Here is a 57671-nt window from a genome sequence, read left to right on the forward strand (position 1 = left end):
GGAGCGCGAGAGTCGTGGGGGCGGGGAGATGTATATAAGAGACAGCGTGAGGATATCACCGGCGGCCATGGCCGGCGCCACGGGTGCCGCCGTCAGCAACGCCACCAGGCCGATGGCGGCCAGCGGGCGAAGCGCTGCACGGCGGCGGCCGCTTGCGCCCTTGCCCCGCCCCCGGGCGGTTTCGGCCACGGCCTGGCAGACGCCCAGGGCGCGATTGAACACGGTGCGGTAGATATGGTTCATGGGTTCCCTCCGGACTGGCGCCAACCGGTGCCTTGATGAATGGCACGCTGGCCAAAACCGCGATTGTGGCGGGGGCGTTCGGGCTTGTATGTCCCTCGGATTAGCGACAAGCTGGCACTTTTTCGGGGTGAGGCGGTCTCGGCCGCTTCGGCGGGGGCGCAGGATGGATGCAGGCATGGCAGGACGTGACGCGATGATCCGTGTGGCGATGGTCGAGGACGATCCGTCGTTCCGCGAGTCGGTGCGCGCGGCCGTGGCGCGGGCGGGCGACGTAACCCTGGTGGCCGAAGCGGCGACCCTGGGCGAGGGCCTGGCGCTGTTCGATGGCCCGGCGGCGGATGTGCTGCTGGTGGATCTGGGCCTGCCGGACGGTTCCGGCATCGAGGCGATCGCCGCCGCGCAGGTGCGCTGGCCGGGTTGCGCGGTGATGGTCGCCACGCTGTTCGGCGACCAGGAGCGGGTGTTCGCCGCGCTGGCGGCCGGTGCCTGCGGCTACCTGCTCAAGGATGCCCTGGCGGCGGGTATCGTCGAGGAGATCCGCACCCTGCATGCCGGCGGCAGCCCGATCAGCCCGATGATCGCCCGGCGCCTGCTGCAGCGTTTTCAAGAACCGGTCAGGCTCGCGCAGCCGCTGGCGCTATCGGCCCGCGAGCAGCAAGTGCTCGAACGGGTTGCCCGTGGTTATTCCTATCCTGAGATCGCCGGGTCGCTCGAGGTTTCACCCTGGACGGTACAGACCTATGTACGGCGGATCTACGAGAAACTCGGGGTGAGCTCCAAGGCTGCTGCCATCAGCTCTGCCTACCGTCTGGGCCTGTTGTCGTCGGGCGAGCAGTGAAAGGCGTTCTGCTGTTGGTGCTCGCGCTCCTGCTGCTGGCCGATTCGCTGCAGGCCAGCGGTCGGGCCGATCCGCTCCAGCTGGTTCAGGCACTGCGTCTGATCGAGAACGTGGCCGAGCCTGGATTTGCCGAGCCGGGCGAGCGTTTGCCCGGCTTGCCGTCCGGCGCTTGGCAGGCTGTGGCGCTACCGGATGTGAACATGTCTCGCAGTACACTGCCTGGCGATGATGCGGGCGTACAAACCACCTGGTACCGCCTGCAATTGCCCGCGTCCGTGCTGCGCTCCGCGGTGCATCCCTCTCTTTACCTGCCGCGCTGGCAGACGGTAGGTCAGGTAGCCATTTACCTGGATGGCGAGCTGCTTTGGCGTTCCACGGGCGACCCGGTGTGGAACGGCTTCAACCAGCCGGTTCTACTCGAACCGGGCTCGGGTGGCGGTGGGCCGCGAGAGCTGGTGATCCGCATGGATAGCCTGCAGGGGCTGGGTGGTGGGATCAGCACCTTGTGGCTGGGGGAAGAGGATCAACTGATCTGGCGCTACTGGACGCGCAGTGCTCTGCAGAGCGTTGTACCGCCCGCCATCGGCGTGGCTTTTCTGGCGCTTGGCCTGTTTACCCTGGCCATCTGGGTCAGGCGTCGGCACGAAGTGGCGTATCTGCTGTTTTTCTTCTGTTCGCTGTTCTACCTGTTGCGCAGCCTGCATTACATCGGGCCACTGGATACGCGTCTCATCTCCTCGTCGTGGTTCGGCTGGTTCACCGTCAACTCGATCATCTGGCTGGCGATAACCGGCCTGGTCTTCAATTTCCGCCTGAGTGGATACCGATATCGCTGGCTGGAGACAGGCATGCTGGTCAGCACCCTGTCCTGCGCTGTGCTGACCCTGCCTTGGCTGCAGTCGAGCAGCTATCTCGCCAGCATCGGCGTCGTGGCGCACTTGGCGATGCTGGTCTTCTTCATCCTGACGATACCGCTGCTGATGGGCGTGGTATGGCGCGATGGGGTCTGGACGGCACGGGCCATGGCGCTTTTGTATCTGCTGGCGATCCCCCTGGCCGCTCATGATCTGGCGCTGCAGAATTATTGGCTGAGCCTGGAGCAGCCTTACCTGCTGCCTTACTGGGAAATCAGTTTCTGCCTGCTGTTCGCCAGTGTCTTGCTGCAACGTTACCTGTACAGCATCGATGGCCTGGAGCGTAGCCAGGAAGTGCTGGCGCTCAGGCTGGCCGAGCGCGAAAGCGAACTGCGGCAAACCTACCAGCAACTGCGTGAGGCGGAACGACTGGAAACCCTGGCCGATGAGCGTCGGCGGCTGATGCGCGACATGCACGATGGCCTCGGTTCGACCCTGGTCGGCGCCTTGCGTATGGCCAGTGCCGGCCAGGGGACGTCGAACGATATCGAGCACCTGCTGCGCGACTGTATCGATGAACTGAAGCTGACCATCGATTCGCTGGATCCGGTGGAGGCCGACCTGACGTTATTGCTGGCGACCTTGCGCCATCGTTTGCAGCCTCGCCTGGAAGCCGCCGGTCTGGCAATGCACTGGCAGGTACAGGCTTTACCGAGACTACCCTGGCTGAGCCCGGGAAACTCACTGCATGTGTTACGCATCCTGCAGGAACTGGTGACCAATATCATCAAGCATTCCGTGGCACGTCGGATAACCGTCAGTACGCGCGAAGATAGTTCGGGCGTCCGGATTCTGGTGGAAGACGATGGCAAAGGTTTCGAGCCCGGGGGAGGAGGGCCGGCAGGTGGTCGTGGCCTGGCCAACATCCGCAGTCGCGCCCAGGCGTTGGGGGCGAAGGTGGAGTGGGTGGCGCAGCCAGCAGCGGGAACGCGCTTCAGCCTTTGGTTGCCCCTGAATCAAACCGTGACGGGGAATGCATCTGCTGAATCGCCTGGAACCACCTGATCCAGAGGAATCGGGTGCACAGGATGAGTGGCTGCCGAAAGGCGAGAGCAGACGTAGACGTAGGGTGGACAACGCTCTTTTTGTCCACCATTACGATGGTAAGTGGTGGACGGATAAAGCGTCGTCCACGAACTGCTTTAAGGTGGAAGCGACCGGTCGATGATCCGCGTTAAAAGAAGGATCAGGCCTTCGGCCCCGGATTACGCCTGCGGCTAATCCAGGCTACGTTCTGCCAATGGCGTAGAGGCTATCGAACGCCGCTCCAGCCGTTCAGGCCTGCTCGAAGATCACGTATACCTTGCGGCACGGCTCCAGCACTTCCCAGGTGCCGACGAAGCCGGCCGGGATCACGAAGCGGTCGCCGACACGCACCGTCTTGGCGTTGCCTTCCTGGTCGCGCAGCACGGAAACGCCCTGGAGGATCTCGCAGTATTCGTGTTCGCTGTAGTTCACCGTCCACTGGCCGACATCGCCTTCCCAGACGCCTGCGTTGAACTGGCCGCAAGGGCTGGCGTAGTGGTTGCGTACCTGCTGCAATGGGTCGCCCTTGAGGATCTTTTCGGGGGCGGGGCGGTACTCTTCGGCGCTGCCGCCGCCCTGGGCGAAATCGACAATCTGTTGGATATTCATATTCGCTTCCGTGGTCAATCCGAGAACGTGCAGCGATCATCCCATGCCTATCGACGGCTTGGGGCGATGCGGCGTAACAGGCTGTTGAAGAACGACCTAATTCAATTGCCTGATAACGATTCGTTCGAGTCTATGTTTTATAAATTGAACGCAGCAAGGGCATTTCCCGATCAAGTGTCAAGAATATTGAAAATCCTGCGGGCGCTGGTTTAGTGTGGTTCGCAGTTTCCAAGGCGCTCGGCGCCTTCACCGACTAAGAGGATGATCGAATGACCCGTTTGACTCGTGCCGACTGGGAACAGCGTGCCAAGGATCTGAAGATCGAGACCCGTGCCTTCGTGCAGGGCGAGTATCAGGCCGCCCAGAGTGGCGAAACCTTCGATTGCATCAGCCCGGTCGATGGCCGGGTACTGGGCCAGGTCGCCAGTTGCGATCTTGCGGACGCCGAGCTGGCGGTCAAGTCGGCCCGTGCAGCGTTCGACTCCGGCGTCTGGTCGCGCATCGCGCCGGCCAAGCGCAAGGAGAAGATGATCCGCTTCTCGGAACTGCTGCTGGCCAACGCCGAGGAGCTGGCGCTGCTGGAAACCCTCGACATGGGCAAGCCGATCGGCGATTCGCTGAGCATCGACATTCCGGCGGCCGCCCACGCTATCCGCTGGAGCGCCGAGGCCATCGACAAGGTCTACGACGAAGTCGCCCCGACGCCCCACGACCAGCTCGGCTTGGTTACCCGCGAGCCGGTCGGCGTGGTGGCCGCCATCGTGCCGTGGAATTTCCCGCTGCTGATGTCCAGTTGGAAGCTCGGCCCGGCGCTGGCCACCGGTAACTCGGTGATCCTCAAACCGTCCGAGAAATCCCCGCTGACCGCCATTCGCGTCGCTGCCCTGGCCGTGGAAGCCGGCATCCCGGCTGGCGTATTCAACGTACTGCCGGGCCATGGTCATACCGTGGGCAAGGCCCTGGCGTTGCACATGGACGTCGACACCCTGGTGTTCACCGGCTCCACCAAGATCGCCAAGCAACTGATGATCTACGCCGGCGAGTCGAACATGAAACGCGTGTGGCTGGAGGCCGGCGGCAAGAGCCCGAACATCGTCTTCGCCGATGCGCCGGATCTGCAGGCCGCTGCCGAATCCGCCGCCAGCGCCATCGCCTTCAACCAGGGCGAGGTATGCACCGCGGGCTCGCGCCTGCTGGTGGAAAACTCCATCAAGGAGCGTTTCGTACCGATGGTGGTCGAGGCCCTGAAAGGCTGGAAGGCCGGTAACCCGCTGGATCCGGACACCAATGTCGGCGCTCTGGTCGATACCCAGCAGATGAACAGCGTGCTCGGCTACATCGAGGCCGGCCACAATGACGGCGCCAAGCTGGTGATCGGTGGCAAGCGCACCCTGCAAGAGAGTGGCGGCACCTATGTCGAGCCGACCATCTTCGACGGCGTGACCAATGCCATGACCATCGCCCGTGAGGAAATCTTCGGGCCGGTGCTCTCGGTGATCGGTTTCGACAGCGCCGAGCAGGCTGTGCAGATCGCCAACGACACCGTTTACGGCCTGGCGGCAGCGGTGTGGACGGCGGATATCTCCAAGGCGCACCTGACCGCCCGCGCGCTGCGTGCCGGCAGCGTCTGGGTCAACCAGTACGACGGTGGCGACATGACCGCGCCGTTCGGTGGCTTCAAGCAATCGGGCAACGGCCGTGACAAGTCGCTGCACGCCTTCGACAAGTACACCGAACTGAAAGCGACCTGGATCAAACTCTAAACAGCAGCGGCAAGCTGCAAGCCTCAAGTAAAAGCGCAAGAGCTGACGCTTGACCGCAGCGATGAGGCTAGTGTCGCGTCACACATCAAATGTCGTATCCGAGCGATCGGGCTGAGTGTCGCTCAAAGGGGCGAAAGCAGCCGTAGGATGGGTGAAACCCATCATTGGCCGATGGGTTGCACCCATCCTACGACCTGTTCCTGCACGGATAAGGCTCGCCTGCAAGCGAGCTCGATCGACCCAGCGGCCGGGCTCCATGGAGCCCGGCCGCTGTGCTTTGCCTCTGGAGTCAGTGATGCGTTGGGGAACCTACTTCGCCGTGTGCGCGGCGGTGATCAGTATCGGCCTGGCGTTGGGCACGACCATGCCGCTGGTGTCCTTGCGCCTGGAGAGTTGGGGCTATGGCAACTTCGCCATCGGCGTGATGGCGGCCACGCCTGCGGTTGGCGTGCTGCTCGGCGCCTCGCTGGTCGGCTGGCCTCGCGTTGCCCCACGCCGCGGCTGATGCAGTTGTGCCTGCTGACCGGTGCGCTGTCGGTCACCGGCCTGGCATTGATGCAGAATTATGGCGTGTGGCTGTTGCTGCGCCTGCTGCTTGGCGTGACCCTGACCGTGGTGTTCATCCTCGGTGAAAGCTGGATCAACCAGTTGGCCGTGGAAAAGTGGCGTGGTCGCCTGGTGGCGCTGTATGGCACGGGTTATGCGTTGAGCCAGCTATGCGGGCCGTTGCTGCTGAGCGTGCTCGGTACCGATACGGACTTGGGCTTCTGGTTCGGCACCGTGCTGCTGATCGGCGGCTCGCTACTGTTGATCGGCCGCAGCGGTGCGCCGGTGGTCGACGCTCACAGTGCCTCCGGGCGCGGTTTGCTGGTGTTCTGTCAGCGCCTGCCGGCGATCGCCTGGGCGGTGATGCTGTTCGCTGCCTTCGAAGCGATGATGCTCACGCTGTTGCCGATTTACGGCCTGCGCCAGGGCTTCACCCAGGAAGTGGCATTGTTCATGGCCAGCGTGGTGGTGGTCGGTGATGCGGCGCTGCAACTGCCAATTGGCCTGCTCGCCGACCGAATCTCGAGGGTGGCGCTGTTCCGCGGTTGCGGCGTGGTCTTGCTGTTCTCCAGCCTGGGCATTCCAGCGCTGTTGCATACGCCACTGATCTGGCCGCTGCTGGTGCTGTTCGGCGCCAGCGCCGGCGGCCTGTTCACCCTGTCGCTGATCCTGATCGGCGAGCGCTTTCGTGATGATCAACTGGTACGCGCCAATGCCCACGTGGCCCAGCTATGGGGCATCGGCTGCCTGATCGGGCCGCTGTCGACGGGGGCGGTGAGCCAGTGGGTCAGCGGGCATGCCTTGCCGATCCTGATGGCGCTCGGTGCGGCAGGGTTCGTCTGGCTGGCCTGGCGGCGCGATGCGTTCGATGAGCGGGCGACGCTATAGCATCTTCTCCAGCCCGATCACCCGCGAGAACCAGGCGTTGAAGCGCCGCCAGCGGGTGCCCGGCTCCTCGTCCAGCACGAAGGCTTTACCGTCGTCCTCGCCGAGCCAGACCATGCGCGTACCGTTGCCATCCGGTTGCAGGCGCACTTCATAGCTGACGGCTGGTTCCATGCCCTGCAGAGCGAGCTCACGCAGGTAGTCGGCGAGCTTGGGGCTGTCCACCAGCACGCCCACCTCGGTGTTCCACAGCACCGAGCGGGGATCGATGTTGAAGGAGCCGACGAAGGATTTCTGCCGGTCGATGACCAGCGCCTTGCTGTGCAGGCTGGAGTTGGAGCTGCCGCTGAAGCTGTAGGTTGGGGCAGAGTCGGCACCCGGTTGGCTGCGCAGCTCGAACAGGCGCATGCCATGCTCCAGCATCTCTTGCCGATAAGGCGCGTAGCCGCCGTGCACGGCGGGCACGTCGGTGGCCTCCAGGGCGTTGGTCAGCAGACGGATATCCACGCCTTTGTCAGCCAGGCCGATCAGGTACTGCAACCCAGCCTGAGCCGGGACGAAGTAGGCCGAGACCATCACCAGGTCGTCCTCGGTGGCCTGCAGGTGCGGTGCCAGTTGCGTGGTCAGCAGCAGATGCGGGTCGGGCTCGCCGCTGGCCAGTACCTTGCTCGGCGCATCCCACAATGCGGTGCCGGGTGCCCAGATCAGTTCGCCGAGCCACTTCTGCAGTTTGGGCTCTTCCTGGTAGGCGAGCAGACGGTGATAGAGCTTCGGCTGCTCGACACGCGCGGTGTCCAGGTAGTCCTGTAGCCCCTTGCGCGCTTTGTTCAGCGCCTTCTCGTCAGGTCGCTGCCAGACGAACTGCTGAATGGGTTTGCTCAGCGCGCTGTTCCAGTACTGGTCGAAACTCTGCGACAGATCCCGCGCCACCGGGCCGATGGCGAGCATGTCGATGTCGGTGAAATTGAGGTTGGGCTCGGCGTCGAAGTACTCGTCGCCCAGATTGCGTCCGCCGACGATGGCCGCGGCGCTATCGGCCAGCCACAGCTTGTTGTGCATGCGCCGATGCTGCTGCGACAGGTTCAGCCCGCGGCCGAGCATACGTGTGACGCCGGTCATGCGGCCAAGGTGCAACGGGTTGAATACGCGGATCTGGATATTCGGGTGAGCCGCCAGCAAGGCGATCTGATAGTCCTTGCCGTCGCTGGCAGTGTCGTCGAGCAGAAAGCGCACTCGCACACCGCGATCCGCCGCTTGCAGCAGCTCCTTGACCAGCGCCCGAGTGCTCAACCCGTCATGAACGATGTAGTACTGCAAATCGAGGCTGTGCTGCGCTGCGCGGATCAGTTCGGCTCGGGCAGCAAAGGCTTCGTTGCTGGCAGGCAGCAGGCGAAACCCCGAGTGCCCCTGGTGTTCGGCAGCGCGTGCTTCAAGCGTTGCGCCGAACGAGGAGTCGGCTGCGGGAATGGCTTGGCTGGGGACGATGGGCACCTGATTGGTGCAGCCGCCGAGGCTCAGTAAAGCGATAAAGAGCACGCGCAATGGCACAGTCGCAGCCTCCATCGGCTGTCGGGGGGAGTGCTGATAGGACGCCGCTGCGCTTGAAAAGATTCAGCTAGGATTCTTCCAGCATGGCCGCAACGGTTTCGCCGACCGTGCGCACCGCGGCCTCGATGCTCGCGCTGTGCCGCGAGGCATAGTTCATGCGCAGGCAGTTGCGATATTTGCCGGCTGCGGAAAAGATGCTGCCCGGCGCGATCTGCACCTTGTGCACCGCCAGTTCGCGGTTCAGGCGCTGGCTGTCGAAGCCTTCCGGCATTTCCACCCAGATCATGAAGCTGCCCTGAGGCCGGCTGACCCGCACCGACGGGGGGAAGTAACGACTCACCCAGTCGCTCATCTGATCCAGCCCGCGCGCATATTGCGCGCGCATGCGCCGCAGGTGCGGCTCGTAATGACCGCCCTCGATGTATTCGGCCAGAGCCAGTTGCGGCAACTGCGCGGTGGTGCCAGTGCCCATGTATTTCATGTGCAGCACCTGATTCAGATAACGGCCAGGTGCGATCCAGCCGACACGCAACCCCGGCGCCAGCGTCTTGGAGAAGGAACTGCACAAGAGTACCCGACCGTCGTCATCGTAGGATTTGATGGTGCGCGGGCGCGGGTAGTGAAAGGCCAGCTCGCCATATACATCGTCTTCGATGATCGCCACATCGTGGCGTTGAGCGAGGGCCACCAGGGCGCGCTTGTTGGCCTCCGGCATGATGTAGCCCAGCGGGTTGTTGCAGTTCGGGGTGAGCTGAATGGCCTTGATCGGCCACTGCTCCAGGGCCAGTTCCAGGGCTTCCAGACTGATGCCGGTCAACGGGTCGGTCGGCAGTTCCAGCGCTTTCATGCCGAAGCCCTTGAGCGCCTGCATCACGCCATGGAAGCTCGGCGAATCGACGGCGACGATATCGCCGGGCATACAGATCGAACGGATGGCTGCCGATAGCGCTTCGTGGCAGCCGGTGGTGATGACGATATCTTCATGAGTCAGCTGGCAGCCCGAGTCCAGTGCCAGGCGGGCGATCTGTTCGCGCAGGCGCTGGTCGCCATGAATGCTGCCGTAGGTCAGGGTCTGCAGATCCTGCTTGCGGCTCAGGCGCGACAGCGAGCGCAACAGCGGCTTGAGCGTCGGGCTGTCGATATCCGGTCGGCCGCGGCCGAGCTGGACGAAATCGTTGCGTGGCGGCAGGGAAATCTGCTCCAGCACCTGATCCCATTGCGACACCTCTACTGGCCGCTGTGGTGCCCGGCTGATCTTCGGCAGCGCCGGTTTGTCGCGGCCTTGCGGTACGAAGTAGCCGGACTTCGGCTTCGGCAGGGCGAGTCCGCGGTCTTCCAGATGCCGATAGGCCTGCTGCACCGTACTCAGGCTGACCCCATGCTCCTGGCTCAGGGCGCGTACCGAGGGCAGACGGTCGCCTGGGCGATACAGCCCTTGTTCGATGCGTTCGCCGAGCAGCTCGGCCAGGTTGGTATAGAGGGTCATGCTCAGTACCTGTATTGAAAAAATAGAATCGGTAACCAGTACAGATGGCTTCACCACCGACCATTCAGTTGCGCTTTTCTGATATCTGTATGGATTTAATTCTTATTTTTTGGATCTGTCATGTCTTTTCGTCGTTTGCCATCATTATCCCCCATGAACGATAGACGCAGGAGAGCGAGATGAGTGGACTGAGCGATGTGCGATTGACCCTGAAGAGCAGCGAGCTGGATGGCTGTGCGCGTCAACGTGTGGCGGAGCTGGCGCCACCGCGTGAGGCACTGACCCATCGCTGGAAGTTGTTCATTCGCCGCCTGATGACCCGCGGTGCCTTGCGCGAGCTGAGCGATGCGCAACTGCGCGATATCGGCCTGACCCGTGAGCAGGTCAGGCAGGAAGCCTCGCTGCCGTTCTGGAAGCTGTGACTGGTGGCTCAGGTTGCATCTGTAGCCTGGATTAGCCGCAGACGTAATCCGGGGAGCGATCAGAAGTGCATCCCGCATTCCCTTGGCTGATCACCCGCAGGCGGCTCCTGCAAAGTGAGATCGCAGTCAATCTCGTAGGAGCCGGGGGCGCGCCTAGCCCTTGCCGGCGATGCTTTTGCTGGATGCTGTCAGGCCAGCTCTTTGAGGCGGTGCCAGAGCATGCCCAGGGCCAGCAGTGGTGAGCGCAGGTAGCGGCCGCCGGGGAAGGTCATGTGCGGCACCTTGGCGAACAGCTCGAAGCCGCCGCCAGCCTGCCCGGCGATGGCCTCGCCGAGCAGTTTGCCGGCCAGGTGCGTGGCGTTGACGCCATGGCCCGAGTAGGCCTGGGCATAGAATACGTTTGGCTGATCCTTCAACTGGCCAATCTGCGGCAGGCGGTTGGCACCGATACCGATCATGCCGCCCCATTGATAGTCGATGCGCACGTCGTCCAGCTGCGGAAAGACCGCCAGCATCTTTGGCCGCATATAGGCGGCGATATCGGACGGGTCGCGCCCCGAATAATGGCAGGCGCCGCCGAACAGCAAGCGACGGTCGGCCGAGAGACGGTAGTAGTCGAGCGCTACCCGCTGGTCACAGAGCGCCATGTTCTGCGGGATCAGGGTACTGGCTTGCTCTTCGCTCAACGGCTCGGTGGCGATGATATAGCTGCCGGCCGGCAATACCTGGCCGCCCAGCGTCGGGTTCAGATCATCTATATAGGCGTTGCAACCCAGCACCAGTTGCGCCGCGCGCACCACGCCCTGAGCCGTGTATACGCGGATTTCCTTGCCATAGTCGATGCGCGTGGCCGGTGAATGCTCGAACAGACGCACGCCCAGGCTCTGCGCCGCGGCAGCTTCGCCCAGGGCCAGGTTGAGTGGGTGCAGGTGGCCCGAACCCATGTCGATCAGGCCGCCGACATAGCGGCTCGAGCCGACCACCTCGTGCATCTGTTCCGGTTGCAGCAGGCGCAGTTCGTGACGATAGCCGAGGCTCTGCAGTTCGGCGGCGTCTTCGGCGAAGCCAGCCAGGTCGCGGGGCTTGTTGGCCAGGTCGCAGTAGCCCCAGGTGAGATCGCAGGCGATGTCGAACTGCTCGACCCGGCGGCGCACGATTTCCACCGCTTCCAGACCCATCAGCTTCAGCTCGCGCACGCCGCTGGCGCCGATCACCGACTCGAACCGCTCGACGCCGTGGCCGACGCCGCGAATCAGCTGTCCGCCGTTGCGCCCGCTGGCGCCCCAGCCGATCCGATGGGCTTCCAGCAACACCACCGAGAGGCCTTTCTGGGCGAGCTCGATGGCTGTGTTCAGGCCGGAGAAGCCACCGCCGACGATGCACACATCGACGCGCTGCTCACCGTGCAGAGCCGGGTAATCGAGCTGCAGATTGGCGCTCGCGGCGTAGTAGGACGGGGCATGCTCGGCGCTATGAACCGGCGGGTTGGCACGGGCGGTCATGTGCGAAATCCTGAGTTTTCTGTTTGTAAAAATTGACAAAGCATAAGCGTTGACTTTACTCGGCGCCAACCCGCGATGGCGTTTGGATAATGCTGCTGCCATATCCTTTGCGGCGGGCGGGCTCGCCTGTACCATGCGCGGCATCCGTTTCCGAGCCATGACCATGAGCTGCACCAGCCGCAAGATCGACCTTCTGCGCCGACAGATCCCGCGCTTCGACTGCGTGCCCGGCTGCCACGATTGTTGCGGCCCGGTGACCGCCTCGTCGGAAGAAATGTCGCGCCTGCCGCGCAAGACCGCCACCGAGCAGGACGCCGCCCTGGCCGACTACAACTGCGTGCACCTCGGCCCTCAGGGCTGCCAGGTGTATGACCAGCGCCCGCTGATCTGTCGCCTGTTCGGCACCACCGCCAGCCTGCCGTGCCCCCACGGTCGTGGGCCCGAGCAGCCAATCGAAGCGAGCGTGGAGCGCCAGGTGCATCAGCTCATCGCCAGTACGCGGCAGGTGCTGGTCTAGGGCCTGTCAGCGCTGCTGCGCAAGCGTCTTTATCAAGCTCGGTCAGGTCATTTACTCCGGCACCGGCAGCGCCAAACTTTCCTTCACCTCTTCCATCACGATATAGCTCTTCGACTCGCGCACATGGGGCAGCTTGAGGAGGATGTCGCCGAGCAGCTTGCGGTAGCTGGCCATCTCGTTGATGCGCGCCTTCACCAGGTAGTCGAAGTCGCCGGATACCAGATGGCACTCCAGTACGTGGGGCAATTTCAGTACGGCGCGGCGGAAGTCTTCGAAGGTGTCGCCGGATTTGTAGTCCAGGCTGATCTCCACGAACACCAGCAGGCTGGCCTTGAGGTTCTGCGGGTTGAGGCGGGCGTGGTAACCCATGATGATGCCTTCGCGCTCCAGGCGGCGGACGCGTTCGGTGCAGGGCGTGGTGGACAAACCGACCCGCTCGCCCAGTTCGGTGAAGGAGATGCGTCCGTCCTCCTGGAGGATGCGCAGGATGTTGCGATCGATCTTGTCCAGCTCGCGGCGGCTCTGGTGTTGCGTACGCATGATCGGCGCCCCTCCATGAAAGGCTGTTAAACCCAGAATTCTCTTCAAATATAGGCCTGTATACAGTGAAAAGCACTGCCATTCACTTTCTATACTGTACGCATCGACTTCTCAAATCGTAATACGCCAGTGCATCGTCGCGGCGAGGAGGAAATATGCGGGTTCTGGTGCTTGGTAGCGGTGTGATCGGTACGACCAGTGCGTACTACCTGGCCCGTCAGGGTTTCGAGGTGGTGGTGGTGGATCGCCAGAACGGCCCTGCCCTGGAAACCAGTTTCGCCAACGCCGGCCAGGTGTCGCCGGGTTATGCCTCGCCCTGGGCTGCGCCGGGCGTGCCGCTGAAAGCCATCAAGTGGTTGTTGCAGAAGCACGCACCGCTGGCCATCAAGGCCAGCGCCGATATCGACCAGTACCTGTGGATGGCGCAGATGCTGCGCAACTGCACCGCCAGCCGTTACGCGGTGAACAAGGAGCGCATGGTGCGGCTGTCCGAGTACAGCCGTGATTGCCTAGACGAGCTGCGTGCGGAAACCGGCCTCGCCTATGAAGGCCGTCAGCTTGGCACCACGCAACTTTTTCGTACTCAGGCGCAGTTGGACAACGCGGCCAAGGACATCGCTGTACTGAAAGAGTCCGGTGTGCCTTACGAGTTGCTCGACCGTGCTGGCATCGCCAAGGTCGAGCCGGCCCTGGCCAGCGTCACCGATAAGCTCGTAGGTGCCCTGCGCCTGCCTAACGACCAGACCGGCGATTGCCAGATGTTCACCCGCAAGCTGGCCGATATGGCGGCTGCGCTGGGCGTGCAGTTCCGTTTCGGTCAGAACATCCAGCGTCTGGATTTCGCCGGGGATCGCATCAATGGGGTGTGGATCGACGGCAAACTGGAAACCGCCGACCGTTACGTGCTGGCGCTGGGCAGCTACAGCCCGCAACTGCTCAAGCCGCTGGGTATACGCGCGCCGGTGTATCCGCTCAAGGGCTACTCGCTGACGGTGCCGATCACCAACCCGGACATGGCGCCGACGTCGACCATTCTCGACGAGACCTACAAGGTCGCCATCACCCGCTTCGACCAGCGCATTCGCGTTGGCGGCATGGCCGAGATCGCCGGCTTCGACCTGAGCCTCGACCCGCGTCGACGGGAAACCCTGGAGATGATCGTCGGTGATCTCTACCCCGAGGGCGGTGACCTGAGCCAGGCGGACTTCTGGACGGGGCTGCGTCCGGCGACGCCGGATGGCACGCCGATCGTGGGCGCAACGCCGTATCGAAACCTGTTTCTGAACACCGGACACGGTACCCTAGGCTGGACCATGGCCTGTGGCTCCGGGCGTTTCCTTGCTGACATCATCGCCAGGAAGCGTCCGCAGATCAGCAGCGAAGGCCTGGATATTTCCCGTTATGGCACAACCAAGGAGTCGAACACGCATGTCCATACAGCGCCTGCGAACTGAACCGCGTCTGAGCGAAATCGTCATTCACAACGGTACCGTCTACCTGGCCGGCCAACTGGATGAAGACCATAGCGAAGGCATCGAAGCCCAGACCAAAGCGACGCTGGACAGCATCGACGCCTTCCTGGCCGAAGCCGGTACCGACAAGTCGCGCATTCTGTCGATCACCATCTTTCTCAAGAACATCGATGATCGCGAAGGTCTGAACAAGGTCTGGGATTCCTGGGTGCCCGCCGGTAATTCACCAGCCCGCGCCTGCGTCGAGGCCAAGCTGTATTCGCCGGACGTACTCGTGGAGATGACCGTGATTGCTGCTTTACCCTAAGGGCCGGCTCACGATCTACCGAGTTGTTCCGACTGCAATAAGGCAAAAGCAGCCATTGAGCTGCAAGCCACAAGCTTCAAGCTACAAGATAGAAGCAAGAGCAATGGAGCGCTCCGAGCCGCTTTTAACTTGCCGCTTGTGGCTGCTATCGCCTTGTTGTGTGTCTTCTTCCGTCATTCGAGATAACCATGCGTCCCGCCCGTGCCTTGATCGATCTGCAAGCCCTTCGTCACAACTACCAATTGGCCCGTGAACTGTCCGGTGCGCGCGCGCTGGCGGTGATCAAGGCGGATGCCTATGGGCATGGCGCGGTGCGCTGCGCCCAGGCGCTGCAGGACGAAGCCGACGGCTTCGCCGTGGCCTGTATCGAAGAAGCGCTGCAACTGCGCGAGGCCGGTATTCGTGGGCCGATTCTGCTGCTCGAAGGGTTCTTCGAGGCCAGTGAGTTGGCGTTGATCGATCAGCACGACCTATGGTGCGTGGTACATGCCCAGTGGCAGCTCGAAGCCATCGAGCAGGCCGAATTGACGCAACCTCTGACTCTCTGGCTGAAACTCGACAGCGGCATGCACCGCGTCGGTTTTCATCCAGCCGATTATCAGGCTGCTTACAGGCGCCTGCTGGCCAGCGGCAAGGTGGCGAAGATCGTCTTGATGAGCCACTTCTCCCGCGCCGACGAGCTCGATAGTTCGCGTAGCGACGAGCAACTGGCGGTGTTCCAGCAGGCCCGTGAGGGGCTGGCTGCGGAGGTCAGCCTGCGCAACTCGCCAGCGCTGCTGGGTTGGCCGAGCATTCCCAGTGACTGGGTACGCCCCGGCATCATGCTCTACGGCGCCACGCCTTTCGAGCAGGCTCACGATGTGGCTTCCCGCCTGCAGCCGGTGATGACGCTGGAGTCCCGGGTGATCAGCGTGCGCGATCTGCTGGCAGGAGAACCCGTCGGTTACGGCGCGCGCTTCACCAGCGAACGCGCTACCCGGGTGGGGGTGGTCGCCATGGGCTATGCGGATGGCTATCCGCGTCATGCTCCGACCGGCACGCCGGTGCTGATCGACGGCTTGCCATCGCGAATCATCGGCCGTGTATCGATGGACATGCTCACCGTCGACCTCAGCGATCTGCCAGGCGCAGGCCTGGGCAGCCGTGTCGAATTCTGGGGCCGTGGCGTGCTGGCCAGTGACGTAGCCGTCGCGGCGGGTACCATTCCCTATCAGCTGTTCTGCAACGTACGACGCGTGCCGCTTATCTATAGCGATAGCTAAGCCAGGGTGTTTCGAGGTGTTCAGACTGTTGTAAATACTGAACACTGTTGCCATGATACGGCCAATTCCATGTCTTCCCTGGGGGCATCCTGCATTGGACGTCGGTCTACGCCTGCAATCCATCCGTAAGCTCAAAGGGCTTTCCCAGCGCGAACTCGCCAAGCGGGCGGGGGTTACCAACAGCACCATCTCGATGATCGAGAAGAACAGCGTAAGCCCCTCGATCAGTTCGCTGAAGAAGGTGCTGGCGGGCATTCCCATGTCCCTGGTGGAATTCTTTTCCCTGGAAGCCGAGCAGGACAATCAGGTGCAGGTGGTCTATCGCGCCAGCGAGCTGACCGACATCCATAGCGGTGCGATCACCATGAAACTGATCGGCAAGGCTCACCCGAGCCGGGCCATTTCCTTTCTCGACGAAACCTACCCGCCACACAGCGATACCGGCCTGGAGATGTACACCCACGAGGGCGAGGAGACCGGCATGCTGGTCGAAGGGCGTCTCGAACTTACGGTCGGTGACGAGGTGTTCATTCTCGAAAGCGGCGACAGCTACTACTTCGAGAGCAGCAAGCCCCATCGTTTTCGCAATCCCTTCGATCAACCGGCCCGGTTGATCAGCGCGACCACGCCGGCGAACTTCTAGAAAAACCGCGACCTGCCACGCCTGGCGCGTGGCAATCTGCGACACCGTTGATCTGCGTCACGAGATCGATAACCCTGCGACAAGTTGGGTCATGTCCGGCGTTTTGGCCAGTCGTTATACTTCGCGGGCTCGCGAAACCGTGGCCGCGAGCGTGACTAGCCACCCATGAGGGCATCTGTGTGAACCCAATTAGAAGCATGCTGGTAGTGCCGGCAATTGCCCTGGCGCTATGGGCCGTGAATGCCCAGGCTACCGCCGACGAGGCGATTGCCGAGCGGATCAAACCCGTCGGGCAAGTGTGTATTTCCGGGCAGGAATGCAAGGGTGTCGAGGCCGTTGCCGCGGTTACCGGCGGTGCCACGCGCAGCGCCGACGATATCGTCGCCAGGCACTGCACTGCCTGCCACACACCGGGGCTGCTTGGTGCACCGAAGATCGGCGACACCGCTGCCTGGAAAACTCGGGCAGACGAGCTGGGCGGTATGGACGGCATCCTCGCCAAGGCGATTTCCGGCATCAACGCCATGCCGCCGAAGGGCACGTGCGGCGACTGTTCGGATGACGAGCTGCGTGCCGCCATCGGGAAAATGTCCGGTCTGTAAGCGGCGAATTTCCCGCCTGACAGAGCCGCCTCAGGGCGGCTTTGTCGTTGCAGCGTGACGAGAATATGCAGCAAAAGGCGTGTTGGGCAGTCCAACGGACACTGCCGTGTCCATTTGCCTGGAGAGCTGCATGCCCCAACAGTGTTCCATCGAGCAAGCCGTTGACCACGTTCTGGACGAGATCGACGGGCCCATTCATCTGGGCCTGCCGCTGGGGCTGGGTAAACCCAATCGCTGGGTCAACGCCCTGTACGCGCGCCTGCGCGAAATGCCCGAACGTCAACTGACCATCTACACCGCCTTATGCCTGGGGCGGCCGCGCGCAGGGTCGGATTTGCAGCGGCGCTTTCTCGAGCCCTTCGTCGAGCGGGTGTATGGCGACTATCTGGAGCTGGACTTTCTCGCCGACCTGCAGGGCGACACACTGCCGGCCAACGTGCGGGTCGAGCAGTTCTTCCTGCAGCCCGGCAGCCTGCTCGACAGTGCCCCGGCGCAGCAGGACTACACCAGCAGCAACTATAGCCACGCCGCCCGTGACATCAATGCCAAGGGTATCAACGTGATCGCCCAACTGGTCGCCCAGGATGCCACTCGCCCCGGCCATTTCAGCCTTAGCTGCAACCCTGACATCACCCTGGATCTGCTGCCCCTGTTACAGGCGCGGCGTGAACGTGGCGAACCCATCCTCAGCCTGGTTCAGGTGCATGATCAGTTGCCCTATATGGCCGGCGACGCCGAACTGCCCCGTGAGACCTTCGATATCCAGGTGCAGGAGTCCGAGGCCGGCACGCTGTTCTCCACACCAAACATGCCGGTGACTGTGCAGGATCACTGCATCGGCCTGCATGCCAGCACGCTGGTGTGCGATGGCGGTACCCTGCAGATCGGCATTGGTGCCATGGGCGATGCGGTCAGCGCTGCCTTGCTGGTGCGTCACGCCGATAATGCCAGCTACCGTGCGGTGCTGGGCGACCTGCAGGAGGGGAATGCGCATCCGTTGATCGATATTCTTGGCGATCAGCGGCCATTCGAAGAAGGGCTTTACGGCTGCAGTGAGATGTTCGTCAACGGCCTGTTGGCGCTGGCTGAGGCGGGTGTGATACGTCGCGTCGTTTACCCCGATGTGCGGGTGCAGCGGCTGGCCAGCGCCGGTGCGCTGGATACCAATGGCCATCCGCGCAGCGTGCAGGCCTTGCTCGACGCCGGCTTGCCGGAGCGCCTGGACGAAGCGACGCTGAGCTGGCTGCAGGACGGCGGCCTGCTGGATGCCAACCTGAAACTGCAGGGTGAAAACCTGCTGCTGCCGACCGATCAGCAATGCTCCACCGAACTGTCCGACCCGCTCAGCCAGGCGGTGCTCAGGGATTACCTGACGCCAGCCAGGAACGGCGTACGGGTGCATGGCGGTTTCTTCCTGGGCCCGCAGTCTTTCTATCAGCGCCTGGCCGAGATGGATGTTAGACAGCGCAGCCGCTTCGGCATGACCGGCATCGGTTTCATCAATGAGCTGTATGGCCAGGAAGAACTCAAGCGCCTGCAGCGCGTCGATGCGCGGTTCATCAATAGTGTCTTCACCGTCACCGCGCTCGGCGCGGCGGTGGCCGATCAACTGGAAGATGGCCGTGTGCTCAGCGGTGTGGGCGGGCAGTACAACTTCGTCGCTCAGGGCCATGCACTGCCTGACGCGCGCTCGATCCTGCTGCTGCGCAGCTGGCGCGAATCCGCAGGCGAGGTGAGTTCCAATATCGTCTGGGAATACGGCCACGTGACCATCCCGCGCCATCTGCGTGACGTGGTGATCACCGAATACGGCATCGCCGACCTGCGTGGCAAGACCGATGCACAGGTGATCGAAGCCTTGCTCGGCGTCAGCGATTCGCGCTTCCAGGCGGAGCTGATGGCGCAGGCGATAGAGGCAGGCAAGTTGCCCAAGGATTTCCGCCTCGACCCACGTTTCACGAACAACACGCCCGAGCGACTGCAGGGGATTGCGGATCGGCATCGGGCGTCGTTCGTGGAGTATCCGCTGGGCAGCGATTTCAGCCCGGAGGAGCAGGAATTGCTGCGCGCGTTGACCTGGCTGAAGGGCAAGTTTCGCCTGAGCGAAGTGTTGGAGCTGGGCAAGGCGGCGCTCGATGCGCCGCCCGCCGAGGCCTTTCCCGAGCAACTGCAGCGCATGGGGCTGGAACAGCCCGACGGCTTGCGTGAGGAGCTATATCAGCGCCTGCTGCTGGCCGGGCTGAAGGCGACCGCTATTCGAGGAAGGTGACCTTGCCGCCCGCCAGGGACTGGATGCGCGCCAGAGATTCGATGCGATAACCCTGGGCATCCAGCTCGGCACGGCCGCTCTGGAAGGACTTTTCGATCACCACGCCGATACCGGCGATGCTGGCGCCAGCCTGGCCGATCAGGTCGATCAGTGCCTTGGCGGCGTGGCCGTTGGCGAGAAAGTCGTCGACCAGTAGCACGTGATCGCTGGCGCTCAGGTGCTTGGAGGAAATGGCCAGGGTGCTTTCGGTCTGCTTGGTGAACGAGAACACCTTGGAGATGTAGAGGTTGTCCGTGAGCGTCAGCGACTGGTATTTGCGGGCGAAGATCACCGGTACACCCAGCTCCAGGCCGGCCATCACCGCGGGGGCGATACCGGAGGCTTCGATGGTGACGATCTTGGTGATGCCCTGATCCTTGAAGCGCTCGGCGAACTCGTGGCCGATCTGCTGCATCAACTGTGGGTCGATCTGGTGATTGAGAAAGGCATCGACCTTGAGCACCTGCTCGGACAGGACGGTACCTTCACTGCATATCTTCTGTTTCAACGACTCCACGATCGATCCTCTGGGCTCAAGAGCAAAGCGGCGGATTTTCCCTCAAAATGCCGATCATTTGTAGCGAAACCGCACGCGGGGCAGGTGAGCGTCCGACGGCTGACGCGCTTGGGATGCCCGTGGGCCGATGACACAGCCGCTCTCGATCCCGATTAATCCAGAGGATCAGGCGCTCTTGGTCAGGCGCCGCAGGATGTCCTTGGGAATGCCGCGGGTATCCAGTGGCAGCTTGTCCGGGGCGGGCTCCAGGCCCAGTTCGAGTAGCCAGTTGAGGGCGTATTCGCGCAATTGCTTCTGCTCGTAGTCGTGCCATTGCTGGCGCAGCACAGGGAAGTAGTCGATCTCGTAGTCGAAGGCGCGTAGCGGCTTGCGCCCGGTCAGTGCCGCGCTGAGCAGCGGGTGGGCGTTGAGATCGTTGAGGGTGAACAGAAAGGATTCACGCATGGCCACGCGCTGGGCCACGTCGAGATTGGGCACGACGGCGTAGCGATCGGGCTGCAGTTGGATCTGCTGGCGTTCGTCGCTGCCCTGATCTTCCGGCGACAGGCTCCGCACCGTGCCGGCCTCCATGTCGAGCCAGTGCTCCAGGGTTTCGCGACCGTTGATCAACTGGGTCAGGGTATCGAGGTCGAGAGTGAGCGTGCGCATGGTTCCGGGCCTCTTTGCAAAAGTAGCTTCACGATAACTGGTCGGCTGCAGCGACCAGTCTTTCACTCTGACTACGAAATGTTACGCAGGTGCCAATCGACCTGTCGGGTGGCGCTCCGGAGTTCACCCCATCACATGGGGGGCGTCGCGATACCCAGGGCCTTCCTCCCGGATGTCGCTGCGTAGGTAGTAGGTGAGTCGCCGCTTCAGCGTTTGAGCATGGCGCGCATATTGGCCAGGGCGTCGTTGCCGCGGGCGGCTTTGACTTCCACGGGGGCTTCTTCCTGGCCTTCCCAGACCAGATCCTCAGGCGGCAATTCGTCGAGGAAGCGGCTCGGGGTGCATTCGATGATCTCGCCGTACTGCTTACGCTTGGCGGCGAAGGTCAGGGCCAGGTTGCGCTTGGCGCGGGTGATGCCCACGTAGGCCAGACGCCGCTCTTCCTCGATGGTGTCGGCCTCGATGCTGGAGCGGTGGGGGAGGATTTCCTCCTCGAAGCCGATGATGTAAACCGAGGGAAATTCCAGCCCCTTGGAGGCGTGCATGGTCATCATCTGTACGCCGTCGGCGCCTTCTTCCTCTTCCTGCTGGCGTTCGAGCATGTCGCGCAGTACCAGTTTGCCGATGGCGTCCTCGATGGTCATGTCGCCCTCTTCATCCTTGTCGAGGGTGTTCTTCAGGGCGTCGACCAGGAACCAGACGTTGCCCATGCGCGCGTCGGCGACCTTGTCGCTGGAGGCGTTCTGGCGCAGCCAGTTCTCGTAGTCGATGTCCATGACCATGCTGCGGATGGCGGCGATCGGCTCGTTGACCACGCACTGTTCGCGTACGCCGTCCATCCAGCGTTTGAAGCGCGCGAGACGTTCGGTGTAGCGGTTGTCCAGGTGCTCGCCGAGGCCGATTTCGTCGCTGGCGGCGTACATGCTGATCTTGCGTTCGTTGGCGTAGTTGCCGAGCTTTTCCAGGGTGGTCGAGCCGATTTCCCGGCGCGGTACGTTGATCACCCGCAGAAAGGCATTGTCGTCGTCCGGGTTGACCAGCAGGCGGAAGTAGCTCATCAGATCCTTCACTTCCTGACGGGCGAAGAAGCTGGTGCCGCCGGAGAGGCGATAGGGAATCTGATGGTGCTGCAGTTTCAGCTCCATCAGCTTGGCCTGGTAGTTGCCACGGTAGAGGATGGCGAACTCGCTGTACGGGCGCTGGGTACGCAGGTGCTCGGTGAGGATTTCCAGGGCCACGCGCTCGCACTCGGCGTCTTCGTTGCGGGTGTGGATCACGCGGATCTCGTCGCCCATGCCCATTTCGCTCCACAGCTGTTTCTCGAACACGTGAGGGTTGTTGGCGATCAGGATGTTGGCGCATTTGAGGATACGGCTGGTGGAGCGATAGTTCTGCTCGAGCATCACCACCTTGAGCGACGGATAGTCTTCCTTGAGCAGGTTGAGGTTCTCCGGCCGCGCGCCGCGCCAGGCGTAGATCGACTGGTCGTCGTCGCCGACCACGGTGAACTGGTTGCGCATGCCCACCAGCATCTTCACCAGCAGGTACTGGCTGGCGTTGGTGTCCTGGTATTCGTCCACCAGCAGGTAGCGGATGCGGTTCTGCCACTTTTCCAGAATGTCCTGATGCTCCTGGAACAGCTTCACCGGCAGCAGGATCAGGTCGTTGAAGTCCACCGCGTTGTACGCCTTGAGCGTGCGCTGGTAGTGCAGGTAGACGATGGCGGCCGTCTGCTCCTTCGGCCCGCGGGCGTTGGCCAGGGCTTCGTCGGGGAGAATCAGGTCGTTCTTCCAGCTGTCGATGGTGTTCTTGATCTCATCGGCACCATCGTCGCCCGCGTACTCCTTCTGCATGATGTCCGTCAGCAGCGCCTTGATGTCGCCGTCGTCGAAGATCGAGAAGCCGGGCTTGTAACCCAGGCGCGCATATTCCTTGCGGATGATGTTCATGCCCAGGTTGTGAAAGGTCGACACGGTCAGGCCGCGGGCCTCGGGGCCCTTGAGCAGGGTACCGACGCGCTCCTTCATTTCGCGCGCGGCCTTGTTGGTGAAGGTCATGGCGACGATGTGTTGGGCGCGCACGCCGCAGTTCTGTACCAGGTGGGCGATCTTGCGAGTGATCACGCTGGTCTTGCCGGAACCTGCGCCGGCGAGCACCAGAAGAGGGCCGCCGACGTAGTTCACGGCTTCCTGTTGCCGGGGGTTGAGTCGGGACATCGAGTCTATCGCGAAGGGAAATGGCCGCGCATTTTAGCTGAAAGTCGCAAGCCATTCGTTGCTTTGATAGAGGAACCGACGGCCGCCATCTGTAGCGGATAGATGATGACGGTTATGTGACCGTGTTGGCGACGAGTTTCGCCGATGGGCTTGTCGACTCTGCGCGTTTGTCGCAGGATGTCCCGCGATTCACACGGAAGTGCTTGATTTGACGCCGGATATGGCGCACTCAGGGGCGATTCTTGTCCATACTTTCGTGCATCGAGGGAGTTTTCTTGAGCGCATTCGTTGAGCCATTGCGCCTGATCCTGCTGGCTGAAACGCCGCAGTGGAGCGAGTTGCTGCACGAACGCCTGGAGGCTCTGGGCGGCCCGGCACCCTTGATCTGTGCCTCCAGCTGGCCAGCCGCCGAGGCGCTGCTGGCGCAGAGCCACGATGTCGTATTGCTGACCACTCCGGCCCACCTGCCTGCCCCTGAGCAATGTAGCGTGCCGATCATCCTGTTGCTGGAAAGCGAGCCTGTACAAGCGCCGGCTCAGGCCTGCGACTGGCTGGTGCGCGACCAATTGAGCGATGACGTGGTGCGTCGTTGCCTGCGCTACGTACGCGAGCAGGGCCGTTTGCGGGCCACCTTGCAGAACCTGACCGAACAGGATGCGCTGACCGGCATCGCCAACCGCCAGGGCTTCCAGACCCTGCTGGCGGCGCGCCTGGGCGATCACCGTCGCCGCGGTCTGGCGCTGGTGCACCTGGATCTGGACAACTTCCATCAAGCCAACGACACCCTCGGGCACCTCGCCGGTGATCATCTGATCCAGCAGGTGGTGGCGCGTCTCAAGCTTCACCTGGGGCGTGGCGATCAACTGGCCCGCCTTGGCGGCGACGAGTTCGCTCTGTTGCTCGACACCCGTGACGATCCCACACGCGCCAGATCCTGGGTGCGGCGCGTGGCCGATGCCCTGGGCGAACCTTATTGGGTGGAAGGCGAAAGCCTGTTGCTGGGGTGCAGTCTCGGCGTGGTTCAGGCCAAGCCGGCGAGTAGCGCCGACACGCTGATGTGGCACGCCCATGTTGCCATGCAGCAGGCCAAGAGCAGCCAGGGCTGCACCTTTCATCTGTATGACGATCGTCTGGATCGCGCCATGCACAGTCAGGCCGACCTGCAGCGCGACCTGCGCCGGGCGCTGCGCCGTGAAGAGCTGCAACTGCACTATCAGCCGCGGCTTTGCCTGCACACCGGCGCCATCGTCGGGCTGGAAGCGCTGGTACGCTGGAAGCACGAGCGGCATGGTCTGTTGATGCCGGGCTCGTTCGTGCCGTTGGCCGAGGAGTGCGGGTTGATCGTACCGCTCGGCTACTGGGTCATCGATCGCGCGTTGCGCGACATGCAATGGCTGAGCGAGCGTGGTCATGGCGCGCTGCACATGGCGGTCAATCTGTCGTTCCGCCAGTTCCAGGACAGCCAGTTGCTGCCGACCCTGGAGCGCCTGATCGAAAGCTGTGGCATCGACAGCCGCTGGCTGGAGTTCGAACTTACCGAAACCGCAGTGATGCGCCGCAGCGAGTACGTACAGCAGACCATGCGCCGCCTCGGTCACCTCGGCGTACGTTTTTCCCTGGACGATTTCGGCACCGGCTTCTCGTCGTTCGAACATCTGAGCAACCTGCCCATTGCCCTGCTGAAGATCGACCGCAGCTTTGTAACCGGCATGGAGCTGCGCCCACAGAGCCAGCAACTGGTGCAGGCGATGATCAACCTGGCGCACAACCTGGATCTGCAGGTAGTGGCCGAAGGCGTGGAGGGCGCCGAACAGCTGCAACTGCTGCGTGAGTTCGGCTGTGATCAGGTGCAGGGCTATCTGGTCAGTCGCGCCGTGCCGCGTGACGAGCTGGATAGCCTGCTCAGCCGTGGGCGGCTGTTACCGTCCGGCTTACGGGAGCGCTGAATACGCCTGGGGCACACGCCGTGCGGCTCTGCCCAGAATCCGTCCGGTCTTGACCTCGAAGGCCAGGGTCAGGGCAATGGCAGCGCAGGCCAGGCCGCTGGCCAACCCCCACCAGACACCATGGGCACCCCAGCCGAAGTGGAAAGTTAGCAGCCAGGCCATCGGCGCGCCGATCAACCAGTAGCAGCCCAGGCCGACGAAGAAGGTGGTGTTGGCGTCCTTCAAGCCGCGTATCGCGCCCATGGCAATGTTCTGGATGCCGTCGAACAGTTCGAACCAGGCGGCGATGGCCAACAGACTCACCGCCAGGCTCACCACCTCCGCATAGGCAGGATCGAAGCGGTCGACGAACAGGCCGACCACCCAGTACGGTGCCAGCCAGAACAGGCTGGCGAAACCCAGCATGCATACCGCGCCGATGGCGATGCCCAGGCGTCCGGCCCAGCGTGCGTGCAACAGCCGACCGGCGCCATAGTGCTGGCCGATACGGAAGGTCACCGCGTAGGAAATGCCCACTGGCACCATGAAGGCCACATAGACCGACTGGATGGCGATCTGGTGAGCGGCCAACTGCGTGCTGCCCAGTGCACCCATGCACAGCACCGCAAAGGCGAATAGCGCGGATTCCACGGCGTAAGTGCCGCCAATCGGCAAGCCCAGGCGCAGCAGCTCTTTCAGCTCGGCGCGGGCAGGGTGGCGCAGGCCCTGCAACCAGGGATAGGCGGCGTAGGCACGGTGACGCAAGGTGTGGATGGCGAGCAGGATCGCCATCACTGTACTGACCAGGGCGGTGACCATGCCGATGCCGGCCAGCCCGAGTGCCGGCAGACCGAACCAGCCTTTGATCAGCGCATAGTTGAGGACGAAGTTGGCCAGCGCGCCGCCCAGGCTGATGGCCATCACCGGGCCGGGCCGGCCGATGGCGGCGGTGAAACCGCGCAATGCCATGAACGTCATGTAGCCGGGCAGGGCGAACAGCAGCGCCTGCAGGAAGGTCATGGCATTGCCGACGTTGGCGGGTGACTGGCCGGCCCAGAGCAGTGCGGGGGCTAGGTTCCACAGCAGCAGCCCGGCGCCGAGAGCCAGTGCCCAGCCGAGCCACAGGCCAGTACCGAGCAGACGGGTTACCCCCGGTGTATCGCCAGCGCCATGGCGGATGGCGACCAGGCTACCGACTGCGGCAATCACCCCGACACAGAAAATCGACACGAACGAATAGCTCGCCGCACCCAGGCCACCGCCCGCCAGTTCCTGCGGGCCGAGCAAGCCCATCATCACCGTGTCGGTGAACACCATCAGCACGTGCGCCAGCTGCGCGGCGATCAACGGGCCGGACAGGCGCAGGATGGCGATGAGTTCCAGGCGAAGGGCGTGGCGATCCATGAGTTATGCTCAGAAGATTACAGATTCCGGGTCTGTCCGCGGCCTGCGCTGAGGAGCCGCGGATATTAGCCGAGTACGTGAAAGGGCGTGTTTGGTGGGGGTTGAGTCGCTATTCTGGGGGCTCTGGCGCGATGTCACAAAAGGAAAAAAGCCATGCCATGCATGATTAATACTCATGGTTGCGAATCGTGAACCGGCGTTTGCCAGCGCTGTACGCCTTGCGCGCCTTCGAAGCTGCGGCCCGTCATGGCTCGTTCACCCGCGCCGCCGATGAACTGGCGATCACCCAGAGTGCGGTGAGCCGGCACATCCGTACCCTGGAAGGCCATTTCGCCTGCCGCCTGTTCGAGCGCCGCGGGCGCACCCTGCACCTGACCGAGCCAGCGCGCCTGTTGCTGCCCGGCGTGCGCGATGGCTTCGACTCTCTGGAGCGTGCCTGTGCCACGTTGCGGGTCGACGACAGCATCCTGCGTCTCAAGGCCCCCTCGACCCTGACCATGCGCTGGCTGTTGGCGCGCCTGTCACGCTTTCGCGCTCTGCACGGGGATATAGAAGTACAACTCACCAGCGCCTGGATGGACATCGACCGCGTGGATTTCCTTCACGAGCCATTCGATTGCGCCGTGCTGCTCGGTAACGGTCTGTTCAATGAAGAATGGCAAAGTGCGCTGCTGTTCGAGGAATGGCTGATTCCGGTCTGCGCGCCAGGGGCGGTGGAGGGCGATAAATGGGATCTGAGCCACCTGCAGCAGGCCGAGCTGGTGCATCCCACGCCGGATCGTCGTGACTGGCGTCGCTGGTTGCAGGCCATGGGGCTGGAAGACAGCGTGTCGCTCAAGGGCGGCCAGGTATTCGATACGCTGGAGTTGGGCATCGTCGCTGCAGCCCGTGGTTATGGCGTGTCGATTGGCGACCTGGCGATGGTCGCCGAGGATGTCCTGCAAGGGCGGTTGGGCTTGCCCTGGCCGACGGCGGTGGCCAGCGGCGACAGTTATCACCTGGTGTGGCCACGAGCACGACGCGGTCAGGAGCGATTCGAGCGACTGCGCGATTTTCTGCTCGGGGAAGTCAGGGCGATGCAGTTGCCAGAGGTCGAAATGCGTCGCTGATGCCTGCGGAACAACATTTTCGTTGCGCCACTTAAAAATTATGGTGATTGCGTCATGGTGCTCATTGACGCACTAAAGTACTCAAGTATTCTCCGCGCTCGCCGAAATAGGCGGCTTATCAATTACTCCATACAAGGACGATATGGAGCTTTGGAGATGCATCATGACCCAACCCCGTTCCCGTATCGCCTGGCAACTGGCTACGGCCCTGGCCGCCATGCTGGTACTGCTGATCAGCGTCAGCACGCTGTTCGCCCTGCGTTCGTTGAGCAGCGCCAACCTCGTTACCCGTGAAGAGCATCTGGGCAGCGAAGCGCGCTTGCTGGCCGATCAACTGAGCACTTTCCACGACAGCCTGCGCGAAAGCACGCAGCGGCTGGCCGGGCTGTTCGAACGGCGTTTCAGCAGCGGCTTGAACGTCAGCCCGGACGAGCGGGTCACTGTCGGCTCTCTGCAGGCTCCTGCGCTCTACCTGGGCAGCACGCGGTTGAACAACGAATTCTCCGAGGTCGATGAATTCCGCCAGCTCACCGCTGGCGTGGCGACTATTTTCGTGCGCGACGGTGATGATTTCGTCCGTGTGACCACCTCGCTGACCAAGCAGGACGGCGGCCGCGCCATCGGCACCGTGCTCGACCGTAACCATCCCGCCTACGCACGGCTGCTGGCCGGCAACAGCTACGTTGGCCGGGCGTTGCTGTTCGAACGCTTCTACATGACCCAGTACACCCCGGTGAGTGACCGCGCCGGGCGGGTGATCGCCGTGCTGTTCGTCGGCTTCGATTACACCGACGCCCAGAACGCCCAGTTCGCCAACCTGCAGCGCTTCCGTATCGGTAGCACCGGTTCACTGGCGCTGCTCGACGATCAGGGCAAGTGGCTGGTTCCGCCCTATGCCGCGCAGCGCCCCGAGCAACTGAACGCGAACATGTCCACCGTGCTGGGCACGCCGGGCAAAGGCGGTTTCTGGAGCGATGGCGAGCAGCAGTTCTACAGCGTCGCCGTACCCTTCGCCGGAGGCCCATGGACGGTCGTGGCAAGCATGCCGGAGGAAGAGATTCAGGCCGTGACCTGGCGTGTCGGCAGCCAACTGGCAATCGGCAGCCTGGTGACCTTGCTGCTCGCCGTGATCGCGGTGATCTGGCTGCTGCGGCGCAAGCTGCGTCCGCTCGGCGACCTGGTGCGTCAGGCTCAGGCGCTGGGCGCTGGTGACCTGAGCGTGCGCCTGGAGGTCACCAGCAATGACGAGATCGGCGAGCTGTCGCGCAACTTCAACCAGATGAGCGCGGCGTTGTCGACCATGGTCGAGCGCATCCGTGGCGCTGCCCAGCATGTCAGCCAGCGTGCCGAAGCGCTTTCCGGTCTGTCGCGCGGAGCCTATGAGGGGATTGAGCAGCAGTCCGGCGAGATCAGCAGCATGGCCGGTGCTGTGGAAGAGTTCAGCGCTACCTCGCTGAACATCGCCGACAACATGCGCAGCACCGAGCGCATGGCCAGCGAGAACGCCAGTCAGACGCGCATCGGCCGTACCTCGATGGAAGAGGCGTCCAACGCGCTGGAGCAGATCTCCTCGTCGCTGAACAGCGCCGCCCAGGTTATCGACAGCCTCGGTCAGCGTTCCCAGGAAATCGGCGGCATCCTCAGCGTCATTACCTCCATCGCCGACCAGACCAACCTGCTGGCGCTCAACGCCGCCATCGAAGCCGCCCGTGCCGGTGAGCAGGGCCGCGGTTTTGCCGTGGTCGCCGACGAAGTACGTAGCCTGGCCGGCCGAACCCGCGAGGCGACCACCGAGATTTCCAGCATGATCGGCAGCATCCAGGGTGAAACCAGCAGCGCCATCAGCACCATGGAGCAGGGTCGCCAACTGATGCAGAACGGCCTGGAGCTGAACGCCAAGGTCGCGGCGGCGTTGACCCAGATCGCCGAGCAGACCAGCGCCGCTGGCGATCAGTTCGCCGCCATCACCACCGCGACCAGCGAGCAGAGCAGCACCGCGACGCTGCTCAGCAGCAACCTGCAGAGCATCGCCCAGGCCAACGGCGAACAGCGCGAAGTGATCGCCAACCTGGCCCACACCTCCAGGGAACTGGAGACGCTGGCCGCCGATCTGCACCGCGAAGTCGAACGCTTCCGTTAAGTGCGACAGGCGGAGCTGATCGACAGCTGTGCCTCGACCGCCAGCCCAGCCCCTGTTCAAGAGGGGCTGGAACCCTCTGTCATCGTCATGAAAACACCCTGTGCCAGGCTCACTGCCGGGCACGGGGTTTTGCTCGTGTGGGCCGCGGCTGTGCAGCATTTCGCCGCGCTTTGTGTGGAATCCAAAACGCTCGGGAAACGACAGTGCCGTCAGGGAAAATTTTTGATTGATCTGAGCGGGGCATGGTCTTAAAGTCCGCGGCCGAACGTCCATGCTGGCAACGATCCATCCGGCTCAAGTACTGACGACGAGAGGTTGCGGCGCCTGATTCCAGGCACGGCAATTCTCGGCGACATGCCTTGGGAAGTAGGCGAACCAAAGTGGGGAAACTGATCAGACGTTCCAGGCCTGGCAGCAGGCTTTCCGGCCGATTGCACGATGGCCGCCCCCGACACCCGGTTGAACCTGTGCCCGGTTCAACTGCCCGAATCCTAGTGTTCATGGTTTAGCCATTTGGAGCCCCGCATGCCGATCAAGGTCGAAGATTACTACCCACGCGAAACCTTCAACAAAATGAAGGCGTTCGCTGACCAGCATGAAACCCCGTTCGTGGTGATCGACACCGCGATCATCAGCCAGGCCTATGACGACCTGCGCGCCGGTTTCGAATTCGCCAAGGTGTACTACGCCGTCAAGGCCAACCCGGCGGTGGAAATCATCGATCTGCTCAAGGACAAGGGCTCGAATTTCGACATCGCCTCGATCTACGAACTGGATAAGGTGATGAGCCGTGGCGTTGGCCCGGAGCGCATCAGCTACGGCAACACCATCAAGAAAGCCCGCGACGTTCGCTACTTCTATGAGAAGGGCGTGCGCCTGTTCGCCACCGACTCGGAAGCCGACCTGCGCAACATCGCCAAGGCCGCGCCGGGCTCGAAGATCTACGTGCGCATCCTCACCGAGGGCTCGACCTCGGCTGACTGGCCGCTATCGCGCAAGTTCGGCTGCCAGACCGACATGGCCATGGATCTGCTGATTCTCGCCAAGCAACTGGGCCTGGTGCCGTACGGCATTTCCTTCCACGTGGGTTCGCAGCAGCGCGATATCGACGTGTGGGACGCCGCCATCGCCAAGGTCAAGGTGATCTTCGAGCGCCTGAAGGAAGAAGACGGCATCGTGCTGCAGATGATCAACATGGGTGGCGGCTTCCCGGCCAACTACATCACCCGCACCAACAGCCTGGAAACCTACGCCGAGGAAATCATCCGCTTCCTCAAGGACGACTTCGGTGACGAGCTGCCGGAGATCATCCTCGAGCCGGGCCGTTCTCTGATCGCCAACGCCGGTATCCTGGTCAGCGAAGTGGTGCTGGTGGCGCGCAAGTCGCGTACCGCCGTCGAGCGCTGGGTGTACACCGATGTGGGCAAGTTCAGCGGCCTGATCGAAACCATGGACGAAGCCATCAAGTTCCCCATCTGGACAGAGAAGAAGGGCGAGATGGAAGAAGTGGTCATCGCCGGCCCGACCTGCGACAGCGCCGACATCATGTACGAGCACTACAAGTACGGCCTGCCGCTGAACCTGGCCAGCGGTGATCGCCTGTACTGGCTGTCCACCGGTGCCTACACCACCAGCTACAGCGCCGTGGAGTTCAACGGGTTCCCGCCGCTGAAGTCCTTCTACCTGTAAGGCCTGCCGCTACAGCAGACGCCCGCACTTGTTGCGGGCGTTTTTGTTTCTGTGTGCTGGCCCGCTACCGGTTGGCATTGGCGCCTTGCCAGGGAGAAGGGGGCAGCGCGAGAATGCAGACACTTCTCTGCGGTATTTAAGGATCCCCGATGCCCGATCCCGTTGCAGCCGGCCTGCGCCTGGCGCCTGATGCACTCACTCGTCCCTTCTCGCCTCAGCAGTTCGCCTTCACCACCACCGATGATCTGGAGCCCTTCCGCGGCGTGCTTGGCCAGGAGCGTGCCGTCCAGGCGCTGCAATTCGGCGTGGCCATGCCGCGCCCCGGCTACAACGTATTCGTCATGGGCGAGCCGGGCACCGGTCGCTTCTCCTTCGTCAAACGTTACTTGCGGGCCGAGGGCAAACGCCTGGAAACCCCGCCGGATCGGATCTACGTCAATCACTTCGACGAACCTCGCGAGCCGCGCGCCGTGGAACTGCCAGCCGGTACCGCTGGCGAGTTCATCGCAGACATCAACGTCCTGATCGACAACCTGCTGGCGACCTTCCCGGCCGTGTTCGAGCACCCGTCGTTCCAGCAGAAGAAAAGTGCCATCGACCGTGCCTTCAACAAGCGTTACGACCAGGCGCTGGACGTCATCGAGCGGCTGTCTCTGGAGCGTGGCATCGCCCTGTACCGTGACAGCACCAACATCGCCTTCACGCCGATGCTCGAAGGCAAGGCCGTGGACGAGACCGAGTTCGCCCAGTTGCCGGAAGCGGATCGCGAACGCTTCCACGCCGACATCGCCGCGCTGGAGGAGCGTCTCAACGAGGAGCTGGCCAGCCTGCCGCAGTGGAAACGCGAGTCGAGCAACAAGTTGCGTCAACTGAACGAGGAGACCATCACCGTCGCGTTGCAGCCGTTGCTGGCACCACTGTCGGAGAAGTACGCCGAGAATGCTGGCGTCTGTGCCTACCTGCAGGCGATGCAGGTGGATTTGCTGAAAAGCGTGGTCGAACTGCTCATCGAAGTGGAAAAGGCCGACGCCCAGACCCGCAAGCTGCTCGAGGAGCTGTACGTCCCCAGCCTGATCGCCGGTCACCACACTGACGGTGGCGCACCAGTGGTGTTCGAGCCTCACCCGACTTACGACAACCTGTTCGGCCGCATCGAATACAACACCGATCAGGGCGCGCTTTATACCAGCTATCGTCAACTTCGCCCGGGTGCCTTGCACCGCGCCAATGGTGGCTTCCTGATCCTCGAGGCAGAGAAATTCCTTGGCGAGCCTTTCGTCTGGGAAGCACTGAAACGCGCCTTGCAGTCACGCAAGCTGAAGATGGAGTCGCCGCTGGGTGACCTGGGCCGCATCGCCACGGTCACCCTCAACCCGGAAACCATCCCGCTGCAGCTCAAAGTGGTGATCATCGGCTCGCGCCAGCTGTATTACGCCCTGCAGGACGCCGATCCGGATTTCCAGGAGATGTTCCGGGTGCTGGTCGATTTCGACGAGGACATCCCGCTGGCGGACGACAGCCTGGAACAGTTCGCCCAACTGATGAAAACCCGTACCACCGAAGAAGGCATGGCGCCGCTTAGCGCTGCAGCGGTGGCCCGCCTGGCGACCTACAGTGCACGTCTGGCCGAACACCAAGGGCGGTTGACGGCACGCATCGGCGATCTGTTCCAACTGGTCAGCGAGGCGGACTTCATCCGCAACCTGGCCAATGAAGCGGTCACCGATGCTGACCATATCGAACGTGCCCTCAAGGCCAAGGCTACGCGCACCGGACGGGTTTCGGCGCGGATCATCGACGACATGCTGGCCGGCATCATCCTCATCGACACCGCTGGCGCGGCCATCGGCAAGTGCAACGGCCTGACCGTGCTCGAAGTCGGCGATTCGGCCTTTGGTGTACCGGCGCGGATCTCCGCCACCGTGTATCCGGGCGGCTCGGGTATCGTCGACATCGAACGCGAGGTCAACCTCGGCCAGCCGATCCACTCCAAGGGTGTGATGATCCTCACCGGTTTTCTCGGCAGCCGTTACGCCCAGGAGTTTCCGTTGGAAATCTCCGCGAGCATCGCCCTGGAGCAGTCCTACGGCTACGTGGATGGCGACAGCGCCTCGCTCGGTGAGGTCTGCACGCTGATCTCCGCCCTGTCGCGTACGCCGCTCAAGCAGTGTTTCGCCATCACCGGCTCGATCAACCAGTTCGGCGAGGTGCAGGCGGTTGGCGGGGTCAACGAGAAGATCGAAGGCTTCTTCCGCCTGTGCGAAGCGCGTGGCCTGACCGGCGAGCAGGGCGCGATCATCCCGCATTCCAACGTCTCCACGCTGATGCTCGACGAGCGCGTGCTGCAAGCCGTGCGCGCCGGCCAGTTCCACGTTTATGCGGTACGTCACGTGGACGAGGCGCTGAGCCTGCTGGTCGGCGAAGACGCCGGCACGCCGGACGACAAGGGCCGCTTCCCGGCTGGCAGCGTCAATGCCCGGGTGGTCGAGCGGCTGCGTGAGATCGCCGAGATCGGCATGGGCGAGGAGGAGAAGCCTGAGCAGGCCAAGGAAGCGCTCACCACCGCTCTACCGAAAAAGGCGCCGAGAAAGCCGCGGGAGAAAAAACCGTCGGTCGAGTGAGTCGGACGCGGGCGAGCTGATCAATTCATGAACGCCTCGCCCGCGGCTACCCAGCATGGTGGATGCCCGCGCTTGCTCACCTGTCATGCACAGAGTTATCCACAGGTTCTGTGAATAAAGCCTGCCTTTGCCAATAGGGGCTACGGGTGTAGGCTGCAAGTCTGTGCCTGCGAGGATTGCCGCCATGTCGCGTAGCCTCTGCCTGACCCGTGAGTACCTGGGCGTGACCACCCGTATCGAATGCGCGGTGCTGCCGCTGGCGGGTGACCAGGGTCTGTGGACATTGATCTGCATCGCTGGCATGTCTGCCAGACAACCCTCCGCCATCAAGGCGCAAGGCCCGTTCCACGGGCCTTTGGTGGTCGAAGAGATTCTTGACGAGATCGCCGAAAGCCTGGCAGGCCAGGGCTATGGTGCCTGCAACGAACCGCTGATCTGGCGTGTGCATGCCCAGGCGGAGTTGCGCCGCCTCAACGGTGACAGTGGTCATTCGCGCGTTGTCCATCTGTCCTGGCCCGAGAGCTGAGCGGGAGGCGCGCCGGGCGCTTTTCTAAGGCACTGACCCGCCACGCTGCGGCATTGCGCCGCAGTTCTTATCCACAACGGGCATTACAGCCATGATTTGCGTTATATAGGCGCTTTTCAGCGGGAGAGGGTGGCTTGTCCACGCTCTGGCGCTGGGTATACTCGCGCGCTGTTTCAATCATTTGTGAGAATCCATGGAACGCTTTATCGAAAACGCGATGTACGCATCGCGCTGGCTGCTGGCCCCCATCTATTTCGGTCTGTCGCTTGGCCTGCTGGCACTGGCATTGAAGTTCTTCCAAGAGGTTTTCCATATCCTGCCCAACGTCTTCGCCATGGCCGAAGCGGATCTGATCCTGGTACTGCTGTCGCTGATCGACATGGCCCTGGTTGGTGGCTTGCTGGTGATGGTGATGATCTCCGGCTACGAGAACTTCGTCTCGCAACTGGACATCGACGACAGCAAAGAGAAGCTCCACTGGCTGGGCAAGATGGACTCCAGCTCGTTGAAGATGAAGGTCGCTGCCTCCATCGTGGCGATTTCCTCCATCCACCTGCTGCGGGTGTTCATGGACGCGCGCAACCACGATACCGATCACCTGATGTGGTACGTGATCATCCACTTGACCTTCGTCGCTTCGGCGTTCGCCATGGGGTATCTGGACAAGCTGACCAAGCACGACTGACTGGCGATCGATGACGCCCGGCTCTCCAGTGGAGAGTCGGGCGTTTTTGTCTGCGTGGCGAAAATCATGGCGTGCTGGTCCTGCTATCGAGGGCATTCCATGGCTTTGCCCGCATTGCTGCGTTCGGTTCGCCTGAACCGCCGCTACTAGGGCGCGGGGCTCGGCCAGAACCGTGATAGGCTAGCCGGCCTTTTTTCCAGCTTGCGGAGCGGCGATATGTCCGAACTCAATCTTTCCACTGACGAAACGCGCGTCAGTTACGGCATTGGCCGTCAACTCGGTGGCCAACTGCGTGACAACCCGCCGCCCGGCGTTAGCCTGGAGGCCGTGCTGGCAGGTCTGGCCGATGCGTTCGCCGGCCAGGAAAGCCGTGTCAGCGAGGCCGAGCTGTCGGCCAGCTTCAAGGTGATCCGCGATGTCATGCAGGCCGAAGCCAAGGCCAAGGCCGACGCGGCTGCCGGTGCTGGCCTGGCTTTCCTGGCCGAGAACGCCAAACGCGAAGGCATCACCGTGCTGGAGTCGGGTCTGCAATACGAAGTGCTGACCGCAGGCGAGGGCGCCAAGCCATCGCGCGAAGACAGCGTGCGTACCCACTACCACGGCACCCTGATCGACGGCAGCGTATTCGACAGCTCCTACGAGCGCGGCCAGCCGGCTGAATTCCCGGTTGGTGGCGTGATCGCCGGCTGGACCGAAGCGCTGCAACTGATGGGAACCGGCAGCAAATGGCGCTTGTACGTGCCGAGCGAACTGGCTTACGGCGCTCAGGGCGTTGGCAGCATCCCACCGCACAGCGTGCTGGTGTTCGATGTCGAGTTGCTCGACATCCTGTAAGTACTCGCGGCGTGGCGCCTTTTGTTTAGGGCGCTGCGCCACCTCGCTCCAAAGAGCGAGGCAGTCGGCACATGTCACGGGCGCAAGGCCCGGGCATAGCAATGCAGGAACAGGTTGCGTACCAGTTCCTTGAGCACCAGCGGCTCGCTGGAGCTCAGTTCGTGCAGATCCAGATCACCCTGTTTGCGCAGTTCATCCAGCGCTTCTTCTTCAAGAACGGCGCAGACTTCGCCCGTTTCCCGATGCAGGATGCGCAGATAGGGATGGGGTCGATCCAGCCAGGCATCTATCAAGTAAGTCATGCTCATCATCTCCCTGTTCAGTGGTAGATATGAGAATAATTCTTATTACGTTAATAGCAAGCTTTAATCGTGGCCTTTCGTCGATCCAGCCAACGGAAGCAATTTGCAACGTTGCTAGGGTCTGTTGCCGTTTCACGCACGGCTCGCGTTGAAACGGCAACAGACCCTAGCGATGGCCATCAACAATGGCAGGCCATAAAAAATGGCCGGGAGCCATTTTTAACGTCGCGTGCGACGGCCCGAAGGGTGGCCGCCAGGGATGGCGGGCCATAAAAAAGCCCGTCACTGGGACGGGCTCCGATTAAGTTGTGTAAGCCTCAGTGGGTGCGGGCTACGGCGAAGTGGCTCAGTTCCACCAGTGCATCGCGGTACTTGCTGGCAGGCAGGGCTTCCAGGCAGGCGATGGCGCGTTCGGCGTAGTCGCGTGCCAGGTTGGCTGTGTAATCCAGGGCGCCGGCCGCTTCCACGGCATTGCGGATGCTTTCCAGGTCTTCCAGGCCACCTTTCTGAATCGCCTTGCGCACCAGTGCCGCCTGCTCGGGCTGGCCTTCGCGCATGGTGTAGATCAGTGGCAGTGTGGGTTTGCCTTCGGCCAGGTCGTCACCAACGTTCTTGCCCAGCGTGGCAGCATCACCTTTGTAGTCGAGCAGATCGTCGACCAACTGGAAGGCGACACCCAGGTGATCGCCGAAATTACGCAGTGCTTCGTTCTGTTCGGGCGTGGCTTCAGCCAGCGCAGCGGCGCTCTGGGTCGAGGCCTCGAACAGCATGGCGGTCTTGCCGCGGATGACTTCCATGTAGGTTTCTTCGGTGGTGCTGGCGTCGCGGATCTTCGACAACTGCAGCACTTCGCCTTCGGCGATCACCCGCGTGGCTTTGGAGAGGATCTTCATCACTGGCATCGAGCCGAGTTCGACCATCATTTCGAACGAGCGCGAATAGAGGAAGTCGCCAACCAGTACGCTCGGCGCATTGCCCCATTGTGCGTTGGCGGTGCTGCGGCCACGGCGCATATCGGACATGTCGACCACATCGTCATGCAGCAGCGTGGCGGTGTGCAGGAACTCGATGGTGGCGGCCAGCAGGCGCAGCCGATCATCGCTCAGACCGAGGGCCTTGCCACTGAGCAGCACGAGCAGCGGACGCAGGCGTTTACCACCAGCGGAAATGATGTAGTCGCCGATCTTCTCGACCAGCGGGACGCGGGAAACCAGCTGTTGACGGATAATACCGTCGACCGCGGTAAAGTCATCCGCTACCACACTGTAAAAAGCCTGGGGTTGCATCAGCGACACGTGCTCCTTCTGGGTTGCGCGGCATGTTAGGTGCTGTTGAGGTTTCAGCGCAAGCCGAAGGGCTGCGTGGCCGCCTGCCAAAAAGACAGCGACCCTATGTGGCGGGGTAGGGGCTGTCAAGGTGAGTGCTTATGGCGCTTGCGCAGCTCCAGGGGCTTGCGTACAATCGCGCACCCTGAACTTCCCCCTGGGTATTTCCCTGCCTTACGCAATTGCAAGGGTGTCCTTCCGGCCCCGAGCAGCCATGCCAGCCGACACTTATTCCTATAAAGCGCTGGGTGAGCAGGATTAACGGAGATTTACCATGTACGCAGTAATTGTTACTGGTGGCAAGCAATACAAAGTCACCGAAGGCGAATACCTCAAGGTCGAGAAACTGGAAATCGCCACTGGCGAAGCCGTTACTTTCGACCGCGTGTTGCTGATCGGCAACGGTGACGACGTGACCATCGGCGGTCCAGTCATCGAAGGCGCCAAGGTGTCGGCTGAAGTCGTTTCGCAAGGTCGTCACGATAAAGTCACCATCATCAAGTTCCGTCGCCGTAAGCACCACATGAAGCGTCAGGGCCACCGTCAGTGGTTCACCGAGATCAAAATCACCGGTATTCAGGCCTGATTCGTTTCGCCTGAACCCTTTATAGGAGTATTGAACTCATGGCACACAAAAAAGCTGGCGGTAGTACCCGCAACGGTCGCGACTCAGAAGCCAAACGCCTTGGCGTGAAGATGTATGGCGGCCAGAAAATCATTCCTGGCAACATCATCGTGCGTCAGCGCGGCACCCAGTTCCACGCTGGTTACGGCGTCGGCATGGGTAAGGATCACACCCTCTTCGCGAAAATCGAAGGCGTGATCAAGTTTGAAGTAAAAGGCGCCTTCGGTCGTCGTTACGTGAGCGTCGTCGCGGCCTGATCGCGAAGTTGCTGGAAAAGCCCCGTCCTGCGACGGGGCTTTTTTGTTTCTGTATCCTATGGCGTGGCGATTGGGTTTCCTGATGTGTTGGGGGCGATGAGTCGCGCAGTGCGTGGGTTCTTGCCAAACTGTCCTGGTTGAATGCGGGCGGTTTCAGGGCAATTTTGCAAGCACCCGGTGTTCCTTGTTTCAGTGACCCGCGTTTATTGCGGGAGGCGTATCCATGAAATTCGTCGATGAAGTATCGATTTTTGTAAAGGCCGGTGACGGCGGCAACGGTTGCATGAGCTTCCGTCGGGAGAAGTTCATCGAGAACGGTGGTCCCAACGGTGGCGATGGTGGTGACGGCGGCTCGGTTTACATGCTGGCCGACGAGAACCTCAATACCCTGGTCGACTACCGCTATACTCGTCGCTTCGATGCCGAGCGCGGCTCCAACGGTGGCAGTACCGATTGCACCGGGCGCAAGGGCGAGGATCTGGTCTTGCGCGTACCGGTTGGCACCACGGTGATCGATGCCGGTACCCAGGAAGTGATTGGCGACCTGACCAAAGCCGGTCAGCGCCTGCTCGTCGCTCAGGGCGGCTGGCACGGCCTGGGCAACACGCGCTTCAAATCCAGCACCAACCGTGCACCGCGGCAAACCACGCCGGGCAAGCCGGGTGATGCCCGTGATCTCAAGCTGGAGCTCAAGGTGCTGGCGGATATCGGTCTGCTCGGCCTGCCCAATGCCGGCAAGAGTACCTTCATCCGTTCGGTGTCCGCTGCCAAGCCGAAAGTTGCCGACTACCCGTTCACCACGCTGGTGCCGAACCTGGGTGTAGTCAGCGTCGATCGTTACAAGAGCTTCGTCATCGCCGACATTCCTGGTCTGATCGAAGGTGCGTCTGACGGTGCCGGTCTCGGTATTCGCTTCCTCAAGCACTTGGCGCGTACCCGTCTGTTGCTGCACCTCGTGGACATGGCCCCGTTGGATCTGACCGATCCGGCCGAGTCGGCCGCGACCATCGTCGACGAGTTGACCAAGTTCAGCCCGGCGCTGGCCGAGCGTGACCGCTGGCTGGTGCTCAACAAGGCCGACCAGATGCTCGAAGAAGAGCATGAGGCGCGTGTGGCCGAGGTAGTGGCCCGGCTCGACTGGAAAGGCCCGGTCTACGTGATCTCCGCGCTGGCGCGCGAAGGTACCGATCAGCTGTGCTACGACATCATGGATTACCTGGAAGCCCGTTCCGAGCGAATTGCGGAAAATCCGCAATTCGCCGCCGAACTCGCCGAGCTCGATCAGCGCATCGAAGACGAAGCGCGCGCTCAGCTGCAGGCGCTGGACGATCAGCGCGCACTGCGCCGCTCCGGCGTCAAGGCGGTCGGTTCGACCGATGATGACGACAGCTTCTGGGACGAAGAAGATGACGAGGATGGCCCGGAAATCATTTACGTCCGGGATTGATTGGACGACCGACGCCGCTTTTTAGCGGCGTTTTTGTAAGTTCGGCCGTTGCCGTCGGTGATGGCTTGCGAAAGTACGCTTCTGGCTAGGGTTGGAAAACATGCGTGACAAGGTAAGTGGTGCGCAGCGCTGGGTGGTGAAGATCGGCAGTGCCTTGCTGACGGCTGATGGTCGTGGTCTGGATCGTGCCGCCATGGCGGTGTGGGTCGAGCAAATGGTGGCGCTGCGCGCGCAGGGCGTGGAGCTGGTGCTGGTATCGTCCGGCGCGGTGGCGGCAGGAATGAGCCGTCTCGGCTGGACGGCGCGACCCAGTGCCATCCACGAGCTGCAGGCCGCGGCCGCCATTGGCCAGATGGGCCTGGTGCAGGCCTGGGAGTCGAGTTTCGGCGAGCATGGCCGTCGTACCGCACAGGTTCTGCTGACCCATGACGACCTGTCCGATCGCAAGCGTTATCTGAACGCACGCAGCACCTTGCGTACCCTGGTCGATCTCGACGTGGTTCCGGTGATCAACGAGAACGATACCGTGGTGACCGACGGCATCCGCTTCGGTGACAACGACACCCTGGCGGCGCTGGTGGCCAACCTGGTGGAAGCCGACCTGCTGGTGATCCTCACCGACCGCGACGGCATGTTCGACGCCGACCCGCGTACCAATCCTGCCGCTCAACTGATCCACGAAGCGCGTGCCGATGATCCGGCGCTCGATGCCGTTGCCGGCGGTGTCGGTGGCGCGCTGGGGCGTGGCGGCATGCAGACCAAATTGCGCGCGGCGCGACTGGCTGCGCGCTCCGGGGCGCACACCGTGATCGTTGGTGGCGCCATCGAGCAGGTGCTGGCGCGCCTCAAGGCGGGCGAGCTGCTTGGTACCTTGCTGATTCCCGAGCGTGGCATGCTGGCGGCGCGTAAACAGTGGCTGGCCGGGCATCTGCAAACCCGTGGCACCCTGGTGCTGGATGCTGGCGCGGTGAAAGCGCTGGTATCCGACCGCAAGAGTTTGCTGCCGGTCGGCGTAAAGGCGGTGCAGGGCAGTTTCCGTCGCGGTGAGATGGTGGTGTGCGTGGCGCCGGATGGTCGTGAGATCGCCCGTGGCCTGGCCAATTACAGTGCGTTGGAAGCGCAGAAAATCATCGGTCGCCCCTCGGATGAAATCGAGCGGTTGCTGGGGTACGTCGATGAGCCCGAGCTGGTGCATCGCGATAATCTGATTCTGGTCTAAAAGCAGCTTCAAGCTTCAAGAGAAGAGGGGGCTTGTCTGTGTTCATTGAGGGGTTCGTATGAAGGCAGGATGGCTTGGCATGTTGTGCGCGTTGCCGTTGTGGGTGTCCGCCGAGCAGATCGGCGAAGTGTCCACGGTGTTCAAGTGGATGGGGCCCAACGACAAGATCGTGGTCGAGGCTTTTGACGATCCCAAGGTGTCGGGCGTGACCTGCTACCTGTCGCGAGCCAAGACTGGCGGCGTGAAAGGTGGCCTCGGCCTGGCGGAGGATCGCGCCGAGGCGTCGATTGCCTGTCGTCAGGTCGGCCCGATCAGCTTCGCGGGCGAGCTCAAGGATGGCGAGGAAGTATTCCGCGAGCGTACCTCGTTGGTCTTCAAGACCATGCAGGTGGTGCGGTTCTTCGACCAGAAGCGCAATACCCTGGTGTATCTGGTCTACAGCGACCGGATCATCGAAGGCAGCCCGCAGAATGCGGTGACCGCCATTCCGATTCTACCCTGGCCGAAGGCGGGCTGATTCCCTGGGCGAGCGACGGGCTCTTTAAAAGCCCCGTCGCTCGCTCCAGGTTCGTGAGCATCCGCCCACGAGCCGTTTTCCGTTGGTGATTTTCAGATTCGGAAGCGTGCGACGAGCGTGTTGAGATCCACGGCCAGGCGCGAGAGCTCCTGGCTGGCGGCGCTGGTCTGGTTGGCGCCGGCGGATGTCTGCAGCGACAGGTCGCGAATGTTCACCAGGTTGCGATCGACTTCCCGGGCGACCTGAGCCTGCTCCTCCGATGCACTGGCGATCACCAGATTGCGTTCGTTGATCATCGCGATCGCTTCGGTGATCTGTTCCAGTGCGGTTCCGGCACCTTTTGCGACTTCCAGCGTCGAGCGTGCTCGATCATTGCTGTTCTGCATGGCGGCAACGGTTTTTTCGGTGCCCACCTGAATGCCGCCGATCATGCCCTCGATTTCCTGGGTCGATTGCTGGGTGCGGTGCGCCAGGGCGCGAACCTCGTCGGCGACCACTGCGAATCCACGCCCGGCATCGCCGGCCCGTGCTGCCTCGATGGCGGCGTTGAGAGCCAGCAGATTGGTCTGTTCGGCAATCGAGCGAATCACGTCGAGCACCTTGCTGATCTCACGAATCTGCTCGGCGAGCTGTTCGACTTCGCTGGAGGTGGTTGTCACATCCTTGGTCAACTGGCTGATCGAGTCGACGGTTTCGCGTACCTGCTCACGGCCTCGCAGTGCGGTGGTGTTCGATTGCTGAGAGGCTTCCGAGGTGCTCACCGCATTTCGAGCCACTTCTTCCACGGCGGCGGTCATCTCGTTGACAGCGGTGGCGGCCTGTTCGATTTCGGTGCTCTGCTGGTGCAGGCCACGGGTGGAGTCTTCGGTGACCGCATGCAGTTCCTCGGAGGCCGACGCCAGCTGATTGGACGAGTCGGCAATGCTCTGGATGGCGGCGTGCAGATTCTTCTGCATGGCCTGCAGGGCGGTCATCAGGCGAGCCGGCTCGTCTGTGCCTGTCACCTGAATGCTCTGGGTCAGATCGCCGGTAGCGATGACTTCGGCTACGCGCAGGGATTCGCCCAGTGGGCCGACGATGCTGCGGGTCAATATCACGGCCAATAGCACGGTCAGGGCAATGCTGATGATCAGCGTGGTGATGACCATTTTTTCGGCGTTGTGGAAGGCGGCCTGGCTGGCATTCGTGGACTGCATGGCGCCGTCATTGTTGAAGTGTGAGAGGTTTTTGAGCGCGGCGGTCAATCCGTCGGCGTAGGTTGATAGTGGCCCGGTAGCGAGCTGTGTGGCTTCGTCGATGCGGCCGGCGCGTGCCGCCTCCACTACCTGTTGCTGCAGGTTGGAGTATTCGCCGTAAGCTTTGCGGAGTTGCTCGAATAGCTTTTGCTCTTGTGGCCCGCTGGCGAGCTTGGCGTAGGTATCGAATTGCCCCGGAACGGACTGTGCGATGCTGTCGATCGCGGTGAGGGTGCTTTGCCGCTCGGATTCGTTTGTCAGCAAGACGCTTCTCAGCGTCAGAGCTCGAATACGCCCTATGCTGGTGGCCAGTCCTTCGGTAGAGATCAGGGATGGCAGCCAATTGTCGCGGATTTGATCCGAGGCGGCATTCATGCGGTTCATCTGCGACAGCGCGAAGATCCCGAGCCCCAGCAGCAGGGTGGCCAATAATGCGAACGCCAGACCGGCGCGTTTCCCAATATCCAAACCTCTTAACCACATAGCGGAGTTCCTTCCCATTTTCCGTGCACCATGCCTCGGATGATTTTCACCATATCGGCAGGAGGGTCTTTTGCTTGACTGAATTGTCTTGTGAGCGAGAGGGCTGGTGCGAGGCCTGTCAGGTGGAGGAAGGCGGCGTCTCTGTACTTTTCCATGGGCAATAAAAAACCGACCCTGAGGTCGGTTTTTCATGAAACGGGTAGTTTAAGCAGCAGCTTGGCTGAGTGCTTTAACATGACCGTTCAGGCGGCTCTTGTGACGAGCGGCCTTGTTCTTGTGGATGATGCCTTTATCGGCCATACGGTCGATAACAGGCACAGCCAGAACGTAAGCAGCTTGTGCTTTTTCGTGGTCTTTGGCGTCGATAGCCTTGACTACGTTCTTGATGTAGGTACGAACCATGGAGCGCAGGCTGGCGTTATGGCTACGACGCTTCTCAGCCTGTTTTGCGCGTTTTTTGGCAGAAGGTGTATTGGCCACCGTCAAGCTCCTCGAAAACTAAGGGGTTACAGACAAATAAGGCCGCGAATCATGCAGGCGAGCGAAGCACTTGTCAAGGTCGATGCGTAGGGTATGTTGACCGTTCAGCGCAAGCCGCGTTGCCGCGAGAAACCTCGCCAGGCTAGGCGGAGGACGCCGGTAATGGTTGTTCCCTTGCCAAGTCCTCCAACAACGCATAGCGAGATTTCCCGCGCAACCCGAAGGGCCGGGCCCGTTTTGCCGCGATGCTGCGTTTCTCGCCGGCTCATTTAGCCAGCTAAACTTCGCGGCTCGCGCCTTGCCTCGCGGCAAAACGGGCTCCGGCGCGGTCGTGCTGAACGGTCAACAGACCCTTATCAATCGTCGTAGAGCCATTGCAAGAAAGGATGCTTTATCAGGCCGGCGATTCTACACTCCTGGCCCGCACTTGTGGCGTTGCACCTTCGTGCGGTGTCGCGGTCTGTTGCTGGCGCGTGACGAGCGTTGCGCGTGTGGATCAAGTAAACGCTGATTGAGCATCCCTGCCGAATGAATCTTCTCAAGTCGCTGGCCGCGGTCAGCTCCATCACCATGCTGTCGCGGATTCTCGGTTTCGTGCGCGACACCATCATGGCCAGGATCTTCGGTGCGGGCATCGCCTCGGATGCCTTCGTGGTGGCGTTCAAACTGCCCAACCTGCTGCGCCGTATTTTTGCCGAGGGTGCCTTTTCCCAGGCCTTCGTGCCGATCCTGGCGGAGTACAAAACCCAGAAAGGCGAGGAGGCGACTCGTACCTTCGTTGCTTATGTGGCCGGCCAACTGACCCTGGTGCTGGCACTGGTGACGCTGCTTGGCGTGCTGGCTGCACCCTGGATCGTCTGGGCGTCGGCACCGGGCTTCAGCGACAACCCCGAGCGTTTCGAGCTGACCAGCGATCTGCTGCGGGTGACCTTTCCTTATATATTCCTGATTTCGCTGTCGTCCTTCGTCGGTGCGTTGCTCAACACCTGGAACCGGTTCGCCGTACCGGCTTTCGTGCCGACGCTGCTCAACGTCAGCATGATTTTCTTCGCTCTGTTTCTGACGCCTTATTTCGACCCGCCGATCATGGCCATGGGCTGGGCGGTGCTGGTCGGCGGATTGCTGCAGCTGCTTTATCAACTGCCTCATTTACGCAAGATCGGCCTGCTGGTACTGCCGCGCCTCAACCTGCGCGATAGTGGCGTGTGGCGGGTGTTGCGGCAGATGGGCCCGGCGATCCTCGGCGTCTCGGTGGCGCAGATTTCCCTGATCATCAATACCGTGTTCGCCTCCTTTCTGGTGGCTGGCTCGGTATCGTGGATGTATTACGCCGACCGCCTGATGGAGCTGCCCGCCGGAGTGCTGGGTGTGGCGCTGGGCACCATCCTGCTGCCGTCGCTGGCGAAGACTCATGCCGCGCAGGATCCTGCCGCCTACTCGAAACTGCTCGATTGGGGCCTGCGCCTGTGCATTCTGCTGGCGCTGCCCTGTGCGCTGGCCTTGGCGTTGCTGTCCGAACCGCTGGTGGTGGCGCTGTTCCAGTACGGCAAATTCACCGCTGCCGATGCCGCCATGACCCAGCGCGCCTTGCTCGCCTATTCGGTGGGGCTGCTCGGCATGCTGTTGGTCAAGGTGCTGGCGCCGGCGTTCTACGCCCGCCAGGACATCCGCACGCCCGTGCGCATCGCCATGTTCACCTTGCTGATGACTCAGGTGATGAACGTGCTGTTCGTGTTCGTCATCCCGCTGGCCCATGCCGGCCTGGCCTTGGCCATCGGCCTGGCGGCCTGCCTGAATGCCGGTCTGCTGTTCTGGAAATTGCGTGCACGCGGCTTCTATCAGCCGCAACCCGGCTGGGGCCTGTTTGCCGGCAAGCTACTGGCGGCGGTGCTGGTGATGGTCGCGGTGTTGCTTGGCATGCTGTGGCTGATGCCGGCCTGGAGCGAGGGCAATATGTTGCAGCGCTTGCTGCGCCTGGGTGCGCTGGTCGCGGCTGGGGCGCTGAGCTATTTCGCGGTGCTGGGTATTCTCGGTTTCCGCCTGCGCGACTTCGCCCGTCGTTCGGTTGGTTGAGTGGGCGTGTCGTGCTAACAATAATAGAGCACCGTATCAGCCTACCCGGCGCCAGCCGCTGTGCGTATAATTGGCCACTTTGTGAGCAAGAAGCGCGTTATGCAGCTGGTTCGAGGCCTTCATAATCTGCGGCCCCAGCATCGGGGCTGTGTCGCCACCATCGGTAATTTCGACGGCGTTCACCGTGGCCACCAGGCGATTCTGGCGCGTTTGCGTGAGCGTTCTGCGGAGCTGGGCGTACCGAGCTGCGTGGTGCTGTTCGAGCCGCAGCCGCGTGAGTATTTCGATCCCAAAGGTGCACCTGCGCGACTGAGTCGTCTGCGTGACAAGCTCGCCTTGTTGGCTGCCGAAGGCGTCGACCGCGTGCTGTGCCTGGCCTTCAACCCGCGCTTGCGTGAGTTGAGCGCAGCCGAGTTCGTGCAGCGCGTATTGCTCGATGGCCTTGGCGTTCTGCATCTTGAAGTGGGTGACGATTTTCGCTTCGGTTGCGACCGTGCCGGCGATTTCGCCTTTCTGGCCGAAGCTGCGCAGCGTGAAGGCTTTACCGTCGAGGCGGCCAAGACCGTGGAGATCGATGGCCAGCGCGTCAGCAGTACCCGCGTGCGTGAGGCTCTTGCCAGTGCTGACTTCAAAGGGGCCGAGGACATGCTCGGGCGGCCGTTCCGGATCGTCGGGCGAGTGCTGCACGGACAGAAACTCGGTCGTCAGTTGAATGCGCCAACCGCCAACGTGCAGCTCAAGCGCAAACGCGCACCGCTGACCGGGGTCTACCTGGTCAGCGCCGAGATAGATGGCCGGCCATGGCCCGGCGTCGCCAACATTGGCGTTCGCCCCAGCGTGGCCGGTGACGGGAGCGCCCACCTCGAGGTGCACCTGCTGGATTTTGCCGGCGACCTGTATGGCCGGCGTTTGACGGTGGCATTCCACCACAAGCTGCGCGATGAGCAGCGTTTCGCCTCACTCGAGGCACTGAAGACGGCAATTGCTGCCGATATTGCCGCCGCCCGCGCCCATTGGCACGGCCAACCGCTTAAGTGAAGAGCCGAAATGACCGACTATAAAGCCACGCTGAATCTTCCCGATACCCCGTTCCCGATGAAGGCCGGCCTGCCGCAGCGCGAGCCGCAGATGCTGCAGCGCTGGGACGAGATTGGTCTGTATCGGAAGCTGCGTGAGATTGGCGAAGGACGGCCGAAGTTCGTCCTGCACGATGGCCCGCCCTATGCCAACGGCAGCATTCACATCGGTCATGCGCTGAACAAGATCCTCAAGGACATCATCACCCGTTCCAAGACCCTGGCCGGCTATGACGCGCCCTACGTACCAGGCTGGGACTGCCATGGCCTGCCGATCGAGCACAAGGTGGAAACCACCTTCGGCAAGAACCAGCCTGCCGATCTGACCCGCGAGCGCTGCCGTACCTACGCTGGCGAGCAGGTCGAGGAGCAGAAGGGCAACTTCATCCGCCTCGGCGTGCTGGGCGAGTGGAACAACCCCTACCTGACCATGAACTTCGCCAACGAGGCCGGCGAGATCCGCGCTCTGGCGGAGATCGTCAAGAATGGCTTCGTGTTCAAGGGCCTGAAACCGGTCAACTTCTGCTTCGACTGTGGCTCGGCACTGGCCGAGGCCGAGGTCGAATACCAGGACAAGAAGTCCGATGCCATCGACGTCGCCTTCCCGGTCGAAGACGCCGACAAGCTGGCCGCCGCCTTCGGTCTGGCCAGCCTGAGCAAGCCGACCAGCATCGTCATCTGGACCACCACGCCCTGGACCATCCCGGCCAACCAGGCGTTGAACGTTCACCCGGAATTCACCTACGCCCTGGTGGATGTCGGCGATCGCCTGCTGCTGCTGGCCGAGGAAATGGTTGAGAGCAGCCTGCAGCGTTACGGCCTGCAGGGCGAAGTGATCGCCACTGCGCAAGGCAGCGCCCTGGATCTGATTCGCTTCCGTCATCCGTTCTACGAGCGCTTCTCGCCGATCTACCTGGCCGAGTACGTCGAACTGGGCGCCGGTACCGGTATCGTCCACTCCGCACCGGCCTATGGCGAGGACGACTTCCGTACCTGCAAGCAGTACGGCATGAGCAACGACGACATCCTCAATCCGGTGCAGAGCAATGGCGTCTACGCCGAGTCGCTGCCGTTCTTCGGCGGCCAGTTCATCTGGAAGGCCAACCCGAACATCGTGGCCAAGCTCGAAGAAGTCGGCGCGTTGCTCAAGCACGAGGCGATCAACCACAGCTACATGCACTGCTGGCGCCACAAGACGCCACTGATCTACCGCGCCACCGCGCAGTGGTTCATTGGCATGGATAAGCAGCCGAACGAGGGAACCACCCTGCGTGAGCGCTCGCTGGCTGCCATCGAGGAAACCAAATTCGTTCCGGCCTGGGGCCAGGCGCGTCTGCACAGCATGATCGCCGGCCGTCCCGACTGGTGCATCTCGCGTCAGCGTAACTGGGGCGTACCGATTCCGTTCTTCACTCACAAGGAAAGCGGCGAGCTGCACCCGCGTACCGCCGAGCTGATGGAACAAGTGGCGCAGCGCGTCGAGCAGGAAGGCATCGAAGCCTGGTTCAAGCTCGACACCGCCGAACTGCTGGGTGACGAAGCCAGCCAGTATGACAAGAGCCGCGACACCCTGGACGTCTGGTTCGACTCCGGTACCACCCACTGGCACGTGCTGCGCGGCTCCCACGCCGAACTGGCGCATGCCAGCGGGCCGGCCGCTGACCTGTACCTGGAAGGCTCCGACCAGCACCGCGGCTGGTTCCATTCCTCGCTGCTGACCGGTTGTGCCATCGATGGTCATGCGCCGTACAAGGAACTGCTGACTCACGGCTTCACCGTCGACGAGCAGGGCCGCAAGCAGTCCAAGTCGCTGGGCAACGTGGTCGCGCCGCAGAAGGTCATCGACAGCCTGGGTGCCGACATCCTGCGTCTGTGGGTCGCCTCCACCGATTATTCGGGCGAGATGGCCGTCTCCGACCAGATCCTGCAGCGCAGCGCCGATGCCTACCGGCGTATCCGCAACACCGCGCGCTTCCTGCTCTCCAACCTCAGCGGCTTCGATCCGGCGCAGCACCTGCTGGCCCCCGAAGACATGCTGGCCCTGGATCGCTGGGCCGTGGATCGCGCCCTGCTGCTGCAACGCGAGATCGAAGAGGCTTACACCAGCTACCGATTCTGGAACGTGTACCAGAAGGTGCACAACTTCTGTGTGCAGGAGCTGGGTGGCTTCTACCTCGACATCATCAAGGATCGTCAGTACACCACCGCCGCGGACAGCGTGGCGCGGCGTTCCTGCCAGACCGCCATGTTCCATATCGCCGAAGCACTGGTGCGCTGGATCGCGCCGATCCTGTCGTTCACCGCGGACGAGATCTGGCAGTACCTGCCGGGCGAGCGCAACGAGTCGGTGATGCTCAACACCTGGTACGAAGGCCTGAGCGAGCTGCCGAGCGGCTTCGAGCTGGATCGCGCCTTCTGGGATCGCGTCATGGCGGTCAAGACCGCGGTCAACAAGGAACTGGAGAACCAGCGCAGTGCCAAGCTGATCGGCGGCAATCTGCAGGCCGAAGTGACCCTCTATGGTGAGGAGTCGCTGGTCACCGACCTGACCCGCCTGGGCGACGAGCTGCGTTTCGTGCTGATCACCTCGGGTGCCAGCCTGGCGCCTCTGGCCGCCGCACCGGCTGACGCGGTGCAGACCGACGTCAGCGGGCTGAAGCTGAAGATCGTCAAATCCGGCCTGACCAAGTGCGCCCGCTGCTGGCACTTCTGCGCCGATGTCGGTAGCCATGCCAACCATCCGGACATCTGTGGCCGTTGTGTGGACAACATCGATGGCAAGGGCGAGGTGCGCCAGCATGCGTAAGGCTCTGGCCCGCACCGCGGAGATGCATTGATGAGCGCGCGTTTTGGCAAACTCGGCTGGGTCTGGCTGAGCGTCGTGGTATTCGTGGTCGACCAGGTGACCAAGTTCTGGTTCGACAACAACCTGTCGATGTACGAGCGCATCGTGGTCATCCCCGACTACTTCAGCTGGACGCTGGCCTATAACACCGGCGCGGCCTTCAGCTTCCTGGCCGGTGCGTCCGGCTGGCAGCGCTGGTTGTTCACCCTGATTGCCGTGGTGGTCAGCGTGGTGCTGGTGGTCTGGCTCAAGCGTCTGAAGTCCGACGAAACCTGGCTGGCCGTCGGCCTGGCCCTGGTGCTCGGCGGCGCGCTGGGCAATCTGGTCGATCGCGTGGTGTTCGGCCATGTGGTCGACTTCATTCTGGTGCACTGGCAGAACCGCTGGTATTTCCCTGCGTTCAACCTGGCCGATAGCGCGATCACCGTCGGTGCCGTGCTGCTGGCGCTGGATATGTTCAAGAGCAAGAAGTCGGAAGAAGAGGTGGCGCGTGACTGATGTACGTATCGGCCCGGATCGGCAGGTAACCCTGCATTTCGCCCTGAAGCTGGATAACGGCGATGTGGTTGACAGCACCTTCGACAAACAGCCGGCCACCTTCAAGGTCGGCGATGGCAACCTGCTGCCGGGTTTCGAATCCGCGCTGTATGGCTTCAAGGCCGGTGACAAGCGCAGCGTGACCGTGCTGCCGGAGCAGGGCTTCGGTCAGCCCAACCCGCAGAACGTGCAGGTCATGCCGCGTTCGCAGTTCCAGGATATGGAACTGTCGGATGGGCTGCTGGTGATCTTCAACGATGCTGCCAACACCGAACTGCCGGGCGTGGTCAAAGCCTTCGATGACACTCAGGTGACCATCGACTTCAACCACCCGCTGGCTGGCAAGACGCTGAGCTTCGAAGTCGAGATCATCGACGTCCAGGCGATTTGACGACGCGTCGTCGAGCGAGCCGGACATTCCTCGCGAAAGCGCTGTCTATCGCGTAAGTTCTCCAGAGCTTACGCGTTACACTTTCCACTCAAGCTTCCCGTGCCGAGCGTTCCATGCATATCAAACTCGCCAATCCCCGAGGCTTCTGCGCCGGTGTCGACCGAGCCATCGAGATCGTCAATCGCGCTCTCGAGGTGTTCGGCCCGCCGATCTACGTGCGTCACGAAGTGGTGCACAACAAATTCGTGGTCGAGGATCTGCGTGCTCGCGGCGCGATATTCGTCGAAGAACTGGATCAGGTGCCCGATGACGTCATCGTCATCTTCAGCGCCCACGGTGTGTCCCAGGCCGTGCGCAACGAAGCCAGCAACCGCGGCCTGAAAGTGTTCGACGCCACCTGTCCGCTGGTCACCAAGGTGCACCTGGAAGTGGTGCGCTACAGCCGTGACGGCCGTGAGTGTATCCTGATCGGCCATGCCGGCCACCCGGAAGTCGAAGGCACCATGGGCCAGTACGACGCCAGCAATGGCGGTGCCATCTACCTGGTCGAAGACGAGAAGGATGTCGCCACGCTGCAGGTACGCAACCCCGATTCCCTGGCCTTCGTCACCCAGACCACCCTGTCGATGGATGACACCAGCAAAGTCATCGATGCCCTGCGCGAGCGCTTCCCCAATATCGGTGGGCCGCGCAAGGACGACATCTGCTATGCCACCCAGAACCGTCAGGATGCGGTCAAACAATTGGCCGACGAGTGCGACGTGCTGCTGGTCGTCGGTAGCCCCAACAGCTCCAACTCCAATCGCTTGCGTGAGCTGGCCGAGCGGATGGGAACCCCGGCCTACCTGATCGACGGCGCCGAAGACCTCAAGCGTGAGTGGTTCGAAGGCGCGAAGGGGGTTGGCATCACCGCCGGCGCCTCTGCTCCTGAAGTACTGGTGCGCGGTGTGATCGCCAAACTTGGCGAGTGGGGCGCCAACAACGTCCAGGAACTCGACGGCCGCCCGGAGAACGTGACCTTCTCCATGCCCAAGGAGCTGCGCCTGAAAGCGGTGTAGCTTGGTGCTGTCTGCGAACGAAGCCAGGACATCTGTCCTGGCTTTTTTCATTGTGCTCCCGGCACTGCGAGGTGTAGGGATGCTCATGCGGAAGGCAGCAGGGGCATGCCAGGTTGCGAGACTGAAGGCCCGAACAATCAATACCAAGAGCAGGACGGTTGAGCTCAGTATCGTTGAAGTGCCTGCAGCGACTCAGCCGGTCAATTCAATGAGCCTGCAAAGCGAATGGGCTCCCTGGGCGGTGATGAGCGTTCGCCCAGGTCGAGACGCCAATATCCAACGTCATGCCACGCGCCGTGCTTGTAGCCCACCTCAGGAAACGTCCCGATATGGCGGAATCCCATCCGTTCGTGAAGGCCGACACTGCCGTCGTTGGGTAAGGCAATGCCAGCATAGGCCGAGCGATAACCCAGGTTCTTCAGAGTCGGCAGCAGGGTTTCATACAGCCCACGACCGACCCCGCTACGACGCGCATTCTCTGCAATGTATACCGTGGCATCCACAGCCCACCGGTAAGCCGCGCGAGCGCGATGCTGACCCGCATAGGCATAGCCGACAATACAACCATCGCGTACCGCCACCAGATATGGGTAGGCCTCTAGCGTCGACAGTATCCGCAGGCGCATCTCGTCAACCGATGGCGGTACTTCTTCGAATGACGTGGCGGTGTCGAGCACCACAGGCGCGTAGATGGCCTGGATCGCTTCGGCATCCGTCGGGGCGGCTACCCTGATATCAATCATCATTGGGCCCCTCAAATTGTTCGTTGGAGCGGGATGTCGCACCGATCAAGTAGCCGCCTCAGTTGCAGTCGGCGAGGAGGTGTGCTGGCGGTGCTTCTTGTTATCGGTCTTTTAGTACCTATTTTATTGCTCTGCGCATGATTTAAGGTATTAAATTGCCTTTTAATTGGGTATTTCCTAATATTTTAGGTATTAAAGTGCCGGTTACTGATATGCACGACCTTACGCTTCAGATCTACACAAACGGCGCATGGTGCAATGCTATGACGCTGTGCTTCGAGGAACCAGGCGAAGGGCTTGAGGGTGTCTGTGCGTTCGGATACCAGCAAGGCTATCTGGTCGACTCTTTGGATGCTATTGCCAGCAGGCTGAATTTGGCCGTCAGCGCTACTTATCCGCCTGGGTGGGACTCCTGGCGCGGTAAAAAAGCACCTGCGTTTCTTTTCGATATCCTGCCATCCGGGGCTGCAAGGCGCTTTTTGCTGACGCGCTTGCAAGGCGAGCGTCCGGATGGACTGAGTCTGGATCTCTTCCTTTTGGGGCGCTGCACACCTGCACCGATTGGTAACCTGCGTATCAAGGAGTCTGCCGAGGCTATTGCTGGCAGCCCCCTTTTGGGCTTCACGCGCGATCAGGTGGTCAGTCGGGATTCGAGATTCCTCGAGTATGCATACGAGCAAGGTGCCGCTATTGGTGGTGCGACCGGGGCGGGTGGTGAAGCTCCCAAGCTGTTGTTGACGGAGGATCGGGATGGTGCCTTGCACCCTGATGCCGTACTGCCTGACGCAGACGCTGCTCAACACTGGTTTGTGAAGTTCGCACGAAATAAAGCCGGGCAGACGGATCAGGACATCCTGCGTAGCGAGTACTGCTTCTACCGCGCTATCCAGCAGCTGGGGATGGATACCATTGCTGCCCAGGGATTGGCCTTGGAGGAAGGCAGCAGGCCAAGTCTCTGGATGCAGCGCTTTGATCGGAAGATCAGTGCTGCGGGGGTTGAGAGAACTGCAGTGGAATCCATGTATTCGCTGTGTGGTGTGACCGCGGCAGGAAGTTACATGCAACACCCCCTGGTGCTGCGCAACCTGGTCGAACTGTGGCAGGCCGTTGGGCAGAATCAACAGGTTGGTGATCTGGTGTTCGAATACATGCGGCGTGATCTGTTGAACCAGATTCTTGGCAATTCAGACAACCATGGACGCAACACCTCCATTCTTCGCACCGAACAGGGGGTGCAACTGGCGCCAATCTATGACCTTGCTCCCATGGTCATGGATGAGGAAGGCGTAACGCGCACGACAAAATGGCCAAGGCACATCGAGCTGGCAGGTGAGGTCGATTGGAGGGTCGCCTGTGCCGAGGCGGCAGAGTGGGTTGACCCTGATGAGCTGTTTCAGCGATTGAAAGCCGCAGCGCAGGAGTTCCTTGCACTGCCAGATCTGCTGACTGCTGAAGGAATCCCGGTTGCGACCATGAACCATCCACGTATCGCGCTGAAAGACCTCCAGCAACAGCTTGTTCGTTGGGGGCTGATCTAAATGGACATTCTCGAGCGTCGCCGTATTCTCGATGAACTGCAGCAACAACTGGCGTCTGGTGAAATAACCATCGGGCAGGCTGTCCGGCGTTTGCGCAAGGAAGTGACAGGTCTGCAGCAGGCTCGGTTTGCGCAGATGTGCAAGCTGTCGTTGCGAGCGCTGCGGCAGCTCGAGCATGACGAGAGCAATCCGACGGTTCAGACGCTGAATAGCGTCTTCAACCCCTTTGGTATGCAGGTAGGGATCGTGCCGAAGGGGTCACACTGAAGTTGAGTTGGTGGCGGTTAGGCCGCCTATCAATAGGGGCAGTAGCTCTATGGTGAGTTCTTGGTCAGTTATGCTGATAGCCATAATAACGTGTGCTGTGTTTTTTGCACTGTTGAAGCTTTCAGGTTCTTCAGATCCCCTGAAAAATCAGCTGTAAGGAAAGTCGTGCACGATTACCCTTGATAGGTAATCGCTTCCCTGCTTTATGGCATTGCTTGCATGCTAATGCCATAAAGCAAGAGTATGTTTGGCTTGTCTAATGTTAGCGTAAGAGCAGAATCGGAGATGAGCGTGGGTTTGGAACGCCCGGATAGGAAGAAAAGCAAACGTTCTGACCTGCACTTGGTGTCGAGGCACCGTAGAAGTTTGAATGATGAAAGAAGCGACTTTCGTTGTCGCCATTCTCTCTTATGAATCCGGCTGCCGCTTTTCCGCCATCTGGGTAAACCATTGGATATTGGCTAATTTTACCAACTCTCCGAGGGCTTGTTGCATAAGTGAAGGCATTGAAATGTATCATTACCTCTTCAGCTGTCGGTCTTGCATTTGGATCAGGAGCCAAACAGCTCACTAGCACACTCCAGATATTCTGCTGTAGCTCATTGGTGTCCGGGTGTTTACCAAACCATGTAGGTTTCGAGAGCGAATAAGCTCCTGCTTGATATTTCAATACGTTCGCAATAGCCAACCGCCCAGTGCCAAATGGAGGAGTTCCTGCTAGCAGGTGATAGATTACGCAGCCAAGAGCCCATACATCCATAGGCATTCCTGCAGTTTTCCAGTCGTCCCAGCATTCCGGAGCCATGTAAGGGACTGCGCCAAGAAGAGTGTTAGATGTTAAAAGCGTCGATTCATTTTCTGCAAATAATTCCATTTCTGCAGCAATTTCGGTTTCGGCCAATTTGGCAATACCGAAATCAGTCAACTTTATAAATTCCATCGAAGGGTCGGCTGACGTCATGATATTGCTAGGTTTCAAATCCCTGTGGCAAATACCTACGCGGTGTGCTTCTCGTAGTGCTTTAGCAATGTGATGTGAAACATGTGCAGCAAGATATGGATCTAAGAAAAAGAACTCATTGGCGAGTCGGTGGCCTAGATCCAGGCCAGGTATGAACTCTTCTACTAAAAATGTAAGGTTATCATTTTCATAGTAATCAAGTGTCGCAGCGATATTGGGATGATTTACTCTTGCCCCCATCTCGGCTCCACGACGAAATCTTCGATCCTTGACTCCTGCCTTGGGAGTTTTCAGTGCTGTGTATCTATCGAGGCTATGGTCACGGCAATAATAAACTTCCTGCATGCCGCCCGCTGCATGGAAATTAATGATTTCGTATCGATCAACCAATACCTGGCCGGGACTCAGACGATGTTGGCTCACAGTATCACCTCAGGGTGAGAGGATGAGAAGGTCACCCAATAGCGATTGTTTTTCAGCTCAGGCTTTCCGAATGTAATCACACACGCTTCATGCAGAAGCATCCCAGCCTTAGCAGCAGTGTTATTTATATAAATGTCACCGGTGATAGAGGTGATTCTGAAGTCTACACCATCATAGGCGACATTAATTCCACCAATGCCATTGAACTTTATCCCAACAGTATTTTTGTTTTTGGAGAGATGATGCAGGCTGTTGCCGTAAGTAAAAGTTCCTCTATGCTCGTCTCTGACGAGATGTTTCTGTATTGTATCGCTGAAATGCTTGGCAGATGGTCGTAGACTGGGCGCAACTGAGAGGCAAGAGTTAATAACCTCTATTGCCTCGGGAGCCAGTACACCATTCATTGCTATGTCGATAGAGGGGGCTGCTGATGTTTGCTGAGGGGGCGTTTCATACAGAACTTTAGGGATGCTCGATGTGGCGAGCGCCCATGCACAAATACCAAGTGCGTAGATGTCCATTTCTTTAGTTATGCACACTCCAGGCAGAAATAGCTCTGGTGCTGCATATACGAGCGTCCCACGATTAAGTACGGTGTGGTATGCGTCACCTTCTACCGAAATCCCAAAGTCAAATAGCTTTACAATTCCAGAGGAAGAGCTTTTGATGTTATCAAGCTTTAGGTCTCTATGTATAATGTCTGCTGAGTGCAGCGTAACTAATGCCTGAGCTATTTGATAAAGAATTTTCAGGTATTCAACGGGGTTTTTTGCAGCGTCTAAATGAAAGTCATCAAAAGACTTTCCTTTCAAATGCTCAATAATAATCCCCTGTACTGCGCCGCGCTCGTCTTTAATTACATCATATATCTCAACGATGTGCTTCGAGCGTGCTTTTGCTAGTAATTGTATTTCATTTCGAAGCTGAGTATCGTCGCTTCCGGAATGCATCGATTTAAATAACACATCTCGCCCGAGAAATGTATCTCGAACGGGCTGAACGCTACCGAATCCACCACTCATAAGTGTGTTGGTGATAGGTGAGTATCTCTGAGGTAAGTTTATCATCTGATTCCATTCAGCTTTCGTCGTGGTGATTTTGGCCTGAGTCTATTGTGATTTCTATTTTTGACTTCTTCTCTTTTTTCTTTATATTGGAAGAATCATCTGCTATTTTAAAATCTAGTTGTTCGGGCTTTGGAGGCGCAGGTTTTTTTGTGCGTCCATATTTTCTTATTAAAACTTTTCGAATGTCAGACTTCATGATAGGTGTTTCAGGTTTGGATTCGTCTTTACGCTCCAGTTCTGATGGCTGCTCTGCTATATGCTCAGGTTTAAGGTCGGGGCTTGGTTGGGATGTTTCTGGGGGGAATTGAAATGTATCTCCCGATAGTATGATTTTGGTATTGCCCAGCCAAACGCTTATTTTAACTCCTGACTTTGATGGTTTTTCAAAGGTGTCTATTACTTCAGCTATGCTTTCAATGGCAATGATTGAAGCGTTATCAACTCCGCCGGCCCATGTCGCAAGTGATAATAGCCGGCTAACTGCGGTGGTTGATGTGGGGGCTTTTCTAAGAATGGCATTAAATCCATCCTCGGCGCTCTTCCAGACCCCATCAGTGGCTAGAACTACTCCGTCGCTCAGATGTTCATTGCTAAGTAGGCTTATTCGAAGGTCGTCGGACGTCCTTGTAGTCTCACCTATAGCTTGAGAAAGGCTGCCTCCTAGCCCTCTGAAGCGTAGCGCAGAAGGGTCTTTGAATGACAAGTCCGAAAGCTCATTTTCTAGAGTGTCGTCTCTGCTGAGTTGTTTCACTCTTTCTTTGTGTGGTGCCCAAGCATAGATTCTGCTATCGCCAATATTTGTTGCGGCAACTTCGCCTTTCGACGATATTATCAGGCAGCTTATTGTGGTCGCACCTTTGCCTTGTAGGGCATCGCGAACGCGATTATCTACATGCCGAATTATTTTCGTTAATAGAGTGGTTAATGGGTAGTTAATCCGAGTGTGGGCAAGCTCATCTAGGAAGGTTGCGACGGCCATAGAGGCTGCGACATCACCCATCTCAGACCCACCCACTCCGTCGCACACAAGCGCCGCAAAATAAGCTTCACCGTTG

The 57671-nt window shown here is 61.0% G+C and carries 50 protein-coding genes and 1 pseudogene (1 of these 51 running past the window's edge); 33 read left to right on the plus strand and 18 right to left on the minus strand.

Features of this window, described 5'->3' with window-relative positions; genetic code table 11:
* A partial coding sequence (locus DNK06_RS11255) for an ESPR domain-containing protein (RefSeq protein WP_131180121.1) occupies positions 1–243 on the minus strand: 243 nt, incomplete at its 3' end.
* A 175-nt stretch (positions 244–418) separates the two neighbouring features.
* Between DNK06_RS11255 and DNK06_RS11260 the strand changes: the two genes are divergently transcribed.
* Both DNK06_RS11260 and DNK06_RS11265 read left to right on the plus strand, forming a co-directional pair.
* Positions 419–1081, plus strand: a complete 663-nt coding sequence (locus DNK06_RS11260) for a response regulator transcription factor (protein WP_131180122.1) — start codon at positions 419–421, stop codon at positions 1079–1081.
* The gene (locus DNK06_RS11265) at positions 1078–3000 is read left to right on the plus strand and encodes a sensor histidine kinase (protein ID WP_131180123.1); all 1923 of its coding nucleotides are present in this window, start codon (positions 1078–1080) and stop codon (positions 2998–3000) included. Before DNK06_RS11260 ends, DNK06_RS11265 begins: the two co-directional genes overlap by 4 nt.
* A gap of 270 nt (positions 3001–3270) precedes the next feature.
* Here the strand turns inward: DNK06_RS11265 and DNK06_RS11270 are convergent, their stop codons facing one another.
* Entirely contained in the window at positions 3271–3630 is a 360-nt protein-coding gene (locus DNK06_RS11270; protein WP_131180124.1) for a cupin domain-containing protein, read from the minus strand.
* Between the two features lie 269 nt (positions 3631–3899).
* On the opposite strand from DNK06_RS11270, the gene DNK06_RS11275 reads away from it, so the two are divergent.
* Both DNK06_RS11275 and DNK06_RS11280 read left to right on the plus strand, forming a co-directional pair.
* On the plus strand, positions 3900–5393 hold the full coding sequence (locus DNK06_RS11275; protein WP_131180125.1) for an aldehyde dehydrogenase: 1494 nt from the start codon (positions 3900–3902) through the stop codon (positions 5391–5393).
* Positions 5394–5688: 295 nt separating this feature from the next.
* Positions 5689–6827 (plus strand): annotated as a pseudogene (locus DNK06_RS11280) (MFS transporter).
* Here the strand turns inward: DNK06_RS11280 and DNK06_RS11285 are convergent.
* Both DNK06_RS11285 and DNK06_RS11290 read right to left on the minus strand, forming a co-directional pair.
* Positions 6822–8372 carry a phospholipase D family protein gene (locus tag DNK06_RS11285; RefSeq protein ID WP_423228053.1) on the minus strand — a complete coding sequence of 517 codons (1551 nt, stop codon included), beginning with the start codon at positions 8370–8372 and terminating at the stop codon, positions 6822–6824. The pseudogene DNK06_RS11280 and the gene DNK06_RS11285 overlap by 6 nt on opposite strands.
* 67 nt (positions 8373–8439) lie before the next feature.
* Positions 8440–9858 carry an aminotransferase-like domain-containing protein gene (locus DNK06_RS11290; protein ID WP_131180127.1) on the minus strand — a complete coding sequence of 473 codons (1419 nt, stop codon included), beginning with the start codon at positions 9856–9858 and terminating at the stop codon, positions 8440–8442.
* 179 nt (positions 9859–10037) lie between these two features.
* Here DNK06_RS11290 and DNK06_RS11295 point away from each other — a divergent pair, with 179 nt between their 5' ends.
* A complete protein-coding gene (locus DNK06_RS11295) occupies positions 10038–10280 on the plus strand; it encodes a DUF1127 domain-containing protein (RefSeq protein ID WP_131180128.1) in 243 nt (80 codons plus the stop codon).
* A gap of 188 nt (positions 10281–10468) precedes the next feature.
* On the opposite strand, the gene DNK06_RS11300 is transcribed toward DNK06_RS11295, so the two are convergent.
* Positions 10469–11782 carry an NAD(P)/FAD-dependent oxidoreductase gene (locus DNK06_RS11300; RefSeq protein ID WP_131180129.1) on the minus strand — a complete coding sequence of 438 codons (1314 nt, stop codon included), beginning with the start codon at positions 11780–11782 and terminating at the stop codon, positions 10469–10471.
* A 163-nt stretch (positions 11783–11945) separates the two neighbouring features.
* Between DNK06_RS11300 and DNK06_RS11305 the strand changes: the two genes are divergently transcribed.
* Positions 11946–12299, plus strand: a complete 354-nt coding sequence (locus DNK06_RS11305) for a YkgJ family cysteine cluster protein (protein WP_131180130.1) — start codon at positions 11946–11948, stop codon at positions 12297–12299.
* A 51-nt stretch (positions 12300–12350) separates the two neighbouring features.
* On the opposite strand, the gene dadR is transcribed toward DNK06_RS11305, so the two are convergent.
* The gene (gene dadR / locus DNK06_RS11310) at positions 12351–12839 is read right to left on the minus strand and encodes a transcriptional regulator DadR (RefSeq protein WP_013789818.1); all 489 of its coding nucleotides are present in this window, start codon (positions 12837–12839) and stop codon (positions 12351–12353) included.
* Positions 12840–12994: 155 nt separating this feature from the next.
* Here dadR and dadA point away from each other — a divergent pair, with 155 nt between their 5' ends.
* The 6 genes from dadA to DNK06_RS11340 all read left to right on the plus strand — a co-directional run bounded on the left by dadA (position 12995) and on the right by DNK06_RS11340 (position 19394).
* Positions 12995–14293: a D-amino acid dehydrogenase gene (dadA, locus tag DNK06_RS11315; RefSeq protein WP_131180131.1), complete on the plus strand. Its 1299-nt coding sequence runs from the start codon at positions 12995–12997 to the stop codon at positions 14291–14293.
* Positions 14268–14618, plus strand: coding sequence for a RidA family protein (locus tag DNK06_RS11320; protein ID WP_131180132.1), 351 nt, complete (start codon positions 14268–14270; stop codon positions 14616–14618). Before dadA ends, DNK06_RS11320 begins: the two co-directional genes overlap by 26 nt.
* Positions 14619–14806: 188 nt before the next feature.
* Positions 14807–15880, plus strand: a complete 1074-nt coding sequence (gene alr / locus DNK06_RS11325; protein ID WP_131180133.1) for an alanine racemase — start codon at positions 14807–14809, stop codon at positions 15878–15880.
* 94 nt (positions 15881–15974) lie between these two features.
* Positions 15975–16523 (plus strand): cupin domain-containing protein, encoded by a 549-nt coding sequence (locus DNK06_RS11330; protein WP_131180134.1) that lies wholly within the window; start codon positions 15975–15977, stop codon positions 16521–16523.
* A gap of 179 nt (positions 16524–16702) precedes the next feature.
* Complete coding sequence (locus tag DNK06_RS11335; RefSeq protein ID WP_131180135.1) at positions 16703–17125, plus strand: c-type cytochrome; 423 nt, start codon at positions 16703–16705, stop codon at positions 17123–17125.
* 130 nt (positions 17126–17255) lie between these two features.
* Positions 17256–19394, plus strand: a complete 2139-nt coding sequence (locus tag DNK06_RS11340) for an acetyl-CoA hydrolase/transferase C-terminal domain-containing protein (RefSeq protein ID WP_131180136.1) — start codon at positions 17256–17258, stop codon at positions 19392–19394.
* Here the strand turns inward: DNK06_RS11340 and DNK06_RS11345 are convergent.
* From DNK06_RS11345 to rep, 3 genes are all read right to left on the minus strand, one after another.
* Positions 19378–19950: a xanthine phosphoribosyltransferase gene (locus DNK06_RS11345; RefSeq protein ID WP_131180137.1), complete on the minus strand. Its 573-nt coding sequence runs from the start codon at positions 19948–19950 to the stop codon at positions 19378–19380. The two genes, DNK06_RS11340 and DNK06_RS11345, sit on opposite strands and share 17 nt — an antisense overlap.
* 165 nt (positions 19951–20115) lie before the next feature.
* On the minus strand, positions 20116–20598 hold the full coding sequence (locus DNK06_RS11350; protein WP_131180138.1) for a UPF0158 family protein: 483 nt from the start codon (positions 20596–20598) through the stop codon (positions 20116–20118).
* 206 nt (positions 20599–20804) lie between these two features.
* Entirely contained in the window at positions 20805–22814 is a 2010-nt protein-coding gene (rep, locus tag DNK06_RS11355; RefSeq protein WP_131180139.1) for a DNA helicase Rep, read from the minus strand.
* Between the two features lie 275 nt (positions 22815–23089).
* Here rep and DNK06_RS11360 point away from each other — a divergent pair, with 275 nt between their 5' ends.
* The gene (locus DNK06_RS11360) at positions 23090–24760 is read left to right on the plus strand and encodes a putative bifunctional diguanylate cyclase/phosphodiesterase (protein WP_131180140.1); all 1671 of its coding nucleotides are present in this window, start codon (positions 23090–23092) and stop codon (positions 24758–24760) included.
* Here the strand turns inward: DNK06_RS11360 and DNK06_RS11365 are convergent.
* On the minus strand, positions 24746–26143 hold the full coding sequence (locus tag DNK06_RS11365; protein ID WP_131180141.1) for a NorM family multidrug efflux MATE transporter: 1398 nt from the start codon (positions 26141–26143) through the stop codon (positions 24746–24748). The genes DNK06_RS11360 and DNK06_RS11365 overlap by 15 nt on opposite strands.
* Before the next feature lie 188 nt (positions 26144–26331).
* Between DNK06_RS11365 and DNK06_RS11370 the strand changes: the two genes are divergently transcribed.
* The 7 genes from DNK06_RS11370 to bamJ all read left to right on the plus strand — a co-directional run bounded on the left by DNK06_RS11370 (position 26332) and on the right by bamJ (position 35747).
* On the plus strand, positions 26332–27252 hold the full coding sequence (locus DNK06_RS11370; RefSeq protein ID WP_131180142.1) for a LysR substrate-binding domain-containing protein: 921 nt from the start codon (positions 26332–26334) through the stop codon (positions 27250–27252).
* A 163-nt stretch (positions 27253–27415) separates the two neighbouring features.
* The gene (locus DNK06_RS11375) at positions 27416–29392 is read left to right on the plus strand and encodes a methyl-accepting chemotaxis protein (protein ID WP_131180143.1); all 1977 of its coding nucleotides are present in this window, start codon (positions 27416–27418) and stop codon (positions 29390–29392) included.
* 525 nt (positions 29393–29917) lie between these two features.
* Positions 29918–31081 carry a type III PLP-dependent enzyme gene (locus DNK06_RS11380; protein WP_131180144.1) on the plus strand — a complete coding sequence of 388 codons (1164 nt, stop codon included), beginning with the start codon at positions 29918–29920 and terminating at the stop codon, positions 31079–31081.
* Positions 31082–31230: 149 nt separating this feature from the next.
* Positions 31231–33702 (plus strand): Lon protease family protein, encoded by a 2472-nt coding sequence (locus DNK06_RS11385; RefSeq protein WP_131180145.1) that lies wholly within the window; start codon positions 31231–31233, stop codon positions 33700–33702.
* Between the two features lie 184 nt (positions 33703–33886).
* The gene (locus tag DNK06_RS11390) at positions 33887–34228 is read left to right on the plus strand and encodes a PA4575 family protein (RefSeq protein WP_131180146.1); all 342 of its coding nucleotides are present in this window, start codon (positions 33887–33889) and stop codon (positions 34226–34228) included.
* A gap of 193 nt (positions 34229–34421) precedes the next feature.
* Complete coding sequence (locus tag DNK06_RS11395) at positions 34422–34913, plus strand: TIGR00645 family protein (RefSeq protein WP_131180147.1); 492 nt, start codon at positions 34422–34424, stop codon at positions 34911–34913.
* 216 nt (positions 34914–35129) lie between these two features.
* Positions 35130–35747, plus strand: coding sequence for a BamJ family beta-barrel-assembly machinery protein (bamJ, locus tag DNK06_RS11400; protein WP_131180148.1), 618 nt, complete (start codon positions 35130–35132; stop codon positions 35745–35747).
* Between the two features lie 74 nt (positions 35748–35821).
* Here the strand turns inward: bamJ and DNK06_RS11405 are convergent, their stop codons facing one another.
* Together DNK06_RS11405 and DNK06_RS11410 are read right to left on the minus strand one after the other, a co-directional pair.
* Positions 35822–36049, minus strand: coding sequence for a PA4570 family protein (locus DNK06_RS11405; RefSeq protein WP_131180149.1), 228 nt, complete (start codon positions 36047–36049; stop codon positions 35822–35824).
* A gap of 317 nt (positions 36050–36366) precedes the next feature.
* Positions 36367–37335, minus strand: coding sequence for a polyprenyl synthetase family protein (locus tag DNK06_RS11410; RefSeq protein WP_131180150.1), 969 nt, complete (start codon positions 37333–37335; stop codon positions 36367–36369).
* 313 nt (positions 37336–37648) lie between these two features.
* Between DNK06_RS11410 and rplU the strand changes: the two genes are divergently transcribed.
* From rplU to DNK06_RS11440, 5 genes are all read left to right on the plus strand, one after another.
* On the plus strand, positions 37649–37960 hold the full coding sequence (gene rplU, locus DNK06_RS11420) for a 50S ribosomal protein L21 (RefSeq protein WP_042556304.1): 312 nt from the start codon (positions 37649–37651) through the stop codon (positions 37958–37960).
* A 38-nt stretch (positions 37961–37998) separates the two neighbouring features.
* Positions 37999–38256, plus strand: a complete 258-nt coding sequence (rpmA, locus tag DNK06_RS11425; RefSeq protein ID WP_042556305.1) for a 50S ribosomal protein L27 — start codon at positions 37999–38001, stop codon at positions 38254–38256.
* A 223-nt stretch (positions 38257–38479) separates the two neighbouring features.
* Positions 38480–39703, plus strand: a complete 1224-nt coding sequence (cgtA, locus tag DNK06_RS11430; protein ID WP_131180152.1) for an Obg family GTPase CgtA — start codon at positions 38480–38482, stop codon at positions 39701–39703.
* A gap of 100 nt (positions 39704–39803) precedes the next feature.
* Positions 39804–40922: a glutamate 5-kinase gene (proB, locus tag DNK06_RS11435; RefSeq protein WP_131180153.1), complete on the plus strand. Its 1119-nt coding sequence runs from the start codon at positions 39804–39806 to the stop codon at positions 40920–40922.
* Between the two features lie 58 nt (positions 40923–40980).
* Positions 40981–41439, plus strand: coding sequence for a CreA family protein (locus DNK06_RS11440; protein WP_131180154.1), 459 nt, complete (start codon positions 40981–40983; stop codon positions 41437–41439).
* 92 nt (positions 41440–41531) lie between these two features.
* Here DNK06_RS11440 and DNK06_RS11445 read toward each other — a convergent pair whose 3' ends face one another.
* On the minus strand, positions 41532–43157 hold the full coding sequence (locus tag DNK06_RS11445; protein ID WP_131180328.1) for a methyl-accepting chemotaxis protein: 1626 nt from the start codon (positions 43155–43157) through the stop codon (positions 41532–41534).
* A gap of 204 nt (positions 43158–43361) precedes the next feature.
* Positions 43362–43637, minus strand: coding sequence for a 30S ribosomal protein S20 (gene rpsT / locus DNK06_RS11450; protein WP_042556309.1), 276 nt, complete (start codon positions 43635–43637; stop codon positions 43362–43364).
* Between the two features lie 528 nt (positions 43638–44165).
* Here rpsT and murJ point away from each other — a divergent pair.
* The 6 genes from murJ to ispH all read left to right on the plus strand — a co-directional run bounded on the left by murJ (position 44166) and on the right by ispH (position 51617).
* Positions 44166–45710 (plus strand): murein biosynthesis integral membrane protein MurJ, encoded by a 1545-nt coding sequence (gene murJ, locus DNK06_RS11460; RefSeq protein ID WP_131180156.1) that lies wholly within the window; start codon positions 44166–44168, stop codon positions 45708–45710.
* Positions 45711–45809: 99 nt separating this feature from the next.
* Positions 45810–46748 (plus strand): bifunctional riboflavin kinase/FAD synthetase, encoded by a 939-nt coding sequence (gene ribF, locus DNK06_RS11465; RefSeq protein WP_131180157.1) that lies wholly within the window; start codon positions 45810–45812, stop codon positions 46746–46748.
* Between the two features lie 9 nt (positions 46749–46757).
* Positions 46758–49592 (plus strand): isoleucine--tRNA ligase, encoded by a 2835-nt coding sequence (gene ileS, locus DNK06_RS11470; RefSeq protein ID WP_131180158.1) that lies wholly within the window; start codon positions 46758–46760, stop codon positions 49590–49592.
* A 30-nt stretch (positions 49593–49622) separates the two neighbouring features.
* Positions 49623–50129: a signal peptidase II gene (gene lspA, locus DNK06_RS11475; protein WP_131180159.1), complete on the plus strand. Its 507-nt coding sequence runs from the start codon at positions 49623–49625 to the stop codon at positions 50127–50129.
* The gene (locus tag DNK06_RS11480) at positions 50122–50559 is read left to right on the plus strand and encodes an FKBP-type peptidyl-prolyl cis-trans isomerase (protein ID WP_131180160.1); all 438 of its coding nucleotides are present in this window, start codon (positions 50122–50124) and stop codon (positions 50557–50559) included. The genes lspA and DNK06_RS11480 overlap by 8 nt, the downstream gene beginning before the upstream one ends.
* Before the next feature lie 113 nt (positions 50560–50672).
* Positions 50673–51617 carry a 4-hydroxy-3-methylbut-2-enyl diphosphate reductase gene (ispH, locus tag DNK06_RS11485; protein ID WP_131180161.1) on the plus strand — a complete coding sequence of 315 codons (945 nt, stop codon included), beginning with the start codon at positions 50673–50675 and terminating at the stop codon, positions 51615–51617.
* A 200-nt stretch (positions 51618–51817) separates the two neighbouring features.
* On the opposite strand, the gene DNK06_RS11490 is transcribed toward ispH, so the two are convergent.
* Complete coding sequence (locus tag DNK06_RS11490; protein WP_165493619.1) at positions 51818–52363, minus strand: arsinothricin resistance N-acetyltransferase ArsN1 family B; 546 nt, start codon at positions 52361–52363, stop codon at positions 51818–51820.
* 209 nt (positions 52364–52572) lie between these two features.
* On the opposite strand from DNK06_RS11490, the gene DNK06_RS11495 reads away from it, so the two are divergent.
* Positions 52573–53898 carry a type II toxin-antitoxin system HipA family toxin gene (locus DNK06_RS11495; RefSeq protein WP_131180330.1) on the plus strand — a complete coding sequence of 442 codons (1326 nt, stop codon included), beginning with the start codon at positions 52573–52575 and terminating at the stop codon, positions 53896–53898.
* Entirely contained in the window at positions 53899–54165 is a 267-nt protein-coding gene (locus DNK06_RS11500; protein WP_131180162.1) for a helix-turn-helix domain-containing protein, read from the plus strand.
* A 262-nt stretch (positions 54166–54427) separates the two neighbouring features.
* On the opposite strand, the gene DNK06_RS11505 is transcribed toward DNK06_RS11500, so the two are convergent.
* The 3 genes in view from DNK06_RS11505 to DNK06_RS11515 are tightly spaced (at most 55 nt apart) and all read right to left on the minus strand, a layout consistent with a single transcriptional unit that may run on beyond the window.
* The gene (locus DNK06_RS11505; protein WP_242674656.1) at positions 54428–55549 is read right to left on the minus strand and encodes a serine/threonine-protein kinase; all 1122 of its coding nucleotides are present in this window, start codon (positions 55547–55549) and stop codon (positions 54428–54430) included.
* Complete coding sequence (locus DNK06_RS11510) at positions 55546–56571, minus strand: serine/threonine-protein kinase (RefSeq protein ID WP_165493620.1); 1026 nt, start codon at positions 56569–56571, stop codon at positions 55546–55548. The genes DNK06_RS11505 and DNK06_RS11510 overlap by 4 nt, the downstream gene beginning before the upstream one ends.
* Before the next feature lie 55 nt (positions 56572–56626).
* Positions 56627–57671 carry the 3' portion of a PP2C family protein-serine/threonine phosphatase gene (locus DNK06_RS11515; protein ID WP_131180164.1) on the minus strand. It continues 200 nt past the right edge of the window, so 1045 of the gene's 1245 nt are visible here — the last part of the coding sequence; its start codon lies off the right edge, out of view — the gene reads right to left on this strand; it ends in the stop codon at positions 56627–56629.

This window comes from Phytopseudomonas daroniae, from assembly GCF_004327285.1.
In the GTDB taxonomy this organism is placed as follows: Bacteria; Pseudomonadota; Gammaproteobacteria; order Pseudomonadales; family Pseudomonadaceae; genus Aquipseudomonas; species Aquipseudomonas daroniae.

Bases quoted from the DNA above. Each gene is read 5' to 3' on its own strand.
- lspA (WP_131180159.1), top strand. From the start codon at position 49,623: ATGAGCGCGCGTTTTGGCAAACTCGGCTGGGTCTGGCTGAGCGTCGTG.
- alr (WP_131180133.1), top strand. From the start codon at position 14,807: ATGCGTCCCGCCCGTGCCTTGATCGATCTGCAAGCCCTTCGTCACAAC.
- DNK06_RS11395 (WP_131180147.1), top strand. From the start codon at position 34,422: ATGGAACGCTTTATCGAAAACGCGATGTACGCATCGCGCTGGCTGCTG.
- DNK06_RS11405 (WP_131180149.1), bottom strand. From the start codon at position 36,049: ATGACTTACTTGATAGATGCCTGGCTGGATCGACCCCATCCCTATCTG.
- bamJ (WP_131180148.1), top strand. From the start codon at position 35,130: ATGTCCGAACTCAATCTTTCCACTGACGAAACGCGCGTCAGTTACGGC.
- DNK06_RS11295 (WP_131180128.1), top strand. From the start codon at position 10,038: ATGAGTGGACTGAGCGATGTGCGATTGACCCTGAAGAGCAGCGAGCTG.
- DNK06_RS11350 (WP_131180138.1), bottom strand. From the start codon at position 20,598: ATGCGCACGCTCACTCTCGACCTCGATACCCTGACCCAGTTGATCAAC.
- rep (WP_131180139.1), bottom strand. From the start codon at position 22,814: ATGTCCCGACTCAACCCCCGGCAACAGGAAGCCGTGAACTACGTCGGC.
- DNK06_RS11270 (WP_131180124.1), bottom strand. From the start codon at position 3,630: ATGAATATCCAACAGATTGTCGATTTCGCCCAGGGCGGCGGCAGCGCC.
- DNK06_RS11290 (WP_131180127.1), bottom strand. From the start codon at position 9,858: ATGACCCTCTATACCAACCTGGCCGAGCTGCTCGGCGAACGCATCGAA.
- DNK06_RS11305 (WP_131180130.1), top strand. From the start codon at position 11,946: ATGAGCTGCACCAGCCGCAAGATCGACCTTCTGCGCCGACAGATCCCG.
- DNK06_RS11300 (WP_131180129.1), bottom strand. From the start codon at position 11,782: ATGACCGCCCGTGCCAACCCGCCGGTTCATAGCGCCGAGCATGCCCCG.
- DNK06_RS11385 (WP_131180145.1), top strand. From the start codon at position 31,231: ATGCCCGATCCCGTTGCAGCCGGCCTGCGCCTGGCGCCTGATGCACTC.
- DNK06_RS11490 (WP_165493619.1), bottom strand. From the start codon at position 52,363: ATGATGATTGATATCAGGGTAGCCGCCCCGACGGATGCCGAAGCGATC.
- DNK06_RS11320 (WP_131180132.1), top strand. From the start codon at position 14,268: ATGTCCATACAGCGCCTGCGAACTGAACCGCGTCTGAGCGAAATCGTC.
- ileS (WP_131180158.1), top strand. From the start codon at position 46,758: ATGACCGACTATAAAGCCACGCTGAATCTTCCCGATACCCCGTTCCCG.
- rpmA (WP_042556305.1), top strand. From the start codon at position 37,999: ATGGCACACAAAAAAGCTGGCGGTAGTACCCGCAACGGTCGCGACTCA.
- murJ (WP_131180156.1), top strand. From the start codon at position 44,166: ATGAATCTTCTCAAGTCGCTGGCCGCGGTCAGCTCCATCACCATGCTG.
- DNK06_RS11275 (WP_131180125.1), top strand. From the start codon at position 3,900: ATGACCCGTTTGACTCGTGCCGACTGGGAACAGCGTGCCAAGGATCTG.
- DNK06_RS11260 (WP_131180122.1), top strand. From the start codon at position 419: ATGGCAGGACGTGACGCGATGATCCGTGTGGCGATGGTCGAGGACGAT.
- cgtA (WP_131180152.1), top strand. From the start codon at position 38,480: ATGAAATTCGTCGATGAAGTATCGATTTTTGTAAAGGCCGGTGACGGC.
- ispH (WP_131180161.1), top strand. From the start codon at position 50,673: ATGCATATCAAACTCGCCAATCCCCGAGGCTTCTGCGCCGGTGTCGAC.
- rplU (WP_042556304.1), top strand. From the start codon at position 37,649: ATGTACGCAGTAATTGTTACTGGTGGCAAGCAATACAAAGTCACCGAA.
- proB (WP_131180153.1), top strand. From the start codon at position 39,804: ATGCGTGACAAGGTAAGTGGTGCGCAGCGCTGGGTGGTGAAGATCGGC.
- DNK06_RS11380 (WP_131180144.1), top strand. From the start codon at position 29,918: ATGCCGATCAAGGTCGAAGATTACTACCCACGCGAAACCTTCAACAAA.
- dadR (WP_013789818.1), bottom strand. From the start codon at position 12,839: ATGCGTACGCAACACCAGAGCCGCCGCGAGCTGGACAAGATCGATCGC.
- DNK06_RS11340 (WP_131180136.1), top strand. From the start codon at position 17,256: ATGCCCCAACAGTGTTCCATCGAGCAAGCCGTTGACCACGTTCTGGAC.
- DNK06_RS11440 (WP_131180154.1), top strand. From the start codon at position 40,981: ATGAAGGCAGGATGGCTTGGCATGTTGTGCGCGTTGCCGTTGTGGGTG.
- ribF (WP_131180157.1), top strand. From the start codon at position 45,810: ATGCAGCTGGTTCGAGGCCTTCATAATCTGCGGCCCCAGCATCGGGGC.
- DNK06_RS11410 (WP_131180150.1), bottom strand. From the start codon at position 37,335: ATGCAACCCCAGGCTTTTTACAGTGTGGTAGCGGATGACTTTACCGCG.
- DNK06_RS11510 (WP_165493620.1), bottom strand. From the start codon at position 56,571: ATGAGTGGTGGATTCGGTAGCGTTCAGCCCGTTCGAGATACATTTCTC.
- DNK06_RS11365 (WP_131180141.1), bottom strand. From the start codon at position 26,143: ATGGATCGCCACGCCCTTCGCCTGGAACTCATCGCCATCCTGCGCCTG.
- DNK06_RS11500 (WP_131180162.1), top strand. From the start codon at position 53,899: ATGGACATTCTCGAGCGTCGCCGTATTCTCGATGAACTGCAGCAACAA.
- DNK06_RS11375 (WP_131180143.1), top strand. From the start codon at position 27,416: ATGACCCAACCCCGTTCCCGTATCGCCTGGCAACTGGCTACGGCCCTG.
- dadA (WP_131180131.1), top strand. From the start codon at position 12,995: ATGCGGGTTCTGGTGCTTGGTAGCGGTGTGATCGGTACGACCAGTGCG.
- DNK06_RS11445 (WP_131180328.1), bottom strand. From the start codon at position 43,157: ATGTGGTTAAGAGGTTTGGATATTGGGAAACGCGCCGGTCTGGCGTTC.
- DNK06_RS11495 (WP_131180330.1), top strand. From the start codon at position 52,573: ATGCACGACCTTACGCTTCAGATCTACACAAACGGCGCATGGTGCAAT.
- DNK06_RS11390 (WP_131180146.1), top strand. From the start codon at position 33,887: ATGTCGCGTAGCCTCTGCCTGACCCGTGAGTACCTGGGCGTGACCACC.